We start from the raw sequence: 56,116 nt of genomic DNA on the forward strand, positions 1-56,116 counted from the left end.
ACGACTTCTGCATATGTCAGTTTTTCGATATTCTCTTTCTTCTTTTGCTCAATTCGAATTGTTCCGACACGTTCAATTGTACTAACATACCCTTTATTTTCTGCGTCTTTAATTGCACGGTAAGCTGTCCCTTCACTTACACTCAAATCTTTCGCAATTTGCCGCACAGAAATTTTATGCCCTACCGGCAGGCTATTAATATGTTCTAAAATTTGATTATGTTTGGTAGCCAAATGGTTTCACCATACTTTCTTTTCCCTAAATTCTTCATGTGTGTATTTTCAGTATACTATATTTCCAAAACTGTTACACTCACTCTTTGTATACCTGTACTATTTTTTTTATAACAAAATAACCCTTACATTCCACCAGTCACTCTATTACAACAATGTAATGCTGTTGTCATCTCGTTCGATAGTTTGTCCGCTCGTTCCAATATACAATTGAGACAAGAAATGAAACAAAGGAGCGAATACATGATGAAAAAATTATTAGAGGTTGTAGGTGCTGTGTTTTTAGCTTTCGTAGATGGAAAAAAAGTTGCGTTGGAATTAAATGAAGCACCTGAACAGCCAATTTCACAAAGAAAAGAATCGCCAAAACAAATACAAACTTTAAAAGCTGTATTACACACGTAAAAAACCCTTCACTTGTCTTTTCAAATGAAGGGTTTCTTTTTTATAATAAAATACTTTCTCCAGCTTCTAATACTTTCCCTGTACAATTTTGTAGCTTTTCTACAAATTGATATGGATCTTGTTCAATAACTGGGAACGTATTGTAATGCATCGGTACAACTGTTTTCGCCTCTATCCATTTTGCTGCTAACACAGCATCTTCTGGTCCCATTGTGAAATTATCACCAATTGGTAAAAATGCTACATCAATATTATTAAGCTCTCCAATTAACTTCATATCAGAGAACAGTGCAGTATCTCCCGCATGATATATAGTTTTCTCTTCTGCTGTAAACAAAATACCAGCTGGCATACCTGTATATGTAATCGTCTTATTTTCTTCATCAATATAACTAGAGCCGTGGAATGCTTGAGTAAATTTCACTTTTCCAAAGTCAAATTCGTGTGAACCTCCAATATGCATTGGATGTGTATTTACACCTTGCCATCCTAAAAATGTTGCTAATTCAAACGGTGCCACAACAACCGCATTATTTTTCTTTGCTAACGCTACTGTATCCCCGACATGATCACCGTGTCCGTGCGATAAAATAATTGCATCAACTTTTACATCTTCAGCATTTAAATCTGTTTTCGGATTTCCCGTTAAAAATGGGTCAATTAAAATAACTTTTCCATTCGTTTCAATCTTTACAACTGAATGCCCGTGATAAGATACTTTCATCATTACATTCCTCCCTATTCACATTCTCATTTTTTATTCTACATGATTTCTCAATTACCTGTCTTTTCTAACATCTATTTACTTGTCATAACGCTTTCATCCGATGTAAAGTTATATTTGTAATTAAATATCTCGGGGGTGCCAATCGATGAATGCTAGATTAGAAAATTTAATGCAATGGCTAAAAGAAAAAAACGTAGAAGCTGCGTTCTTAACTTCTACACCAAACGTTTTCTACATGACGAACTTCCATTGTGAACCACATGAAAGACTACTTGGTATGTTTGTATTCCAAGAAAAAGAACCTATTTTAATTTGTCCTAAAATGGAAGAAGGCCAAGCGCGTAACGCTGGCTGGGCACATGAAATTATCGGATTTACTGATACTGACAGACCATGGGATATGATTGCAAAAGCAATTAAAGATCGCGGTATTGATGTAAATGCAGTTGCCATTGAAAAAGAACATTTAAACGTAGAGCGTTACGAAGAATTAACAAAATTATTCCCAAATGCAGCCTTCAAATCAGCTGAAGAGAAAGTTCGCGAGCTTCGCTTAATTAAAGACGAAAAAGAACTTTCTATTTTACGTGAAGCAGCTAAAATGGCAGATTATGCTGTTGAAGTTGGTGTAAATGCAATTAAAGAAAATCGTAGTGAACTAGAAGTATTAGCAATTATTGAGCATGAATTAAAAACAAAAGGCATCCATAAAATGTCATTCGATACGATGGTATTAGCAGGTGCAAATTCTGCTCTTCCGCACGGTATTCCAGGCGCAAACAAAATGAAACGCGGCGATTTCGTACTATTTGATTTAGGTGTAATCATTGAAGGTTATTGCTCTGACATTACGCGTACAGTAGCATTTGGTGATATTTCTGAAGAACAAACTCGCATTTACAACACTGTACTTGCTGGACAACTACAAGCAGTTGAAGCATGTAAACCAGGCGTTACATTTGGTGCAATTGACAACGCTGCTCGCTCCGTTATCGCAGATGCAGGTTACGGAGACTTCTTCCCACACCGCCTTGGTCACGGACTTGGAATTAGCGTACATGAATATCCAGATGTAAAAGAAGGAAATGAGTCTCTATTAAAAGAAGGCATGGTCTTCACAATCGAGCCAGGTATTTACGTACCAAACGTAGGCGGCGTTCGTATTGAAGATGATATTTACATCACAAAAGATGGATCAGAGATCTTAACGAAGTTCCCGAAAGAATTACAATTTGTGAAATAAGAAAAAAGGTAGCGTGATCGCTACCTTTTTCTATTTCCGCTTTAAAACCATCCTCTCCTCATACTTGCCATCCCATTTAATCACAACCTCTATCGGTTCGTCTTTAGATTGTAGCGCACAACTTATACAAGCAGATTTCATTTCAATCCTCGCCCCTTTATAGTTCTCTGACGCTTTTGTCGTCGTACTAGATGTTTCATAGATAGCAACCTCTAAATTTTTAAATTCTGTATTCCCATCTCCGCCCTTATAGTGAAACGTAAACATTCCATCTTCACTGTCATCCTTAATATGTCCTTTATATTGCCCCGTCCAATTTTTGCTCTCGCCAGAAAATGTAACATATGAACTCGAACAACTTCCTAAAAAGAAAATACTAATAAAAAAGAATAATGCTCTCTTCATACTGCCCCTCCATTCAAAAGCACTTATTTCTTGTCTATTTCTTTCTCTCATTATACTATTAATATACAGAATTTTCTGAATTAGGAGGGTTTACATGTTACAACAACAGTTAGAAGAAATTCGTAATAATAATTACATACTCGATAACACACTCAATATCGATTCTTTAAGTTCAAGTATGCTTCAACATATCGGTGTTACTGATAGCTATTTAAGAGACAAACTCATTTACTCTACCTTTTATCATCTAATCAAGAAGGACTATATTTCACACACCCACTTACAGAAACTATTATCAGAAAGCATCGGTGAAAACTATTTATTTTATAAGATTCATTCAGATGACAACGATGCTGTATTTACCCGTGCATTTACAACATTATTAATTGCGCTCATTATTGATGCTGATACAAAACATAATTTCTTATCACAGACTGATATTTCAAATGTAAAAGATCAATTAATTCTATATATGAACAATGAACATGATTTCCGTGGATATGTGCAAGACCATGGCTGGGCACATAGTATCGCTCATGTTTCAGATACATTTGAAGCGCTTGTTGATAATCCTAAACTAGGAGCTTCACAGTACGAAGAAATACTAACAACTTTATTAAATAAAGTTTGTGTCCATTCCATCTATTACAAGTATGAAGAAGATGAACGTATCGTTTGTCCAATTGTCGTAATGCTGCAAAATGGTCTAGAGGAAGAAGTACTCATATTAGCCCTTCGTAATCTAGTAGCTCAATTGCAAGTTCAAAAACCGATACTACATATTGACTCGTACGAATTTCTATTCGGAAATATAAAATCTTTCTTACGTAGCTTATTTTTCAGATTGCGTACAATGTCTATATGTAAAGAAACTGAATGCGAAATTGAAAAATTACTACAGGGGCTTCGCCAATATTATTAAAAAAGAAGGCTCCTTAAAAAGTGCCTTCTTCTATCTCACTAATATTAATTTGAAATTTCACGATCCAAACCGAGAAAAGGTGGACAAGAAGCGCAAACGCCATACATGCTCCGCTTAAAAAAGTTAGTATAGGATGCGAATACACGTGCCCTAAAGCATAGGATATCGCCACGAAAAACATTGTTATGTAAATATAAATTGCTCCATGTATTTGCCTCATATAAACCTCCTTTTCCCATATTATAACATAAATTTTCAGATTATTCACATTAATGTATTGTGATCAATATTTCTCAACTGTTACACCTCTAACAGCCGCCTTAATATATGGCGCACCTTGTAAACTTTGTAAATCCTCTGTTTTTCCAGTTACGACCACTCCGTATATTGGTAAGTCTTTTGGTTTGGTGTTTTTTATTTCACTATAGTTTGTCCTAAAATATTCTTGATATCCCCCTTTATTTTCACTTAAAGATTTCATAGAACCAATAAACCCTGCCGAGTTTCCTTTGATATCCTCGTACTCGTCTTCCTTCTTATCAGCATAACTACCCTCAAAACCAAAAATATTCATTGATACCTCTGCATTTAATACCTCTCCGGTTTCAGGATCTGCTAATCCTGTATATGTATCTGCTTTTTTTTCATCATATGTATCTACCCAAAACCATACAGGCCGTATTCCCTCAGGAAGCATCTTTACCACTTCCTTCGCTGTATACGCCTTATCAAAGGATAATGCTACCTCTGCGACTTTATTCTGCAACTCACTCATTTTCTCCAAATCATTAACATAGTTTAAATACTTTACAAAAGGTAAGTAAAATCGCATTTCTCTTTGCATTGTCTGTCTATTATAATCTTGCCTTGTAGCAAATTCCGATTGTTTATTTACGTTTTCTTCCTCTAAACCTGTATTTCCATTATAATTTTTTTGACTATAACCAAAGATCGAATACTCATAAATTTCATCAATCCATTTAACTGGTTGTCCTTGAATATTTTTATAAGAACTATACATCATTGTACCACTTGCTATTCCCATGCTTAATTTTGTATGTGAATTAAAAATAATATTAGGCCCTTGAACACTCTGTTGCAAATATACTCTCTGATCCATTTCTCGCATACTCTTCTCGTTAAAATAAATTAACAAACTGATACTACCTATAATAAATACTAATGTCACAACTACTGAAATCACGAGATTTCTCCAAAATTGCTTCCTCTTCGCCCTCTTCATCAAAGTCTTCATCTGCTTATCATCCATATTCAAATCAAAGTCCTTCCGACTCATCGCTTCTCCTCCTATACAATTTTTTAAATTGATTTCTGGCGCGGTACAAACTTGTTTTCACTGTTTCTTCTTTCATACTTAATAAAATGGCAATTTCCTTATAAGATAGTTCATATTCGTATTTCAACAGTAAAATATGACGATAATCCTCCGTCATCGTCTCCAATATTTCTTGTACCTCGCCTTGTAGTTCACTTGTCAAAAGCACTTCATCTAATGACTTTTGACCAATAAGAACGACAGATTCAATCGCAATTGGATTTAGTCTTTTTTCTTTCCGGTGTAAATCTCGGTGTTGATTGATCGCAACTCTAAATAACCACGGAGTTAAATGCTCTAACGGTATTTCCTCCATAAGCAACAAAGCTTTATACAATGTATCTTGTACAATATCTTCTGCTTCTTTTCTATCTACTCCAATCTTAATTAAGTATCCAAACACAGCTTTTGATTTCTCTAATAATAATGATTCAAACGTATCATGACTCATTCTGCTCTCCTTTCTATATACTCAACGTTTGAGAGCGCAAAATGTATACAGCTTTTCTAAAAAAATTTCTGCATATAAAAAAGCACACCCTTTTTGATGCGCTTCTCATATAAATCTATTTTAATTTTTTTCATATAAATCACCACTAATAAACTTCGTACCCAATTTCTATCTCTGTTTTAACTTGGCATGGGGCAGAAAAAGGGGTTAACCGCTTCTATGCACGGCTAGATGCTCTCTTCTAGCCAAAAAAGAAGAAGGTTTTACGCCAACTGTTTAAAATACTACTCTAGTATTTCATCGCTTCTTTCACAACATCTTGAATCATAACAACTTCCGTCTTCATATCGACAGCCGGATCATCCTCATCAATACATTCATGCCAAAACTCTAAATGTTTTTTATCAATTTCATGATGAGAATTTTCGACAAGAGTACCACCTTCTCCTTGCACGGAATACCAATATAAGTACTCTTTTCCAGCTCTTATTTCCCGGAAAATTGTCTCTACATACATCTTTTCGTCGTTTAATGTCAAAAGTACTTCTTTCATATTGTCGTTAAGAAACTGCATCCATTCATCTACACGATGACTTTTACCATGCTTCACTTTAAACCTCGTTAGTTCTACATTCATTTTTATTCCCCCGTCCTCTTACGTACAAATAAGCTATATTCTATTGGATTATGAAAACTTAATTTACTAGCTAATTTTTGCGAAGGAATATTGTCTATATTACAATCCCAGCACGGCATTATATGATTTTGTATACAATGTTCAATGAAGCTTGTTGCGACAACTTGAGCTAATCCTTTTCCTTGATGTGCCTCATGCGTAGCAATATCAATTTCAGCAAATCTATTCCCGTTAAATATTGAGACACATTCAGCTACAATCATCCCATCTTGTTCTATACAAAAACCAAAGCCACCATTTAAAAACGCTTCTTTTGATCCCCAATACTCTTTGTAATAGTCCTCTGTAAATTCATTGCTTCGTTCTATATCATTTTTATCAATACGTTTAATTCCATATGTATTTTTGCTTAATTCTATTTTTCTATCTTCAAAAACCTCTCTTTGAAATTGAAATGTCATTCTTGGGATTTTCCGAAATGCATTACTAAAGCGCTCTTCAATCATCATTTCCCACTCTTCACTCGAAGTGAACAGTGTAAATCGTTTCTCTGTTTTTTCAATGGCTGTTTTTATATACGAAAATAAATCTTCGTTATAACTTTGGTCTTGAGTGTCACCTAACAAATAATAAATACCATTAGTGGTGACGATTAGTCCTGCTGTTAACTTCTCATTTATAAAAATCTCACCATTTATGTTTTGATCACAAACTGCATACGCAAAAGTTGTTGTTCGTTGATTCTCTTCTAAAAGTGAACTTACTTTATCGTATTCTTCAATCTGTAACCTTCTCATACGACCTCCACAATTACTGTATCCGCCTCTACATTTTCAAAACAAAGATTTACCGTCCTCTTTAATGCTCTCGTTCTATGAATTGTACCTGCTGGAATTAAAATAGAATCATTCGACTTTAAAACTGCTGTCTCTCTATCTTGAAAATCGATAAGTAATTCTCCCTCTAACACAATGAATAATTCATCCGAATTAGAATGGTAGTGCCAATCATATTCACCAGTAAATACGGCGATTCGTAAGCAATGACTATTTACATTTGAAACGACAAAGTTTTTATGCTGGTCTTTAATATCTTTTGTTAATTCTAATAGATTTACTGTTTCCATAGTTCTCCACACCCAATCCCCTCTATCGACTTTCACTTTCCGTTTAATTCCAAATTATCACAAAAATATACATTGTAACAAGCGATATCCCTCGTAAAGTTTTATTTACTTTTTGTAAAGTTTTATTTACTTTTTACCTAAAAATGGATATGATAAATGTAACAAATTTACAAAAAGGAGACTTTGTATATTTGATTAAAAATAAAGTGAAACAATTCCGCGTCGTTAGAGACATCACTCAAGAGCAATTAGCTTCCTCTGTTCAAATCACTAGACAATCCCTCATCGCTATCGAGAAGAATAAATACAACCCAAGTTTAGAATTAGCATTGAAATTATGTGAGTTTTTCAGCTGTAAAGTGGAGGATTTATTTCAATTAGATAAAACTGGGGAGGAAAAAGAATGAAAAATACTTTTAATCAAGAATTCATTTCTCATCTTACCATTTTAGTGTTAGGATCGACTTTTCTTTATTTCAATAGTAGTGATGAAGAAAAGATTCGTTCTGTCCTTCTATTCGCTGGCGTATACATACTCTTAGCCTTAGTACTATTAGTAGTGAAACGAATATTCTTTAAGAAAAAAAAGAAAGAGTCCGAGCAATACCCATTACCTGAGATAGATGAAAGAATTGAGAAAATGAGTTTAAAGCTTATGGCACAAATTTTCGGTCTCTCTCATTTAATTGGCTCTGCGATACTATTTGTTTTATATATCACTAATGAAAATTCGACGATACGAGTTGAGTATGCCCTTTATTACTTGTTCGGCATTCTTTTCTTTACAATGATGTTCGGCTTGAAAATTGTAAAGAAGCTTGACAAGTAATCCAAATAAAAGCCCCTCCTTACAAAAGGAGGGGCTTACATATATCTCTATTATGATAAAGCAGGAGCTTTTTCAAGAAGCCCTTTTGCATCAGCGTATTGTAAGCCGTGCGCTTCTGCAACTGCTTCGAATGTTACATATCCATCTAATGTGTTAATACCTTTTAATAATGCAGCGTTGCCTAGGCAAGCTTCTTTGTAGCCTTTGTTAGCAATTTGTACTGCATATGGTACTGTTACGTTTGTTAATGCAAGAGTTGATGTACGTGGAACCGCACCTGGCATATTTGCAACCGCATAATGAACAACACCATGTTTTTCGTAAGTTGGGTTGTCATGAGTTGTAATACGGTCAGTTGTTTCGAAAATACCACCTTGGTCAATCGCAATATCTACAACGACAGAACCTGGTTCCATTGATTGAATCATTTCTTCTGTTACAAGTTTTGGTGCTTTTGCACCTGGAATTAATACCGCACCGATTACAAGATCAGATTCTCTTACAGCTTCTGCAATATTGTATGGATTAGACATTAACGTTTTTACTTGGTTACCGAAAATGTCATCTAATTGACGAAGACGTTCTGCACTCAAGTCAATGATTGTCACATCTGCACCTAAACCAACTGCAATTTTCGCTGCGTTTGTACCAGCTTGACCACCACCGATAATTGTTACTTTACCGCGTTTAACCCCTGGAACACCTGCAAGTAAAATACCTTTACCGCCTTTGTTTTTCTCAAGGAATTGTGCACCGATTTGTGCAGCCATACGACCTGCAACTTCACTCATTGGTGCAAGTAATGGTAAAGAACGATTCTCTAATTGTACTGTTTCGTATGCAATTGATACTACTTTGTTATCAATTAATGCTTTCGTTAATTCTGGCTCTGGAGCTAAATGTAAGTATGTGAATAAAATTAAACCTTCGCGGAAATAACCGTATTCACTTTCAACTGGCTCTTTTACCTTCATAACCATATCTTGATTCCATGCTTCTTCAGCAGTTTCAACAAGTTTTGCTCCAGCTTGTACGTATTTTTCATCTGTAAAGCCAGATCCTACACCTGCACCCTTTTGAACAAAAACTTCATGACCATTGTGTACTAAATGTACAGCGCCCGCTGGCGTCATTGCCACGCGGTTTTCATTATTTTTAATTTCTGTTGGAATACCGATACGCATTATTAGTTCCCCCTTGAGTTATGAAATGACCCCTGAATCATTTTTAAAGCGCTTTCTACACTCTTATATTCTAACATAATATCTCAATATTTGACAAAAAAATAACACAAGTTTTCCGATAGAATTTCTTTTACATAAAAGGGCAGTGTGATTCTTATATATGAAAATCACCTGCCCAATTATTCGAAACCTCACTTTATTTAATTCTATCGATGTCTATGAATAACATCAACAGCGCCTGTTACTTCAATAATCGTACCAGTAATCATATCAGAATCGTCCTCACATAAAAACGAAATGGTTCTTGCGATATCTTCGCCTGTTCCAGATCTACCAATTGGTGTGTTACTATCTTTCAGATTTCGAGCTTCTTCAATCGTCGCTTCTTTCATTTCACCAATTATATCACCAGGGCAAACCATATTCGCAGTAATACCATATTCTGCCTCTTCGTAAGCTACTGTTTTCGTTAATGAAACAAGTCCTACTTTCGCAGCTGCAAAGGCTGAACGATAAATCCATCCAGGTGCGCTATCTGCCCCTTGAAATCCATAGTTAATAATACGGCCAAATTGCTGGTTTCTCATAATCGGTACGACAAGTTTTAATAGATGAAACACCGCTGTTAAATTACCCTGGATCATTTCATTCCATTCGTCTTCTTCGTAATCGACTAATTTTTTCCTTTCAAATACGTAAGGACCAGCATTATTAATTAAAAAGTCAATTTTGCCAAAACGGCTCATCGCTTCTTCTACTATTTTATGTAAATCTTCCTTTTTCGTGACATCAGCTTGCACGAACTGTAGACGTTCTTCCATATTTTTATATGTTTCTTTCATTGTTTCCATAGCACATATATCGCTATGATACGTTACTGTTACCGAATATCCTTTAGCCAATAACCTTTCTGTTACTTGCTTTCCTAAACCTTTCGTACCGGCTGTAATGAGCGCGTGTCTCATAAACATGCCTCCTTTTAAATTCCTATACTTCATATGTAACAAGTTCTCGCTCCAATTACAACTAAAATGAATTGAAACAAAGTTTTCAAAATTCTGTAACGTTTTAACAGGCACATTACCATAATTTGTTTTATAATTAAGTTGTAAACAGTTATAAAAATGATTGGGAGGAATTTACTATGAATAATACATATACAAATATTTTAATTGCAGTGGATGGTTCTAAAGAAGCAGAAAAAGCCTTTAAAAAAGCAATTCAAGTTGCAAAACGAAACAATGCAACATTAACAATCGCTCATATTGTTGATGTAAAAGCATACTCCGCAGTAGAGGCGTATAGCCGAGCAATTGCTGAACGTGCAAATCTATTTGCAGAAGACTTATTAGAAGACTACAAAAAAACTGCGCTTGAAGCTGGCCTTGAAAAAGTGGAAACTGTATTAGAATTCGGTAATCCTAAATCTAAAATTTCAAAAGAAATTGCTCCAAACAATAAAGTGGACTTAATTATGTGTGGTGCAACTGGTTTAAATGCAGTTGAACGTTTCCTAATTGGTAGCGTCTCTGAACATATTATTCGCTATGCGAAATGCGATGTCCTTGTTGTTCGTGGTGATGAGGAGCAAGGTGATCTTTAATTTATAAAAATAAATAGGGTAGGCAAGAGGAAATCTCTTACCTACCCTATTTTTATTTATACTTTAGGAATTCGATAATCCGGGTTATGCTGTTCCCAACCACCTTGTGTATTTACACTAGTATCTCCATCACCATCTACCCAAATTGTGCTCCCATCAGGTAAAACTCTTTCATGGGGTGTTACATGATGAGTATTCGGGTTTTCCTCCGTTGTATACTCTACATCAGTTGCTTCTGGAGCTGATGCTTGTGCTATACTATCACTTTCTACTCCCTCTGCAATTCCATCCGCACCATCCATTATATCAATAACTCCAACTGAGAAGACGCCTACAGCTGCAGCTTTAGCTAATTCTTTTCCTGCTTCTATTGCTTTATCAGTATCTCCTTCTCGTATCGCTTGCACAGTTTCAACTCCCTTTTCTGAAACATGTACAACTCCGTTTCCAATCGTCCTTGCCGTATCCTGAACCGTTCCAATTATTTCTTCATATCCTCGTTTCGCTTGCTGTTTATCATCTGTAATGAGTCCACCTATAGCATCATATGTCCCATCAGCAATATTCCCAACAATTTCTCCAGTTTTAACAGTAGCTTTATTGACCCCTTTTCCAACATCCTTTATGAAATTACTGTTCGTAACTTCTCCTACTGCTTCTATCGCACCGCCAACTACTTCAGCTGTAACTTTAGCTACTGCCCTAGTTGCTAATTTAATTAAACTCATATAGCATCCCCCTTTAATTATTATTACGCAATATTAAATTATAACAATTTTAATTATATATCTGTAGCATACATACTACAAATATATAATGCTATCTTCCTATAAACACGAGATAAGCTACAACAACACTTACAACTGCGAATAAATACGTCTCAATTTCCATTCCTTTCCTTTCTTATTTCCTAACATTACGTTAACATACATTTTTTAGAAACAGACGGACAAAATATATGTGTTTAGAAAAGGAGGATGCTTTATGGGAGATCATGAACGTATTATTTTAGATGTCAACGAGCAAGAAATTGAAATGTTAAATACAATATGCTCACACTTTAAAGAAAAACATGGCGTTGAACTAAGTCATGGTGCGCTGTTTCGAGATTTAATGGATATTGAGTATATTCGTATCACAGAAGATCGACATAAGTATGATTAAGCAATGAAAGAGTAAGCCTAGAGCATATTGCTCTAGGCTTACTTAAATTCACACGAAAAATGTTATAATTAGGAAAAACATTTCAAATATGGAGGGTTCCAAATATGCAATCTGAAAATATAACAAAACATTTTCACACATTACATATGCAAAGAGAGCAATTTCTCCCTAATCTCCATTCACTATCACAAGAACAACTATGGTATAGGAAAGGGAGCGAAAAATGGTCTATTGGTGAACACTTTTATCACTTATATTTAATTGCAAAGATGCTAAAAGTAGCGATTAAATTCTCTTTCACTCTTATCCCTTATGCCAAGCTCAGAAAAAACACCCCATTCGCAGCTGAAATACATGACATTTATGCCGAATATAAAGAAAAACACGGCAAAGGAATGAAAGCTCCTTGGATTTTAATACCTTCGAAAAAAATCTATCACTCTATGAGCGTGAAAGAATTAGAAAAATTACTTTCACATGAAACAGATGAAATAAAAAAACTAGTTCAAAATATAGAAGAAAATATCGCAGGGCATATCGTATTTTTAGACCCCATTGCTCACTATCCTAACCTTATACAATCTATCCAGCTTTTAGCGATACACGAGAAGCATCATTTTATGATTATGAAAAATAATTATGAAATGCTCGGCGACCCTCTAAAAATATAAAAGACTGCTAATATTACCTATCAGCAGTCTCTCATATCTATTTAAGCTCTTGATGCTTCCCACCCATACCACCTGACACATTGCTATTTTGGTGTACAGTTAGTTTATTCGTTTTAGCATCTTTCGAAACTCTATATGTATACGATTCATTTGGTTCATCTTTAAACTGGACATTCATACCGTAAGAACCGATTTTACTATAAAAGGCCGGTTTTATGTATGAAATATCACTTTCTTTATATCCTTTTTCTTGCAAGTGCCACATCGTTGCGATAATCGCTTCTTCTCGCTTTTCTTGTTCACCAACAAACATATATTTGTCCAAAAGAAATACTTTAACATTTGCAATTAAGCTAATTAATAGTAATACGATAAACACTATTTTTTTCATAGATTCCCCTCAATTGTGATTTTTTACTATATCATAACTTAAATACTAATAAAAAAGAAAGTACGCCACCCTTTAACAGAATGGCGTACTTTTCAACTCAATTCCTAATAACTTCTTTAGTTAACCCCTTCGCTTTTTCCAAAGCTTTTTCAATTTGCTCAAACCCTGTTCCACCAGCACTATTACGGCGCTTTACAGCAGCATAAGGTGAAAGAACTTCATATAAATCCTCTTCAAATAGCGAACTCATTTTTTTGTATGTTTCAAGTGGTACATCTAATAAATAGATTCCTTTTTGTGTGCAATGTAGAACTAACTTCCCAACAATTTCATGAGCTTGACGGAATGGTAGTCCCTTGCTTGCTAAATAGTCAGCAATTTCTGTTGCGTTAGAGAAATCTTGCGTCACAGCTTGCCCCATTTTTTCTTTGTTTACAATCATCGTTTCAATCATGCCTGCCATAATATGAAGGCATCCTTCTACTGTTTTCACTGTATCAAACATTCCTTCTTTATCTTCTTGCAAGTCTTTATTGTAAGCGAGTGGTAATCCTTTCATTACTGTAAGTAAGCTAAATAAATTGCCATATACTCTGCCTGTTTTTCCGCGAATGAGCTCAGCCATGTCCGGATTTTTCTTTTGCGGCATAATACTGCTTCCAGTTGCGTATTGATCGCTCATTTCGATAAATTGAAACTCTTGGCTACTCCATAAAATAAGTTCTTCACAAAAGCGTGATAAATGCATCATGAGCATAGATGAGTTACTTAGAAACTCCAGTATGAAATCACGATCGCTTACCGCATCTAAACTATTTTCATAGATTCCATTAAATCCGAGAAGCTCCGCACTATATTCTCGGTCAATCGGGAATGTTGTGCCAGCTAGCGCTCCTGCTCCTAATGGGGAGATGTTAATACGCTTTAATGAATCTTCATAACGATTCACATCGCGCTCTAACATCCAAAAGTAAGCAAGAATATGATGCGCAAATGAAATCGGCTGCGCACGCTGCAAGTGCGTATAGCCGGGCATAATTGTTTCAATGTTATTCTCCGCTTGATGAACAAGAACAGTTTGCAATTGTTTTGTAGCTTTTATAATATCTTCTACTTTTTCTTTTAAATACAAGTGCATATCTGTCGCTACTTGATCGTTACGGCTTCGGCCTGTATGAAGTTTCCCTCCTACTTCACCGATTCTTTCAATTAACATCTTTTCAATATTTAAATGAATGTCCTCCGCTTCGACCGAGAAATAGAGTTTATTTTGTTTCGCTTCCTCTAATAAATATTGAAGCCCTATCTTTATTTTCTCTGCTTCTTCTTTCGTAACGATGCCTTGCTTTGCTAACATCGTTACGTGTGCGATACTCCCTTTTATATCTTGGCTAACCAATTGCTTATCAAAGGAAATAGAAGCTCCGAATTCTTCTACCCACGCTTCCGCTTCTTCTGTAAAACGTCCGCCCCAAAGTTTGCTCACGCTTCCACCTTCTTTTGATTCACTTGGCTGTATACTTTTGTAGGTAAACCGAATAATGAAATGAATCCAACTGCTGCATCATGATTAAATTCATCCTGGGCAGTATACGTTGCTAATTTTTCATCGTATAAAGAGTACTCAGATTTACGTCCTTCTACAATCGCATGACCTTTAAATAATTTCACACGCACTGTACCTGTTACATTTTTTTGCGTTTCTTGTAAGAAAGCATTAAGTGCTTGTTTTAAGGGTGAGAACCATAAACCGTTATAAATTAATTCTGTTAGTTTTTGCTCAATCATCGGTTTGAAATGAGCAACCTCTTTCACAAGTGTTAAATCTTCAAGTTCTTTATGCGCTGTTATTAACGTCATTGCTGCTGGGCATTCATATACTTCGCGTGATTTAATACCGACAAGGCGATTTTCTACATGATCGATACGTCCAACGCCATGTTTTCCAGCAAGTGCATTTAGCGTTTTAATTAATTCTGAAAGTGAATATGCAGCGCCGTTTAAAGTCGTCGGTACTCCTGCTTCAAATCCGATTTCTACAAACTCTGGTTTATTCGGTGTATCTTCTAGTGCCAATGTCATCTCGTATGCTTCTTCTGGCGGCGCTGCCCATGGATCTTCTAAAATTCCACATTCGTTGCTGCGTCCCCATAAGTTTTGATCGATTGAAAATGGGCTATCTAAATTAATTGGAATCGGTATATCATTTTCTTTTGCATATGCAATTTCTTCTTCACGTGACCATTTCCATTCACGTACAGGCGCAATAACTTCTAAATATGGATTCAACGCTTGAATAGAAACTTCAAAACGAACTTGGTCATTCCCTTTCCCTGTACATCCATGTGCAACTGCACTTGCGCCTTCCTGCTCTGCAATTTCAACTAATTTTTTCGCAATAAGCGGACGAGATAATGCAGAGACAAGAGGATATTTCCCTTCGTATAACGTGTGTGCTTGCATCGCTATCAATGCATATTCATTCGCAAATTCTTCTTGAACATCAATCATATATGATTTAATTGCCCCTACTGAAAGTGCTTTTTCTTTTACAAACGCTAAGTCTTTACCTTCCCCTAGATCTAAGCAAAGCGCGATAATATCATAATTCTTCTCTTGTAACCATTTAATTGCAACGGAAGTATCAAGACCTCCGGAATATGCTAACACAACTTTTTTCTTCTCCATTTTGCATCCCCCTAAAGAATAAATATTCATTTTTTCTTATAATAATTCAAACTTTATCACCTTTCATAAAATGAATCAAGGGGAATTTATAAAAATTTTCCAAACAATTTCGTCGAACTTCTTTCTTTTTTTATGTAAAATAGAGGCAGGAAAATGGAGGGTTGTCTATGGAAAAGTATTTTATATACAATGAGCATCTAGGAATTGAAGTACCGAACATACAAGAAGAATGGGGAGACATCTCTGAACAAGCGCAGTATGCTATTTTATTAAAATGGGAGCAAATTCGCGGAAAAATACCTGATCGTATAAAGGAACTTGAGCACCATATTAACGCTAAACAACACCACTTAAATAACGAAGAAGACTTCGAAATTTCTTGCAAGCTTAATTCTGAAATAGCTGATCTTGCTTCAATTATTAACGATCTTTGGCTTTGGTATCGTCTAACCCAAAACGTATCTGAGGGAAAAGCACACCAATGAAAAAAGCATGCCCCTTAATTAATTTGGGTCATGCTTCTTTGTCGTAACAAGCTTTGCAATATATTTCTTGCGCTGTTTTTGCTAAACATACATCAAACGGGCCAACTAATATACTTCTTTCTTTCGGCAACTTTACAAAAGCAACTAGCTCTTCTTCATATTCAATCTTTTTCTGGCATGAAACGCATTTTAATTCTTTTCTTTTAAATATATCTTTTAGCATATCTCTATCATCCCCTTCATCTATCTATATTAATATAATCTCATAACAATTATAATCTGTAAAAAAATCACACATTACAAAGTAAGGTATTCATATACTATGTACAAAAGGGGGACTCAAAATTATGCGCGCTTTCATTATTATCGCTTTAACTTTTTTAAGTGTGATGAGCTGGGATGCATTTATTAAAGATAAAAGTGATGAGAACAATACAACTGAATAAAAAACTATCTTTTCCTACTTACTGGACAAACTAAAAAAACTGTCCAGTTCTACGAAATAGCGTAGGCTTTTCTACAAAAATATTTAAACATAACAAATCATGTAGATTTCCTCCGGTTATTGTCGGTTTCCATCCGCATGCATTTTTTGAAAGTATGATATAATAATATAAATCTTGAAGGAAGGGATTTTGATATCATGATCGCTCGAAGGAGCATGTGGCATCGTATTGACGAATCATACACGTAGCGTATTTTTCAGCTCAGATACTTTAGTCTAGCGAAAAAAAATACGAGAGTGGGGAAATTATGATTGCCCGAAGGATAATTTGGCAAAAAAAAGACTCTTCTTACACATAGCGTTTTGTTTAGGACTTAATTGTTACTAGCTAAACAAAACAAAGAAGAGCAGGATTGCTAAATGACGAATCCTACTCCACGTTTTGTTTAGTCGTTTTAAGACTTAAACTAAAACGAAGGTAGGGAGAATTGATGGACGAGAGGATTATTCGTTATTTCTTCAGCGACATATAGCGTAGTTAGTTTTATGTAAACTAACTGAAGGCTACATGTGAGCTCGTAGTTAGTTTACAACACAAAAGAACTACTAACTACGGAAAGAAGGAATAACGATGAGGAACATCCAAAGTCGACAAATTATTAAAGAAGTTTTTATGGTTTTAATCGGTTCATTTATTTTAGCAACAGCGCTATATCACATTCACTTCCAAAACCACTTAACAGAAGGTGGCTTTGTAGGTATTGCACTATTTATCCAAAATTTTTATGATATTTCACCGTCTATTTCAACCGTATTAATGGATATACCTATTATTTTACTATGTGCTTCATTTTTAGGTAGAAAAATGGTTGGTTATTCATTCCTTGGTTCAATTTCATTCGGAGTATTTTATTCTCTTATGGAAAATTATTCTCCTTTTACGGTAGATTTATCAAATAATTTATTTGTAGCTGCAGTAGTTGGTGGTGCGTTAGCTGGTATTGGACTCGGTTTTATATTGCGATTTGGCGGTGCAACCGGTGGAGACGATATTTTAACAATTATACTAAGTAAACGAACTCGTTTTACGATTGGGCAAATTTTCTTCGTCTTCGACGCGATTGTTCTTGCGCTTTCATTATATTATTTAAATTGGACAGAAATTGCTTTTACTATTCTTTCGATTGCCGTACAGGCAAAAACATTGGATTTAATTTACTATCCAAAAACAGAAAAGAAAGCAGCAAAGCAACCCGTATCTATTCCAATGTCCAAAAAACATGCGACAAACTAAAAAGCGAAAGGCTTCGGCCTCTCGCTTTTTTTATAATTTTTTTTCTTTTTCTAATATGTAGCGTACTTGATAAAACTTATTTGCAAATTCAGTAACATTCCTCGTTAAGCGATAGTTCACTGTAGATCCAATTGCCATTCCAAGTACAGGAATGCCTTGGAATAATTTACGACGAAGAGCATAAATCGAAAATGTCTTCAAAATTTGTTTTAACACAACCTCAGTAGAAGCTGGCTTTAGCACCTCTTCATCGCCTTCATAAAAGAATGAATCTTCTTGCTCAAGTTCTCTCAGCAAATTGTACCATGCATATTGCTGAAGTCTTGCCGGTAGTAATGCTGCATGGAATACTTTTAACGCAAGCATCATTTCATACGGCTTGTTCACATCATGCCCAAATGATGTTGCAATAAGTTGTACAGCCTTCACATTTAACGCAAGCATAACCGGAAAATCAGCCGTTAATAATAATAAACCACCAGCACCCGTTGCTCCGCCTTGTACGAATGAATATAGACGATGACGTGCTGTTTGCTGCTCTGCTATGTATGTTAATTGATCAATAGATAACGCCTTCAAATCTTCAAGTTGCTCAATTGATTCATCAAATAATCTCGACGTTCCTAAAATACGATTACGTGCATCTAACTGTGATTGCGAACTTTGAATAAGTGCATGCAAATGAAAGAGCCATCCATCTGCTTTCGTAAAGATGTCTTTTCGTTTTTTCTCAGGTAGTTTTGCAACTGTAGTATGCAACCACTTATCAAACATCTTTTGAAAATCAGTCGCTTCTTGCTCTACTAATTGCACTTCCCACTCTTTTATATTTTGTAAAATGGCTTGTTCTCGCTTTGATCGCATCGCAACAACCACCTCGTTCGATTTTTTTCTATTGTAACATATTTGCAAATATGCTTGTACATCGCGTGTTCTTTATTTACAGCCTAAGTCCAAGAATCTATCCGAATACATGTTATCAATTTCTACTTAGCTACATTATAATCATCCTTATACAAAACAAATAAGGAGCGATTATACATATGTATCCACGTGCAAAAGCTTTTGGCATTGTTATACATCAAGAGCGACTTCTCGTACAAGAATATCGTACAGGCGACGAAACATATTATCGTCCTCTTGGCGGTTCAATTGAACTTGGTGAGAAATCAGCAGATACCGTTATTCGAGAATTTAAAGAAGAGCTTCATGCAGAGATAGAGGTTACCAATTATTTAGGTTGCTTAGAAAACATTTTTCATCTAGGTGAGGGCTTGGGTCATGAAATCATTCAACTATATTCTTTACGCTTATTAGACACATCACTATATGAAATGGAAATACTTAATATAAAAGATGAACAAATAGCGTCATATGCAAAATGGATTCCCCTCACTGCATTGATTCAAAAGGAAAAAATACTATATCCAGATGGAATTTTAAAATATATACAAAAGAAAAAAGACGAAATCCTTTAGGATCTCGTCTTTTTCATTCATATATTAACCAATATCTCCAAGACGTAATACGTCACGAGCAATCATAACTTCTTCGTCAGTTGGAATTACGATAATTTTTACTGGAGAGTGTGGGAAGCTGATGAATGCTTCTTCACCGAATACGTTATTGCGTTTTACGTCGAAGTATACGCCCATGTACTCAAGGCCTTCTAATACGCGCTCACGAATAATCGCACTGTTTTCACCTACACCAGCTGTAAAGATGATAGCGTCAACGCCTTTCATACGAGCTGTGTAAGAACCGATGTATTTATGGATACGGCTTACAAACACGTCAAGTGCTACTTTCGCACGGTGGTCGCCTTCTTCTTCTTTCGCAATGATGTCACGTAGGTCACTAGAGTAACCAGTAAGACCTAACATACCACTCTTCTTGTTTAATACGCTAACTACTTCTTCTACTGTTTGGCCTGTTTTTTCCATGATGTATGGAATTAACGCAGGGTCAATGTTACCAGAACGTGTACCCATCGTTACACCAGCAAGTGGAGTGAAGCCCATAGAAGTATCAATAGACTTACCGCCTTCTACTGCTGCGATACTTGCACCGTTACCTAAGTGACAAGAAAGTAGGCTTAAGCTTTCAATTGGACGACCTAATAATTCAGCCGCACGCTCTGTTACGTATTTATGAGACGTTCCGTGGAAACCGTATTTACGGATACCAAATTTCTCATAGTACTCATATGGTAAGCTGTATAGGAATGCAGATTCCGGCATTGTTTGGTGGAATGCTGTATCGAATACCGCTACTGCTGGTACGTTTGGTAGTACTTCTTGGAACGCTTTAATACCAACAAGGTTTGCTGGGTTGTGAAGTGGTGCTAAATCGCTTAAGTCTTCGATATCAGCTAATACTTCATCATCAATTAAAACAGAATCAGCAAATTTTTCGCCGCCGTGTACAACACGGTGACCGATACCGCCAATCTCATCAAGAGATTTTACGATTCCGTTTTCAGTTAATTTCTTAAGAAGCATGTTAACTGCTACTGCATGATCTGGGATGTTTGTAATTTCTTTTTGTTTTTCGCCATTTACAGTAATTGTGAAGATACTATCTTCTAAACCGATACGTTCTACTAAACCTTTTGTTAATACTGTTTCACTTGGCATTTCAAATAATTGGAACTTTAAGGAAGAGCTTCCTGCGTTAATCGCGATGATTTTTGACATGTAGTCTTTCGCCCCTTTTTCTCTTGGTAGTTGTGTGGATCATTCCACAAACCGCTCGATTTTATCTAATTAAATTCACTCATTATGAAAACGTTTCATCATTAGTAAATTTTATACTCACGATTTTAATTTAAACATCGTCCGTCATATATTTCAAGTGAAAAAATTGTAACACCAAGAAAAAAAATATATTACAGGTTTCAAAAAAATTCAGTTAAATCTTGTATATATTAAAAAATATTACATATCATATACAACTGTACTACATTAATTACTAACCCTGTTACATATCCCTTGCATTACTTATGTGTTGCAAACCACGTATTTAGTTGATCCATAATGTTCTCCATCGCCTTCATGTTGGAGAATTTAGGTAATTCCACTAATAGTGCCTGTTTCGGCATTATTACATCCTGGCCTTTCTTTTGGAGAACAAATATACTTTTTGCATTTTTCTCGTTTTTAAACATGGAAACAGGTAGCTGTAACAATCCTTGAATAAAACATGTTTCTTTAATGAATGCATGTAGCTTTGGCGCTTGATCACTTTCAAAAATGAAGTTTGGTACTAAGAAGAATAAATACCCGCCTTCTTTCGTATGTTTCACACTTTGTTCAATAAACAAGTGATGCGCATATGACATTCCTTCATCCGCTTTTAATGTATATTCACTTGCACCGATTTCATTTGGATAGTAACCAATTGGTAAATCTGAAATGACCGCATCAACTGGATCGATATAAAGTGGTGCTAGTCCATCTTGATGGAAGAATTCGATTGCATGCTTTTGTAAATTTGCATTTACTAAAGCAAGTTTAATTAACACTTCATCCACTTCTACACCAAATCCACTCATTGCTAGTCCTTCTTTGGCGCTATTAAACACTGTAGTCATTAAGTTACCTGTTCCAATTGCAGGGTCTAACACAGTAATTTCTTTTTGCCCTTGCATAAATTTATGGAATAAGTAGCTCATGAACATTCCAACTGCATCTGGCGTCATTTCGTGATTCGCTTGTACGCCCTCTTTCATTCCTTTTAAAATGGCTAGCTGAAATGCTTTACGAATTTCTTCCCCTTTATATGTTCCTTCATTAAACGTACTATATTCACGATTCAACCTTTCAATTGTTGATTCGGATAATTCCTCTTGTAAAATCGCTCCTTCAAACAAGTTATCACCTGTTTCTACAAGCGCCTCTAAATATGTTACATCTAATTCTTTACGTAAAACTACCGTAGAAGAATCAAAAATAGAAAATAATGTTTCTACTGCCTGACTCACGTACATTCCTCCTTCTCTCTTTTACACATAACTTATATCATACCATAATCTAAATTTTTCCCAAAAGAAAAAGCGACCTCTTGCAAAGAGCTCCCCTTCAAGTTGTTTATGATGTAACGTCTTTTCTCATATATTGGTTCAGTTAACAATACATGAGAAAAAACGACCTCTTCTAAAGTGAAACTTTAATGAGAGGTCGTCTTCTTTTACATTACTTCGCCAATTTAGCTGCTTCTAGTGCTGCTTCATAGTTTGGATGGCTTGTACCTTCGCTTACGTATTCTACGTAAACTACTTTGTCATTGCTATCTACTACGAATACTGCACGAGCAAGTAAACGAAGTTCTTTCATTACTAAGCCGTAAGCTTCGCCGAATGAAAGGTCACGGTGATCAGAAAGTGTCGCAACATTTTCTAAACCGTTAGCTGCACACCAGCGTTTTTGAGCGAATGGTAAGTCAGCGCTAATTGTTAATACTTTCGCGTTTTCAATACCTGCTGCATCTTGGTTAAAACGACGTGTTTGTGCATCACACACACCTGTGTCGATTGAAGGTACAACACTAATTAATTTCACTTCACCTTTGTATGTTTCTAAACTTACTGGAGATAAGTCATTTGCTAATACTTGGAAGTTAGGCGCTTGATCGCCAACTTTAACTTCTGTTCCAACTAAAGTCATTGGGTTACCTTTAAAAGTTACATTTGCCACTTAAAAATCCTCCCTTATTTAAACAAAATATGTACAATGTAAATCATAGTTTGTCCCTATCGATAATGCAAATAAAATCGCTTTATTTACAAAAAAATAAAGAAGCTAATCCATTGATTAGCTTCTTTACTCGTTAAATTTGAAATTCCGGATCATCTTCTTTTCGTTTATCCATCATTTCTTTCACTTTATCAACAGCTTGTGGCGCTAATTCAATTATTTTGTCAATGACATGTGTTTGTTTATCTAAATGTAAAACTTTCACACCATCTCCATTTATAACGAGAAAGGCAACAGGATTAATGGAAACCCCACCACCGCTACCTCCTCCAAATGGATGACGCCCAGAATGTTCTACTTTTCCAAATTCACTTCCACCAGCAGCAAATCCAAAACTTACTTTCGAAACGGTAAGAATCACACTTCCATCTGCCGCTTTAATTGGATCACCAACTATTGTATTTACATCAGTCATTTGTTTTAAGTGCTGCATTGCTGTTGTCATTAAACCTTGAATTGGATGGTCCATTCTATACCCCCCCTATGCTTGAATAGATTTATCTGTCATACCAGACTTTTGCTTTCTCATAAACATGAGTAGTTTTACCGCTGTTTTCACAGTACGAAATATATGAAAGGAAGCTGTTAATTCACATCTTGATGCAAATCCCTTCCCTTGAAAAACAGGTGTAATTTCAAATTCCGGTACGTCGACAATATGCATATATTGTCCTACAACTCCAGCAGCCATTCCTTTTGTCCCCCATGCATATCCAGTGACAATTCCAGTACTAGCTGCGTCGCCTGCTCCAATTTGTGAATGCCATTTCCAACCATTGATTTTCACTCGTTTGAGAAAATCTTTAACAATAGTATGAACTTCTTGAAGCTTTTTTATCAGTTCTCCAATGCTATCAAGTTGTGCCATAATTTTATTATCTATTCCGCCGTCATTTTCAGCTTTTTCGATTTTCTGTCCCGTCTTTTTCTGTTGTTTTTCGATTCTTTCCAATACATCAAACGTATATCGAATCATCCATATTTTCACTTGAAATAAACATTGCTTTTCCATTTCTGAATATAAAAACGTCACCTTAAGCGATATTTTCGATAATAGTATTAGCAAAATAAAAAGTAGAAGAATTATCATTCCAATTACGAGCCATTTCATTCGTACCATCCTTTCACTCCATACCCATTATCGACAAGTTTATTCATCATTAAACAACCTTTGATAAAATTGAATATAAAAATTTTTCTAAAAATAAAAAGGGGTTTTGACATTTTATATCGAAATATACTATTTGAGCATATCATTCAGAATACACTTTGATTATATGCAGCACTAAAACTAGAAAATTTAACTGCAGTGGAGGGATACATAATGGCAAATCGTCGCAATTTATTTTTCTTTTATGGTGATGAAAAAGTAACGCTCGTTGAAAAAATGAAACCAGTATATCGTATTTTAGAGGAGAATGGATTTACCATATTAGATCATCCAAAAAATGCAAACGCTATCGTCAGCGTTGGAGATGATGGAACTTTCTTACAAGCCGTTCGTAAAACTGGTTTTAGAGAAGATTGCTTATACGCAGGTATTTCTACGAAAGATGAAATTTCTTTCTACTGCGATTTCCACATCGATCACATTGATACAGCCCTTCAAGAAATTACAAAAAACGAAATTGAAGTGCGAAAATATCCAACAATTAAAGTAGATGTAGATCACGGTACATCTTTCCATTGTTTAAATGAATTTTCATTACGCTCTAGCATCATTAAAACATTTGTCGTAGATGTACACGTCGACAATTTACATTTTGAAACATTTAGAGGTGATGGATTAGTTATCTCCACACCAACAGGCAGTACCGCTTACAATAAATCATTACATGGTGCAGTTGTCGATCCACTTATCCCATGTTTCCAAGTAAGCGAACTAGCATCTTTAAATAACAACACATACCGTACACTCGGGTCACCGTTCCTTTTAAATCACGAGCGTACGTTAACTTTAACACTTAAACCAGATGGCAATGATTATCCTGTTATCGGAATGGATAACGAAGCACTTAGCATTAAACAAGTGGAAAAAGCCGTTGTTCGTTTAAGCGATAAACAAATTAAAACTGTTAAATTAAAAAACAATTCCTTCTGGGAAAAAGTACAAAGAACGTTTTTATAGTAATAAAATAACCCTCGAATTATGGGATTCCCATAATTCGAGGGTTATTTATTCCGCGCTTTACTTGTAGCTTTAAGACTATCCCAAAGGGTATTTTGGGACAGCCTCCTCTTATTACTCGGTCGCTACCATTGTTAGTTTTTGTCGGAAAATCGATATATTCAAACAATCGCCGATGTAATTTCACGCGTCTTTTCTATAAACAATTTCCCCATCAATGACGGTCATTTTTGCCTGTACTTCTTTTATTTCTTCCGCCTCAATTTCAAAAACATTACGGTCTAATATCGTAAAGTCTGCTTCATATCCTTTTGTAATTTGTCCTCGCTTTGCTTCTTTTCCAATTGCATACGCACTTCCTGTTGTAAATAAAGAAACAGCCTCATATACCGTTAATCTTTCTTCTGGCATATAGCATACGCCGTCAATAAAGCTTCTACGTGTAACAGCACTATATATACCTAAAAACGGATTCACTTGTTCGATTGGAGCATCAGATCCTCCGTTACAGTGTAATCCTGCATCGAGTAATGTCTTCCAAGCATACGCATAACGAAGACGACGTTCTCCTAGTTTTTCAATAACTGACGGGAAATCTGACGAAACAAAGACAGGCTGAATATCAATAATTGCTTGCAAACTCTTCATTCTTTCAATTAATTCTTCACGAGCAAGCTGGCAATGAATAATCCGGTCACGTAATCCTTCTGCTGGTGGATATAATTCAAGCGCATCAATGACATATTCTAGCGATAAGTCACCGATTGTATGAATCGCAACTGGCATATGTAAATCACGAGCTTTCTTCACTAATCCTGCAAGCTCTTCACGTGAAAAAATCGCAACTCCATTCGTTTCCTGCGCATCTTCATACGGCTCACTTAATAAAGCTGTTCTTCCGCCAAAAGAGCCATCAGAAAAAATCTTCATCGCCCCAAATTCAATATAGTGCTCATTTTCATATTCTTTTCGCTCATTCGCTACTTCATGGTGAACGAGCAAATGTGCTTTAAATGGCATTTCGTTTATTACATGTGAAAACGCATTGTACGTTTTTTGAAAGCCGCCATAATAATTTAAATCTTCCGTATGCCCGCCAACTAATCCGTATTGCCAGCAGTCCGAAATTGCTGTTTGCAGAGCACTTTGCAAATACGCTTCATCTATTTCGGGCTGAACATGTTTAATTAACTCTTGTCCTTGTTCATATAAAAGGCCTGTTAATTTATTTGACGCATCACGACCAATTTTTCCGCCCTTTGGATTTTGCGTCGCTTCTGTTATTTTCGCTTGTTCCAATATGTATGAATTCACCCATGTCACGTGACGACAAACGCGCTTTAATAAAATCGGATGTTCTTTAGAGATTTCATCTAAATCCCGTACATGAACTTGTTTTGTATCTGTAAAATTATTTTCATTCCATCCTTCTCCGATAATCCATGTTCCTTGTGGTGCTTCTTCTACTCGCTTCTGAACAAGGGTAAGCACTTCGCTATAAGATTTGCAATTTGATAGATCTAGACGAAGTAACCTCTCCCCATGCCCAATAAGGTGCATATGGCTATCAACAAGCCCTGGAATCATCGTTTCCCCTCTTAAATCGCACAGCTTCACTTCCGAATATCGGTTTTCTAACTCTTCTTTATTCCCGACGTCAACGATAATGCCATTTTCAACGTAAACAGCTTCCACTTTTTCATCTTCTTCTCGCATTGTATAAATGGTTCCACCATGCCAAATTTCTCCCATATACTCATCCCCTTTTTCCTTTAGTCTACGAAATTAGAACGTATAAAAAAAGCACCATTTCGATTAAAAAATGGTGCTTTTCTAAAAATTAATTTTGTTCAGTAGGATTCGTGGTAATTTGCCATTCAATATTAAATTTATCTTTCAATTGTCCGTATGCTGGGCTCCAGAACGTTTCTTGAAGTGGCATGATAACTTCTCCACCTTCTTGTAACTTATCAAATACCTCTTTTGCTTTTTCTGCATTACTAATTCGAATTGCAATCGTTACTTGAGATCCAATCGCATGCCCTTTACCTGGGAATGTATCAGAAATCATAAGTTCCGTATTACCAATTTTTAAATGAGCATGTGCAACACGCTCTTTCGCTTCAGCTGGAATAGGGTATTCTGGATTTTCAGGCATATCACCAAAAGTTTGCATTACTTCTACTTTCGCATCTAACGCCTCTTTATAAAGTTGTACAGCTTCTTGCCCACTACCATCTAAAACTAAGTACGGATTAATACCTAAAATCATACGGACACCTCTTTTTTTAGTTTATAAAATCGAACTTGTGTTCGTTTTTATAATATCATACGTTTTACATTTCATTCAACTATTTACTTCACTATTTTCAAAATTATTTTGAAGGAAGCTCCATTTCTTGTTTTCTAAGTTCAATACGGCGAATTTTTCCGGAAATCGTTTTTGGTAGTTCATCTACAAATTCAATTTTGCGAGGGTATTTATATGGTGCAGTCAGTTCTTTGACGTGTTGTTGAAGTACTGGAATCAATGTTTCTTCGTTCTTTTCTATATTCTCTCTTAACACGATAAATGCCTTCACGACACTTCCGCGAATTTCATCAGGGCTTGCGACAACCGCACATTCTCTTACGTAAGGATGTTTTACAAGAGCGTCTTCTACCTCAAACGGTCCGATTGTATAACCGGAGCTAATAATAATATCATCACCGCGCCCTTCAAACCAGAAATAGCCGTCTTCATCTTTCTTCGCTTTATCACCTGTAATATAATAATCACCGCGGAATTGCATTGCTGTGCGCTCATCATCTTTATAATATTGTTTAAAGAGGGCTGGTGTTTCAATGTGAACTGCAATATCACCAACTTCTCCTACCTGTACGGGAATACCTTCCTCATTTACAATATCAACGTGGTTTCCTGGCGTTGGTTTTCCCATTGACCCTGGTCTAATATCCATTCCTTTCATTATCCCAACAAGTAGTGTGTTTTCCGTTTGTCCATATCCATCTCTTACTGTAATATCGAAATGCCTTTGGAACGTTTCAATGACTTCTCTATTTAACGGCTCACCTGCGGATACAGCGCTATGTAACGCTTCTAAATTGTACTCAGTTAAGTCTTCTACCTTTGCCATTAATCTATACTCAGTCGGCGTACAACAAAGCACATTCACCTTATTATCATCTAATAAATTTAAATATGTTTTTGGTTCAAATTTGCCGTTATATACAAATCCTGTTGCACCTGAACCGAGAGTTGCTAAAAATGGGCTCCAGATCCACTTTTGCCAGCCAGGACTAGCTGTTGCCCATACAACATCATTCTCTTCAATTCCGAGCCAATTTGGGGCGCTCGTACGTAAATGAGCGTATGCCCATGCATGCGTATGAACGACACCTTTCGGATTTCCTGTCGTCCCTGACGTATAAGATAAAAAGACCATATCTTCTTTATCTGTTTTCACTATTTCTAACATGTCACTTTCTGTTTCTAATGCTGTTTTTAAATTGATCCATCCATCTACTGACTGCTCGCTCAGGACGAATTTTTGAAGAGAGTCCATCGCTTCTATGTCATCAAATTGTCCAATGTACGGTTCATAACTTACAATCGCTTTTACTTCCCCGTGTCCAATGCGATATTCGATATCTTTTTTTCGCAACATTTCCGAACTCGGAATTACGACAAATCCTGCTTTAATTGCAGCAATATACGTCATGTAAGCTTCAATTAAGCGCGGCATCATAATAAGGAGCTTGTCCCCTTTTTGTAAACCGCTTTTTATAAAAGCGTTTCCAATTCTATTCGCACCTTGCATTAATTCAAAATATGTAACTTCTCGTCTATTCCCTTTATCATCTTGCCAAATTAAAGCAAGCTTCTCTTTATCATTCGTATATTTCTCTATTTCCGAAACTAAGTTATAAGACGGCGGCGCCAACAATTCCTCTCTCTTCATAAACATCCTCCTTTATTTCTATGCCTCCCTTATATAATAAAGAATTTTCAGTAAATTTTGAACCCTCTTCTTTTGACAATTTTTTTATATTTTTGTCGAAATGATGCATGGATTTATAGCGACGATGTTTTTAACATATCGATTTACCGGCAAATAACGACGAAAACGACAAAAAGAAAGAGCGGGAGAACCCGCTCTTTCTAAGCCATCGTATATGGGATTATTTTTGGTAACCGCCTAATTGTTGCTCAGCTAGTGAAACTAGACGTTTCGTAATTTCGCCACCAACAGATCCGTTAGCGCGAGATGTTGCATCAGCTCCAAGTTGAACACCAAACTCTTGAGCGATTTCGTATTTCATTTGATCTAATGCTGCTTGAGCACCAGATACAGCTAATTTATTTGTGCTTGCCATGTTGTATCACCTCCTTGTGAGTATAGAGTGTGATAAAAAACATGACTTCATGCACATTTGAATGTGGTAATTTATGGGTTTAGAAAAGTTCTTCTAATTTTTCTTCTTCGGCCACTACTTCTACTGTTTGCAATACCATTGTTTCTTTGTTCGCTACAGCCTCTTCAATTAACGGCGCGAAATCGTACTTCGCTTCAAAACGATTTGCTTTCTCACGCTTCGGTTTCGTCGATGGACTTGCTGGTGTAAATACTGTACAGCAGTCTTCATATGGACGAATTGAAATATCATACGTTTCAATTTCTTTTGCAATTTTAATAATTTCTAATTTATCCATCGTAATAAGCGGACGAATAACAGGATAGTTTGTCACTTCGTTAATCGTATGCATACTATCTAACGTTTGGCTCGCTACTTGTCCAAGACTTTCACCAGTCGTAATTGCAAGTGCATTACGCTCCTCTGCAATACGCTCTGTAATACGCATCATCATACGACGCATAACTGTCATAGAATAGCTAGATGGAATTTCTTTATTAATCGTTTTTTGCACTTCAGTAAATGGAACAAGGTGAAGTGTTACACGTTTACAGTATTTCGTTAACTCTTGTGCTAAATCGATTACTTTTTGTTTCGCGCGCTCACTTGTGAAAGGTGGACTATGGAAGTGAACTGCTTCCACAGATACGCCGCGTTTCATCGTTAAGTAAGTTGCTACCGGGCTATCAATACCACCAGAAAGAAGTACCATTACTTTTCCGCCAACGCCAACTGGTAAACCGCCAGCTCCCATGTACTCACCACACATAATATAGCTATAACCACTGCGAATTTCTATACGTACATTCACATCTGGATTATGAACATCTACTGTGATATCCTCTGTATTTTCTAAAATGTGCCCACCGATTTCTGGAAGTAACTCCATCGTCTTCATTGGGAAGCGCTTATCAGAACGGTGCACTGTAATTTTAAATGTTTTCACAGCACCTTTTACTTGTAAGAAAGCTGCTAATGCACCTTTTTTAATATCTTCTAATTCCGATGGTACTTTCATCGCTAAGTTAAACTTATGAATACCAAATACATCTTTCAATCTTTCAGAAATTGCTTCATGGTCTTCGCCATTTAATTGGATGTACATACGATCATGTGTTGCATCAATTTTAATGTTTGGGAATTTTTTCAGTTTGAACTTCACGTTATCTTTTAACGTGCTTACAAATTTAGAACGATTCTTACCTTTTGTCGTCATCTCTCCGTAACGGACTAAAATATATTCATATGTCATCATATTCCTTTACCTCATCACTTCATATAATTTTGGCATTGTCTCTTTAACAATACCTTCAAATTGTTTTACTTCTTCCATCGTGTTGTCCGGTGCTAGACTAATACGAATCGCACTTGTAGCTGCGGCGTGCGGTACTCCCATTGACACTAGTACTCGGCTCACTTCATTTGCTTTTGAAGAACAAGCAGACTTCGTTGATACATATACACCGTGTTCTTCTAAAGCATGAACGATCACTTCTGGTTTTAAACCGACAAACGATACGTTTAAAATGTGCGGTGCTGCATATTCAAGTGATGTATTAATCGTTACATCTTCCATCTCTTTAAAGAAACGAACCAGCTCAGCTTGTAAACTTTGCAAATGAACTACCTTTTCTTTCACTTGTTCCATCGTCATACGAAGTGCTTTCACCATCGCTACAATACCAGGTAAGTTTTCTGTACCTGAGCGATACTTTAGCTCTTGTTGACCACCTGATAAAATTGGATCTAACCTTACGCCATCACGTACATAAAGAAGCCCAGTTCCCTTTACACTATGAAATTTATGCCCAGATATTGAACAAAGATCAATATGAGAAGCGTATAAATCAAGTGGTACTTTTCCTATCCCTTGTACATGGTCCACGTGGAATCTTACTTTCGGATGATTCGATAATAATGTTCCAATTTCAGCAACGGGCTGAATCGCTCCAGTCTCGTTGTTCACGTGAATAATCGACACAAGAATCGTATCTTCACGAAGCGCTCGTTTTACATCTTCTACCGATACAACACCGTGCTCGTTAACCGGTAAATATGTTACATCAAAACCGAGACCTTCTAATTGTTTATATGCTTCAAACACAGACGCGTGTTCAATATTTGTTGTAATGATATGTTTGCCGCGCGAACGATTCCTCATCGCTATTCCTTTAATCGCAAGGTTATTCCCTTCCGTTCCACCTGATGTGAAAATAATTTCAGAAGGTTTAACGTGCAGGAGCTGTGCCGCAATCGTTCTCGATTGTGTTAATAGACGCTCTGCCTCTCCTCCAAGCGAGTGAATAGAAGAAGGATTACCAAAATATTTCCCCGCAACCGTTACGTACGATTGAAGAGCTTCTGGATATGGCTTTGTCGTTGCACTATTATCAAAATAGATCATCGTTCTTCCCCTTTCAGCGCTATCACATCATATAATCATATCACAAATACGTGTAATTACGCTAAGACTACTCAAAGGTTCCGTTTTTATATAAAAGTGTACATTTTCCCCCGCCATTTGCAGGCAGCCTGTGTGGTGAAGATTAATACTCAGTGGTGGATGAAACCCCATCACTTCTGGTTTCACTTTATTTTGAAACGAACAACCTTACTGTATTCCGCTATTCATTATAGCAACATCGTCTTCAAAATTACACAAAAAAACAAACCCTTTATTAAAGGGTTTGCTCATTGTCTACATATTCAGCTATTTTTTGAACAACGCCAGGTTCAAGTTGCTCTAATATAGAAGCCGCTTGTTCTAAAGCTGCATCGTATTGATATTCACGGAATAATTTCTCCGCATAATTTAAGCTTTCTGCAAGATTCTCATCATGACTACGATATCGGTTACCGTATTGAATTAGTTTTTCAACTAAATACGCTTGTCCAATTAATTCTTCCGTCATTTCAGATACACCATTCACAACTGTGTATGCTTCTTCTAAACTGCTATTTACGGTATTCATATTTAACGGCTTTACTTCTAATTGCTCATATACAGCTTGCATCGCCATTTGCCCTTTTTGTAAATCTTCCATAATACGCTCTGGAAGACCTGGTAAATTCGACTTTTGCATAAAACGTTTCGTCTCAAAAATTGTATTTCGCATTTCTTGTAACTTCTCACGTACTTCAAATTCTTCTTTGCGCATCGTTTGCAGCATTTCTTTATATTCTGCATGAAGTACTTTTAAAGTTTCACATTGCTCATAAACCTCTTCTAGTTCCTCACGAATAATAGAGAATGCAATATCTTGTTCAGCAACGCGGATTTGCAACACTTCAAAACGTTTCGTTAAAATATGCATTTGCTTTTCAATTACTTTTTGTGACTCAATGTCTTTGTCTTGTAATTGATAACTTTGTTTCACAAGTTGTGTTTCTATTTTCGTTTCAATTGTTTCTGTACGAATTTCTTCTAAATCTTCATAAACAGACAGTGTTTTTTGCTCCACATAATGTTTCGCATGCACTTCTTGTTCAAGTTGATCATAAAAACTGTCTAAACGAGTTTTTAAGTTCTCTACTTTTTCTGCTGCTTCCGTTATATAAAGCTCCTGTATATCCATTAAACATGTTTGTAGTTGTGTCGTCATATCGCGGACTTCTTTAGGAATTTCCAAATACTCTAATATATAGCCTTGTCTTATCATATCATCATGGCCTTGCAATAAATCTTCCAGCTGAATTGGTAATGTCACTTGACACTCTACCAATAAATCCGGAATTTGATGAATAACGATTTCTAAACTTGCTAAACCTTCTTCTAAACTAATAACAATTTCTCTCGCTTTTAAATAATCACCATTATCTGTTGCCTCTTCAAAAGTTTTGAACTTCTCGGATTCAACATCTAACATCTCTTCAATTCTTTGCTCAGCTGCTCCATACATATGTCGATGAGCAAGAACACTCTTCTTCATACTACGATATGTATCACGTAACTCTTCAATTTCCGAGCTATTTTTCTCATGGCTTTCTAACAGTTGCTGTAATTCATTTAAAATGTCTGTAATACGATTATCAGCGTCATCTAAACCACTTATGGATTCTTTCATCGCATGCTTTGCTTTGCGGAAGGAGAATTGCGAGGCGAATTTTCGCGCTTGCCCTAAATCTTTTTCAGCTTTCGGAAGAGTTGTTGATACAATTTCGTCCCACTCTTCACGCCATTTACCAAACAGTTCTTCTGTTTGACCTGTCATATTTAAATCTTTTACCCGCTTTAGTTCATCTGCCACAGGTTTATCTTTTATCTCTTGTTTCCACTGCTCCAGTGCTTCAATATCTTTATATGAACGATTTCTTATCACAAGCTCTATCATGAGCAGCACTAGAATAGAGCTTACTACAATGATAACGATCGTCAGGATAGAATCCATGCAAAAAAGCCTCCTAGTTATCTCTTTTTTTGTCCGTTCCGTTTATGAAATGGAAGGCATTATGTATAAAAAGGGAATTCCCCTATATTTAACAACTAACAATGTTCTAATCATACCATGTAATGACGTGTTTTTGACCTAGTTTTTTTTAAAATTTCATGTTTCTTTAAATGCAAATGTAATCTTTCTTAATATTCCGCTTATTATACTCTCCACCCTCAAATGAATGCAATAAAGTGAAACTTTAATCAGAGGGGGTATCCTACACTTTGATATGTAATGAGCCGCTAAACTCGGTAATATACCTATTGAAACTTTCCGCTTCTCTTGATATTCCTTCATTTCCGTTTTCACTGCATTTATTTGCTCCAAAATCGGTAACATTCTTTTTATAAATAACTCTCCAGCTTTTGTTAACTCCAATTATTGCGCTAGTATGCAACAATTTATGGCAAAGAAAACAAGATATAAAAATCCCCACCTCAGTTCGTTAGGTGGGGATTTTTCACATATGAACAGCTCTTGGCAGTTCATAATACATACTCGCTTTATATAATGTTCGTTCCATCCATTGCTCAATTTCTTTCGTGTACATTTCTAAGAAAAATGTCTCGGATGGGAAAGAATGTAGTACTTCTGATATATATTGTGGATATAAAAATGGCATATTCAGCATGCCTTTTAATTGCGTCATAAACATTGTAAAAGATACCTTTTGAAACTCTTGTTTCATTTGCCCCTGTTTAATGATTTGCTCTATATAATATCTTTCTCTAGAAAAATAAACGGTCATCACTTCACGAATTAATGTCGTATCAAGCGAAAGCTCTCTATAAAAAAAACGTGTCAGTTCTCTATTATCAAATTGATATCGTAAAATCCCGCGCACCATTTGCACCATCACATCTTTAGCCGATAAATATTCTCTCTGTTCAAATGACGTTTCAATTACGTGAATATATCCTTCTAAAAAATCCGTAATAAGCTGTTCTAATAAACCTTGCTTTCCAGCAAAATAATATGAAATATTCGCTACATTCACATCCGCTCGCTTTGCAATGTCTCGCACCGATGTACCGTCATAACCTTTCGTATTAAACAACGATATTGCCGCATCAATTACCTTTTGTTTTGTCTGTTTCATGCGCTCACTTCCCCTCACTGAACAGCTATAGTTTAAATTTCTTGACTTTTAAGACAAATTCCTTTAATTTTCTATCGACAAAGTCATGTGAAATACATCGTATTTTGCTAATATTTTACACATCTCGATAAAAAGGGAGTTGTTTCCATGTTTACAAAAGAAAGTTATGCAGGATCTCGTGAAGAGCAATATGAGACAGTAATTAAACAACTGGATGCATTATTAACTGGCGAACCGAATGTAGTCGCAAACTTATCAAATGCGTCCGCACTATTAAATCAATTTTTAGATCGCGTTAATTGGGTTGGCTTTTATGTAACAGAAGGAAATCAGCTTGTTCTTGGGCCATTCCAAGGAATGCCAGCTTGCGTGCGCATTCCGTTCGGGCGAGGCGTTTGCGGCGTTGCAGCTGAAACAAAAACAACGCAGCTTGTAGCAGATGTTCACCAATTCCCAGGACATATCGCTTGCGATAGTGCCTCTAATTCTGAAATCGTTGTACCGATTATGAAAGAGGGAAATATCATTGGCGTACTCGATATTGATAGCCCTGAAAAAAATCGTTTCGATGAAGTAGATCAGCACTATTTAGAAAAGTTTGTGGAAACACTCCTAAAACATATGTAAAAAGAAAAGAGTGAGATATCGATTAAGTACGTAACGTACGAAACCGATATCTCACTCTTTTTATTGATTACTAACCGTAGATATCTTCTTTAGTGCCTGCTCTAAATCAGAAACGATATCCTCCCACGATTCTAAACCGACAGATAGGCGTATTAAATTATCGAAAATACCCATTTCTTTTCTTAGTTCAGCTGGAATAGCTGCATGCGTCATCGTCGCTGGATGCTGAATTAACGTTTCTGTATCACCTAAACTTACGGCAATTGTAATAAAATGGAGGTCATTTATAAACGACTGTGTTTCCTCTTTCCCGCCTTTTATCGAAAAAGAAATAACGCCCCCGCCTCGTTTCATTTGCCGAGATGCTAATTCTCCTTCCGGATACCAAACACCTTCTACTGCTTCATGATTTTTCAAAAACGATACAATTTTTTCCGCATTATCACAATGACGATCCATTCTTACCGCTAACGTTTTTAATCCGCGTAACAATAACCACGCATCAAACGGCGCCATAATACCCCCGATATCTTTTCGCATCGGACGGATTTTGTCAGCTAACGTTTTCATTTTACAAATTGTTATACCCGCTACAACATCCCCGTGACCACCAATATATTTTGTCGCACTGTGAACGACGGCGTCACAACCGAGCTCAAGAGGTCTTTGTAAATAAGGTGAACAAAACGTATTATCGACAATAACAAGCAAATCACTTCGCTTCGCTACCCCGATCACCTTTTCTAAATCAATTAATTTCATCGTTGGATTAATCGGTGTTTCAACGAAAATGAGCTTTGTATTTGGACGAATTTTATTTTCAATATCAGTCTCTGTCTCCATATCACAAAACGAATGCGTAATCATAAATTTTTCTTCTAATACTTCTAAAAAACCGTAAGTACATCCATATAATCCATTTGAACAAATAATATGATCTCCAGCCTTTAGAAAGCCAATTAAAGTTGCAGAGATAGCTGCCATACCAGATCCGAAGGCAAGCGCTTCTTCTCCTCCTTCTAACACCGCCATACGCTCTTCAAATAATTTCACAGTCGGATTTCCAAGTCTTGAGTAAATATAAGATGGATCTTCTCCTGCAAAACTCGCCTCTCCTTGCTGCGCAGTCTCAAATGTAAATGTAGACGTTTGAAATAAAGGTGGTGTTAAACTTCCTTTATGTTCCTCTGATGTATAACCGTGATGAATTAACGCTGTCTCCATATGCTTCTTTTTCATAAAAACATCCCCCTTATGTCTTTATTGCCACATATCCACCAGTAAAAAACTGATGAACGTTTTTACTACATTTTATGTAAGCGTTTTATTTGTGTTTCTATCTTTTCTTTTATATTGTTTTAAATTCCTTCTTGTTAATTTCCAAAATTTATCTGCATAAAACAAAAAGGGAGTCTCTTGACGAAACTGTAAGTAAAAGATATAATAGCGTTTGTGTAAAATAAAAAGGCAGCCTTGTAATGTGAGTTTATCGTTTGTATTTTGTTCCTCTGCGGAGGTGTATCTCGTAACTCCCTGCTGCTGGAGCGAAGGTACATGAAAACAAAATACCCGTAAATATCGATTACGTCTGTTTTTATTTTACGAAAATAAAAACATTTTTAAAGGAGGAGTCAACTATGGCTCGTTATACAGGTCCAGCATGGAAACTGTCTCGTCGTCTTGGAATCTCTCTAAGCGGCACAGGAAAAGAATTAGAAAAACGCCCTTACGCACCAGGTCCTCACGGTCCTAACCAACGTAAGAAACTTTCAGAATACGGTTTACAATTACAAGAGAAACAAAAACTTCGTCACATGTACGGCATGACTGAGCGTCAATTCCGTCGCACATTTGACCAAGCAGGTAAAATGCCTGGTAAGCACGGCGAAAACTTCATGATCCTTCTTGAAGCTCGTCTTGACAACCTAGTTTACCGCATGGGCTTAGCTCGCACTCGTCGTGCAGCTCGCCAATTAGTAAACCACGGTCACATCACGGTTGATGGAGCTCGCGTAGATATCCCATCTTACCGCGTTAAACCTAACCAAACTATCAGCGTTCGCGAAAAATCTAACAGCCTTGTTGTTGTTAAAGAAGCGATCGAAGTTAACAACTTCGTACCAGAATACTTAACTTTCGATGCTGATAAGTTAGAAGCTACTTACACTCGTCACGCTGAGCGTTCTGAGTTAGCAGCTGAAATCAACGAAGCATTAATCGTAGAGTTCTACTCTCGTTAATCTCGGTACTCTGAAAAGAGTATTATTAAAAGCCTTAGGAACCTTGTTTATCAAGGGGCCTGGGCTTTTTTTATTTATATAACTGTCGTATGTATAGTAAGATACTTCAAGGAAGTTTTTTCATGAGTTATGGATAATCGTCCTTGCTTCTCTTTTATTCATTTCAACGATTGGATTCTCTTTAATACTTGCTCCTTTTATTGTGCAGAATTTTATAATCCACCTTCATTACATGCTGTTATACTTATTCCCTTAAACATATAATCATTTCGTTTTCAGACTACTCCTTTTTTCATTACTTCCAAATCATATCTCAATAGAAAAAGCTACCAAAGAAACTAAAACGTTCCCTCTGGTAGCCTTTATTTATATATTAAAGTTATTTATTTTCTGCTTTTTGAACATATACATACGCATCTTTCTGCTCTTTATGTATATCAACCTTCGTGCTCTCTGCAAGCTGACCCGCATTTAGCAAAGAAAAAATAATGAGCGCTTCTAGTGACATTTTGTTTTACCACTCCTTTCTATTTGTTATACGTTTATCATACCGCTTACATGTGATTTCCGCATGAACTCGAAAAGGAGATTACAACAAAAAAATTACAGGACTGCTAATGCACCCTATCCCAAAAACAGTTTATTAAAGTAAATTACCACGTTATAATAACCATAAAATGGGAGGTTGATTCATTTTGACAATAAACCAAATGGTTCAATTAGGTAGTTCATTTATGCTGTTTATTGCTTCCGCACTTATGAGTTGGTATCAAGGAAGTAATTTAATAGATTATCCTGATGAATGGAAATATAGCGCTAAGTTTACGAATTATTTTAAAGGGTCCGTTTCACATTATGACGATATTTATCAAATCGATTTCTTTATATATGCGGCAAAATTTTATCCCGCAGCATTTGTCGTTATGTTAATTAGCTTACTTTATATGCTCGTATTAATTCTTCATATTCTATTTAAAAGAAATCATGAGGCAATCTAAATGCATACATAAAAACCCCGAATCATAGACTTTTCAGCCTACAATTCGGGGTACTATTTGTTTTACATTCGTTTCTTATTAGTAACGAATTAAGAAATATTTCTTCTTACCGCGGCGAATGATTGTAAATTTACCTTCGATGCGGTCGTTTTCTGTTACAACGTAGTCTAACGCTTGTGTACGCTCACCGTTTACGTAGATTGCACCGTTCGTTACATCTTCACGTGCTTGACGTTTAGATGGAGAAATTTTGCTTTCTACAAGTAAGTCGATTAATACTGTATCTTCTGCAGTACGTTCTATAGATGGTACATCTTTGAATCCTTGCTCGATTTCGCTTGCAGTAAGTTCTGCTACAGAACCACTGAATAATGCAGCTGAAATTTTAATTGCTTGCTCTAATGCTTCTTCGCCATGAACAAGTTTTGTCATTTCAGATCCTAATGCTTTTTGTGCTGCACGTTTTTCTGGCGCTTCCGTTACTTGCTTCTCAAGCTCAAGAATTTCTTCATGAGATAAGAATGTGAAGTATTTTAAGTATTTAACTACATCGCGGTCATCTGTATTGATCCAGAATTGGTAGAACTCGTAAGGAGTTGTTTTCTCTGGGTCTAACCAAATTGCGCCGCCCTCTGTTTTACCAAACTTCGTACCGTCAGATTTTGTAACAAGCGGAATTGTTAAACCGAATGCTTTCGCATCTTCTTCTGATTTACGGATTAATTCAAGACCAGCTGTAATGTTACCCCATTGGTCACTACCACCGATTTGCAGACGGCAATTATGCTGTTGGTATAAGTTTAAGAAGTCGTATGATTGTAAAATCATGTAACTGAACTCAGTGAATGAAATACCAGTCTCTAAACGAGATGCTACTGTATCTTTTGCTAACATATAGTTTAAACCGAAGTTTTTACCGATATCGCGTAAGAATGTAATTACATCTAAGTTACCAAGCCAGTCATAGTTGTTAGCCATCGTTGCTGGATTGTCCACATTTTCAAACTCTAAGAAGTTTGAAAGTTGGTTTTTAATGCTTTCTGTGTAGTAAGCAACTGTATCTTTCGTATTTAATGTACGCTCTGCTTTTTTACCACTTGGGTCACCGATCATACCAGTACCACCGCCAACAAGTGCGATTGGTTGGTGACCAGCTAATTGGAAACGACGTAACATTAATACTGGTAACATATGACCGATGTGTAAGCTATCCGCTGTCGGGTCGAAACCACAGTATAATTTAACGCTTTCTTTTTCTAATAATTGCTCAAGGCCCTCAGCGTCTGTTTGCTGATTAATTAGACCGCGAAATTCAAGATCTTGTAAAATACCCATATCCTACATACTCTCCTTTAAGTTAAGTCTAGCGTGAATGTTGAAAACATAAAAAAAATCGCCCCTTTAAATAAGGGACGATTTTGATTATCGCGTTACCACCCTAGTTGCAGGCAAAAAAAAGCCTACCACCTTATTTACATAACGGCTTAGCACCGTCTTTTCCCTTTTGAATATAACTCAATCGAAAAAAGATGCTCTAGGGGCGTAATTCGCGATCATCTATGTGCTGATTTCCACCGACCATCAGCTCTCTAAAACAGGGAAATGATCACTACTTCTCCCTTTCCACGCTCAATTATTCATATACTTTTCTTTATACCATCATTTATATAGGCGTGTCAAATAGAGGTAGGATTTCTCTTCTTGCCAATCCTTTACAACGTCGCAAGAAGTATCGTAATAAGAGAAAGAACTGGAACACCAACTAATAACGATACATGAAACAAAACCGATAAATCATTCCCAATCGTCGCTTCCACAGGATCTTTCGCTGGAGAAGCAAGAAATCCGAGTAACCGATCAAAGCGATTTATCACTTTTGGGAAATCCGGTATTTCTACATGGTCACTATCTAAATGCTGCTTTAATTTATATTCATTCTTAAAGGGATTTTCGCTCAATTTCATCCACCTCCAGCAATTGTTTCAATTTCTTTATCCCATTATGGAGTCTCGACTTCACTGTTCCGATAGGAATATTTAATACCTCTGCAATCTCTTTTTGCTGCATATCATGATAATAAAAAAGAATGAGAACAGCTCGCTGTTCTTCAGGAACTTTCAAAATTGCTTCTCTTACTGTAAGACGATCCTCTTGTGAAAACTCTACCTCTTGCACTGGTACTAAAAACGGTAAGAGCGTACGCCACTTTTTTCTTCTATTTAATTTATTAATCATAAGACGATAACCAATTTGAAATAAATATGTTTTAACTTTCCCCTTTTCAATTTCATACATATGTTTCTTACGTTCTAACGTTAAAAACGTATCTTGAACGAGATCTTTACTCAGTTGCTCATCACGGTTAAATCGATATAAAAATATATATAGCGCTGGCTTGATTAAAACATATAGTTTTTCTCCCGCTTGCTTATCTCCATTTTGATACGCAAGCATGAGCTCTTCCTCAATCCCAATCTGCGCCATGTTTTTTGATCTCCTTTATTCCTTTTAACGTTAATGAAATACGGGAAATTAAATATCCACTTGCGACAATAATCCATACTTGTGATTGATTCGTAAAAAATTGAACATATGGGTTTTGAATCGTGAACCCAATTGAAACTAAAATATTTAATACTTGCACACATATACATGCATACACGGCAAGACAAACCGAAATAGTATCAAATACATTCCAGCGAAAATACACTTTTGTTTTTGTGAAATCAATTTTATTTCCATTATTCCGTACAATATACTTCCTATCAAACGGAATAAGGACTGAAAAAATAACAATTATTATACCCCCAACTGTAATCATTGAAATTTTAAATCCAATTGGCATAGGTAATAACATACCACAAGAAAATACAACTATAATTCCTATTAAAGCAAAAGTAAGCATCAATTTATTAGACATATAAAAAGCCTCCCTCATCTATTCTTTCATAAATGTATACAGACGAGGAAGGCAATACGTTCAAATATTATTTTAGTTTTTTAATAATTTTTGCAGGATTTCCGCCAACTACTACATGATCCGGCACATCTTTCGTTACGACGGCGCCAGATGCGATAACCGCATTGTCTCCAATTGTTACGCCCGGATTAATAATCGCTCTTCCGCCAATCCATACGTTATCGCCAATTGTAACTGGTTTTCCGTATTCTGATCCGCTTATGCGCTCTACTGGATCAAGCGGGTGCGTCGCTGTATAAATGTGAACACCTGGAGCTAACATACAATTCACTCCGATGTCTACTCGGCACACGTCTAAAATCGTGCAGTCAAAGTTTGCATAAAAATTTTCGCCAACATGAATGTTATAGCCGTAATCACATCTAAAAGAAGATTCAAGATGAATATTATCTCCTGTCGTTCCGAATAATTCTTTTACAATTTCGCTACGCTCTTTTAATTGAACTTCTGGCGTATCATTTAATTTTCTCGTTACTATACGTGCTTGCTCCCTGTCTTGTACTAACACTGGATCAGCTGGTATGTACATTTCCCCTTGTATCATCTTTTCTTTTTCTGTTTTCATCATACTATCCCCTTTAACTCATATATATAAGTTGAACAAATACATCATAACATAAAAAAAGAAAGGTCTGAACAAGTAATATGTTCAGACCTCCCTCTCTTAATCTTCCATCGTTGATAAATCGCCTGTTGGTAAGTTTAATTCCCACGCTTTTAATACGCGGCGCATAATTTTACCACTTCTCGTTTTCGGTAATTTATCTCGGAATTCAATTTGTCTTGGCGCTGCATGAGCTGCTAAGCCTTTTTTCACAAATTGACGAATCTCTTCTTTTAATTCATCAGATGGTTCATATCCCACGCGGAGCGCAATAAATGCTTTAATGATTTCCCCGCGTACTGGATCAGGAATACCAATTACACCGGCTTCTGCTACAGCAGCGTGCTCGATTAGTTTACTTTCTACTTCAAACGGACCAACGCGCTCTCCTGACGTCATAATTACATCATCAATACGTCCTTGGAACCAGAAGTATCCATCTTCGTCCATATAGGCAGAGTCACCTGATACGTACCAATCTCCTGGCATGAAGTAAGACTCATATTTTTGCGGGTTATTCCAAACGGCACGCATCATAGATGGCCAGCCTTTTGCGATTGCTAAGTTCCCCATTGTGTATGGAGGCACTTCATTTCCTTCATTATCAACAATCGCTGCTTTCACACCTGGAATTGGTTTCCCCATTGAACCTGGACGGATTTCCATACAAGGATAGTTACAAATAACTTGTCCGCCAGTTTCTGTCATCCACCACGTATCATGAATACGAAGGCCAAATGCGCTCATACCCCAGCGAATTACTTCTGGATTTAATGGCTCACCAACACTTAATACGTGACGAACTTGTGATAAATCATACTTTTTAATTGCGTCTTGTCCAGCTCCCATTAACATACGGAATGCTGTTGGTGCGCTATACCAAACTGTTACACCGTAATCTTGCAATGCCTCATACCATGCATCTGGACTAAATCGTCCACCTAAAATAACATTTGATGCTCCTACTAACCACGGTGCAAAAATACCGTAAGCTGTTCCAGTTACCCAGCCCGGGTCAGCTGTACACCAATATACGTCATCTTCTTTTAAATCTAACACCCATTTCGCTGTTTGATAGTGCTGAACCATTGCGTTTTGAGCATGAAGAACGCCTTTTGGCTTACCAGTAGAACCAGATGTGTAATGAAGAATTAAACCGTCTTCACGGCCTAACCATTCGATATGTAATTCTTTTGAAGCTTGTTCAAATAAAGGATTGAACGCTACAGTTTTACCGCCTTCTTCTGCATTGTCTCCAACAAGAAAGACTGTTTTTAAAGCTGGTAAATCATTTAATGGTATGCGCTCTAACAATTCAGGAGTTGTAATTAACACCTTTGCCTCGCTATCTTCTAAACGATCGCGAACTGCGCCTTCCATAAATGCTTCAAATAATGGTCCAACAATTGCCCCTAATTTCACTGCACCAAGAAGTGCGAAATATAACTCTGGGGAACGCGGCATAAAAATAAAAACGCGATCGCCTTTCTCAACATCGCCATAGTTTTTCAGGACATTTCCTGCTTTATTAGAAAAATCCTTCATTTCCTTAAATGTATATTTCTCTTTTCGCGATCCATCTTGATAATAAAGTGCTACCTTATTCTTTCGATCGGATTTCGCATGCTTATCAATTGCCTCATACGCCATATTCACTCGGCCTGTTTCATTCCAAGTAAAATTTTTATTAACCTCTTCCCAGTTAAAATTCGCGTATGCCTCTTCATAATTCGGCAAATTATTTTCTCCTTTAATGACAGGAAGCGTTTCCACTTTCATACTTTACATCCCCCTCCTATGTATTCTATTATCTATTATAAAGATATTATTTAAAATTTTCAGTATATTTGTTGATTTTTAGACAAATTTTTAATGACAAAATTCGATTCACATCGCATATATTATAAAGTACGATATTAATAGATTCACAAACCCTCAAGGTGGTGAGCAATACATTGATTCATAAAAAAATATATAATGCCAGAAACTTAAAAACAGCGAAAGGCACTTTAATTATTGAAGGTCCTGTCTCTACACATAACTTAGAAATGTATGAATTTCATCCAGACTTAATTGCGTTTCGTCCTGCCGAGCAGCAATATAAAGCAATTGTCGAAATTTCTAAATTACCAGAAGCTCGTCTCATTATTGCTAGACATGACCAAACGATCGTTGGATATGTTACATACTTGTATCCTGATCCGCTCGAGCGATGGTCAGAAGGAAAGATTGAAAACTTAATTGAACTCGGGGCGATTGAAGTTGTCCCAGCCTTTCGCGGTTGCTCTGTCGGAAAAAACTTATTAGAAGTTTCAATGATGGACGATCATATGGAAGATTACATTATATTAACGACTGAATATTATTGGCACTGGGATTTAAAACAAACAGGCTTAAATGTTTGGGAATACCGAAAAGTAATGGAAAAAATGATGAATGCCGGCGGTTTACAATGGATGGCTACTGATGATCCTGAAATTTGTTCACACCCCGCTAACTGTTTAATGGTTCGCATCGGTAAGCGCGTCGATACGGATTCCATTCAAGCATTTGATCGTCTACGTTTTCACAATCGTTTTATGTATTAAAAAAGGGGGCAACTGGAATGATTGTAGAAGAAATTATGAATCAAAATGTAGTAACACTACAGCCAAACGATACAATCGAAACAGCAATCCGAACGATACGTACGAAAGGCATTCGGCACATTCCAATTGTCGATCAAAATAATCATGTCGTAGGCATTATTTCTGATCGGGATGTAAGAGATGCAAGTCCGTCTATTTTAGATGAACAAGTTTCACTCGATATGCTGAAGCAACCGCTTGAACTCATAATGAAACACCCTGTTATGACTTGTCACCCTCTCGATTTCGTTGAGGAAATTGCGACTTTATTTTTCGAAAATAAAATAGGCTGTCTTCCTGTTACGAAAGCTGGAAAACTCGTAGGTATCATTTCTGAATCTACAGTGCTGCACACGTTAGTAAAATTAACAGGAGCGCATCAACCAAGTTCACAAATTGAGATTCAAGTAAAAAATGAACCTGGTATTCTTGGAAAAGTCGTTGCTATTTTTAGTGATTTACAAATAAATATTGTGAGCGTTCTCGTCTATCCAGCAAAAGATGAGAATGATAAAGTACTCGTTTTCCGCATTCAAACGATGAATCCTCTAAAAGTGATTGATGCACTCGAAGCAGAGGGCTACCGCGTATTATGGCCAAACATAATGGGGATGCAAGCATGAGCAGCGCCTTCATTTATTCGGATGACTTTCGGGGCTATTCTTTTAGCCCTGATCATCCTTTTAACCAACTACGCGTCACACTTACGTATGACCTATTACAAAAAAGCGGTTTTATCTCTCCTTCTCAAGTCATCTCACCACGGATGGCTACAGATGAAGAGATTGCTTACGTTCATACAGAGGAGTACATAAATGCGGTAAAACGTGCTGGAGAAGGAAAGTTAGAAAAATCAATTGCGATGACATATGGGCTCGGAACAGAAGATACACCGATGTTTCCAAATATGCACGAAGCAAGTGCATTACTCGTTGGCGGAACATTAACAGCTGTCGATGCTGTTCTTTCAGGGAAAGTGAAACATGCACTTAATTTAGGCGGCGGCTTACACCATGGCTTTCGCGGCAAAGCATCTGGATTTTGCATTTATAACGATAGCTCCATCGCAATGAAATATATTCAAAAGAAATACGGTTTACGCGTTTTATATATTGATACAGATGCTCATCACGGTGATGGTGTACAATGGTCTTTTTATGACGATCCTAACGTGTGCACCATTTCATTACATGAAACTGGGCGTTATTTATTCCCCGGAACTGGTGCTGTAAATGAACGTGGACAAGGAAATGGATATAACTATTCTTTTAACGTTCCGCTCGATGCCTTTACAGAAGACGAATCATTTTTAGAATCGTATCGAACTGTTGTAAAAGAAGTTGCAGCATACTTTAAACCAGATATTATTTTAACGCAAAATGGTGCTGATGCACATTATCACGATCCACTTACACACCTTTGCGCAACGATGAACATTTACCGTGAAATACCTAAGCTCGCTCGCGAAATCGCTAATGAATATTGCGGCGGTCGCTGGATTGCTGTCGGCGGCGGTGGCTACGACCTATGGCGCGTCGTACCAAGAGCTTGGGCACTCATTTGGCTCGAAATGAACAACATCCAAAACATCTCAGGTTATCTCCCTCCAGAATGGATTGACGCTTGGAAAGGACAAGCAGAAACAGAACTTCCTCTCACATGGGAAGATCCAGACAACATGTATAAACCTATCCCTCGAAAACCAGAAATTGAAGAAAAAAACGCATTAACTGTAGCGAAATCTCTCGAAATTATTCGGAATAATATGACAAAATCTTTGTATTAACAGAAAGAATAGGAGATTTGCTCCTATTCTTTTTTATGAGAGGCGATTATTATGTGGAAACAACAAATGCTCAAGACGAACCGCGGCACATTCGAACTTTTTATAAAAGGCGATGGTGAACCACTTTGCATTACACATCACTATTCACAGTTTAATGAGACAGGTGATTATTTTGCAGAAGCTTTTACTCAGACACACCGTGTATTCCTCATTAATTTACGTGATGCTGGTAATTCTGTAAAAGCTCATTCAGAAAATGAATTAAGTATGATTGAAACGATTCATGACTTGGAAGCAATAAGAGAAGCTTTACAATTTCCTACATGGCATTTCGCTGGTCATTCAACAGGCGGTATGCTTGGACTGTTATATGCGATTACATATCCAAATTCACTACAATCATTGGTTGTCGTTGGGGCTGCAGCAAGTAACTATACCGAAACACCATTTTGTATTTATCACCCAGAACATCCGCAGTTTCATTATATGCAAGAACTCATTGAGGACTTAAAAAGCCCCCACCTTACAAATGAAGAGCGAAAAGAATTATCTACTAGACGAACAAAATTATCTTTATATAACCATGAAAACTATAACTCTTATTTTTATAAACCAATTCAAAAAACAATGTCCGCCAGTCGGATGAACGCCTTCTCTCAAGAATATCCTACATTTGATTTAAGAAAGTATTTACCTTCTATTAAAACAAAGACGCTCATTATGTGCGGAAGACACGATGTGCAGTGCCCGATTCAATATTCCATTGAGATACATGAGGGCATACGTAATTCTATTTTTGTGCCATTTGAGTATAGTAATCATTATCCATTTTTAGAAGAAGCCACTCAGTTCACTACTACCACTCAACAATTTTTATGGACGTAAAAGAAATTACGAATTCACAAAGGCAATACGTACATAAAGAGAGAACAAGTTAGTTTATGAGTGCTATTTTACTAAAAGGGGAGAATAGAGTGAAAGAAAAATTATTAAGGGTTGGAACGACTTATATTCCAGTTACCGATGTAGAACTTTCTTCAAACTGGTATGTAAACAAATTGGGAGCACAGTTGAGCTTTAAAGACGAAGACAAGGCTATTGTTGACTTTGCAAACCAAAGCTTTTTTCTGATCAAATCTCAAAATAATCAAAGCTTAAATTTTTTCGATTTTCACGGTGAAGAACGCTTTTCTTTAACATTTGAAGTTAATGGCTTGAATGCACTTGAATCCATTCATAAAGACTTTATGAAAAAAGAAATGATGGTTGGAGAGATTGAAGACAGAGGACATAATGGAAAGAATTTTATTTTTTACGATTTAGATGGGAATAAATTTGATGTTTGGAGTGAATTGAGCCCTATTTTCAAAGAAAAACACCTACTATCACAATAAAATATGTTGATCATTCTAATATGGAATCAACTTTTACGATTGGCGAAAATATTGAATAACATAGATAAAAAGAGACGAGGCTTATTCTATTAAAGCCTCGTTAGCGAGTTAATTTTCAGAAGAAATATTTCATACTATAAACAAAGAAAAGATAAAAGGAACAGAGCACTAAACCTAAATCAATTAATATCGACTTTTTATCTCCCTCTTTTAAACTTATCGTAAAATCAGAAATACTTTTAACCATCCAAAATGCGACCAAAAATAACCAACCAAAATGGTCATTTGTATAATCTTCATCATAAAACATTTGTATTGCACCAATAATTAATAAAATAAGTATGATAGTAGTTCCAATCCTTAAAACCCTGTTTGATTTATTATTCTTTAATTTATCCCCCAAAATCGAGCACTCCCTCTCAAACTATCCTGCCTGTTAGCAAAACAAAGAAGCTTTATCTCTCTTTATATTTTAATATAAATTACCTAAAACACCTTTTTCTAACAGATGTAAGCATTCCCGACAATGACGGTGTTACCCCGCTGCAACACGCTCGTGCACATAATTTTGCAGAGATCGCGAAGATTTTGTTAGAAGAACGTAAATAAAAAGCTAATTTTTGCCTTCCTCCCCACCCTATGCTACATTTAACCCGTTATATAAATACATTAATAGGGTGGGAATACAAATGAACAAACCTCGTATTGGGATGATTGGATTAGGTAGTATTGCACAAAAGGCTTACCTTCCAACACTGACAAAGGAAACCGATTGGACTTTTGTAGGAGCGTTTACACCTAATTCGGAGAAGAGAAAACAAATTTGCCAGCAATATCGTATTCAAGATTTTCATTCTATTGAAACATTAGCTTTGGAATGTGATGCAATCTTCGTTCATAGTTCAACTGCTACACATTATGAAATCGTTTCTGAACTTCTCCAAAAAGGAATCGATGTTTATGTTGATAAGCCGCTAGCTGCTACTACTGAACAAGCAGAAAAGCTAGTTGAAATGAGTGAAAAGTATAATCGAAAGTTAATGGTAGGATTTAACCGCCGCTTCGTTCCTATGTATGTTGCTGCCAAAGAGCAAGCTAATGATACTTCATGGATTCGAATTGAAAAGCACCGTACAAATAAAGTGGGACCATATACGTATGACTTTACTATGCTAGATGATTACTTACATATTGTAGATACTGCTCGCTGGTTAGCTAACGATGACCTTAACGTCGTTCACAATATGATGCAAATCAATGAAAAGAACGAACTTCTTTATGGACATCATACATATACAACTTCAAATGGACTATTACTTTCTACGGCGATGCATCGCCATGCAGGTACAAATTTAGAACAAATCGAACTTGTAACGACAGGTAAAATCATTCGCGTAAAAAATATGAACACATTTGAAGTTGAACAGGAAAATTCAGTTTCCCAAATTGGTTCACCATCCTGGGATACGACGTTAAAACAGCGCGGTTTTGAAGATGCTGTTCGTCATTTTATCGAATGTATACACGGAGATACAAAGCCTATTGTAGATGGATTAGAAGGATTAAAAACACAGCAATTGCTCCAATCTCTACTGCAAGCTGTAAGCAAAAATTAAAACGGATACATTTTTCAGAATTTACTTTCATTCCCATTTCCTCTTTATTTCTCTCATAAATTTCTATAGAATATGTTGATAGGAATTATAAATTTCATATTGAATCGTGGAAAGGATGGGATTGACACATGTGGAACGAGTTTAAAAAATTCGCATTCAAAGGGAATGTAATTGATTTAGCTGTCGGGGTTGTAATCGGTGCTGCATTCGGTAAAATCGTTAGTTCTTTAGTAAAAGATATTATTACACCATTACTTGGTATGGTATTAGGTGGCGTTAACTTTACAGATTTAAAACTTACATTCGGTAAATCATCTATTATGTACGGTAACTTCATCCAAACTATTTTTGATTTCTTAATTATTGCAGCTGCTATCTTTATGTTTGTTAAAGTTTTCAACAAACTAACATCTAAAAGAGAAGAAGAAGAAAAGAAAGAAGAACTTCCAGAACCAACAAAAGAAGAAGAAATTCTTGGCGAAATTCGCGACTTACTAAAACAACAAAACTCTTCTAAAGAGAGAGCATAATTGAACGGATAAAAGGCATGTCCCTCTTGGAACATGCCTTTTTTATATGCTATAACGTTTCCGAATTCATATGAATAAATGCAATAATACCTGCAACCATAAGTACCATAATGCTACCTGCAAATAGTGTAATACCAATAAACATTAAGCTCGTACTTAAATCTATCGAAATACTTTCAGTAAAAATTGAAATTACATACGTGATAAGGGCGATTCCTGCAAGAATACTTCCTGGAACAAATCGCTTTAAGCCATTTTGTTTTAACGTCATATATGCAAAAATAGCAGTCATGCAAAGCGTAATTATCCAAAGAACGATCATCTCTTCTCCCCCCTCACAAGCCTTTTCTTTCTATTATACATGACATTGCCCTATAATAGTTAAATTTGCACTTGTGTGACATATAACAAGGAATACCCCTAGTAGTTAAACACTATTATCCTGAATATGAATAAGAGCTCACAGCTATCGCTGTGAGCTCTTTTATACTTACTTCGTTGAATCTCTAAATTGGATACGGTGAGGTAAGATAACTGAGTGATCTTCTACTTTTTCTTTGTTCATATATTTCGTTAGTAGACGCATTGCTACTGCACCGATATCATACATTGGTTGTACAACTGTCGAAAGCTGCGGACGAACCATTAATGCAAGACGTGTGTTGTCAAAACCAAGCACTTCGATATCAGTTGGTACGTTTAATCCCGCGTCTTGTGCTGCGTGGATTACACCTAGTGCCATTTCATCAGAAGATACGAAGATTGCTGTTGGTTTTTCATCCATACTCCAAAGTCTTTCAAACGCTTCTATACCTGAATCATATGTGTAATCTCCATCAATTATAAGATTTTCATCATATGAAATACCTGCTTCTTCTAAAGCTCTTTTATAACCTTGTAACTTCTTCGCGCTTCCTGCTTTATCAATGAAAGGACCAGAGACGAAACCGATACGTTTATGTCCTTGCTCAATAAAATGCTTCATTGCATCGTAAGCCGCTTGTGTATAATCAATATTTACTGATGATGTTTCATTTTGCTCATCAAATGACGCTGCTAATACAATTGGTACTGGAGATTTTTTGAACTCTTCAACGTGAATATCTGTAATATCTTCACCCATGAAAACAATCCCGTCCACTTGTTTCCCAAGCATCGTATTTAATAAGTGGAACTCTTTCTCTTTGTTTTGATCAGAGTTACTTAAAATGATGTTATATTTGTACATTGTTGCGATATCTTCAATTCCACGAGCAAGTTCTGCATAAAACGTATTTGAGATATCGGGGATAATAACACCCACTGTAGTTGTCTTCTTACTTGCTAGTCCACGTGCTACCGCATTTGGGCGGTATCCTAAAAGATCAATTGCTTCTAATACTTTCTTTCTTGTTGTAGGCTTTACGTTTGGGTTACCGTTCACAACACGTGATACGGTAGCCATTGAAACGTTTGCTTCACGCGCTACATCATAGATTGTTACGTTCATCTCTTCGCACACTCCTTCTATTTATGTTATCTATTTTATGTATCGGTTCACTTGAATGAAAAAAAGACATCAACTCTATTTGCAGATGCCAACAATCGTCCCGAGTTCTTCCTTTTACTAATGATACGATAAAAACGCAGGGTCATACAATATTTTCCCGCAAAAGTTTCGAAAAAATTCGCTTCTTTTCTCGTATTTTCGTATTTTTTATGCAAAAAAGGTCAATTTTTGTAAAAAAGCTATGTAACAAGGGCTACATAGACTAAGAAATCTTTTTATAATTTACTTCCGAATGCTTTTAATTCTTTCATAAACTCATTGAATTCTGGAATGTCCATTTGCTGCGCTGCATCTGATAAAGTGAAACTTTAATCAGTGGGGGTTTTGTTCATCCCCCGCTGATTAATAGTTGAACCAATCGGGCTTTTACGGGCAGTTGATCTCCCACCTAACTTCTTTGCTTCAGCCGAATTTTGAGGTGGGAGTTTTACTGCCCGTTAATGCGGGATAATGCAACTGCTGGGTCTGGATGTACTTCAGCCATAATAACATCAGCACAAATTGCCATAGCCGCTTTTGCAGCCGGTAATAGAGGGTCACGTCGCCCTGTAGAGGGTGTTACATCGACAACGACAGGTAAATGTGTTTCTTTCTTTAAAATTGGCACAGCGGAAATATGAAGCGTGTTACGCGTTGCTGTTTCATATGTGCGAATACCGCGCTCACATAAAATGATATTACCATTCCCCTCTGCCATAATATATTCTGCTGCATTAATAAATTCTTCAATTGTTGCTGATAAACCACGCTTTAATAATATATTGTAAGGTCGATGTTTCAAATGGACCATTATTATTCTCCGCAATTAAATTCAGCAGTTCTCTTTCACGTACAGGGTCAAAACGTTTCACACCTTGTACTTCTTTTAAGTTCCCAACCTCTTGTACATTTCTTCATTAACTTTTTTAAGATAATTTATTGTAGCTGATACATACGAGGTTGTCACACGATATACAACATAGATTCATGTAGTGAACAGATAGAAAAAAGACGTGAAAATAGCATAAGAAGAAAGCAGAAAATCCGTAGTGTAAATTTAAATCCCTATATTCCGGAAAATTTATATAATAAAAAAAGACAGCTTAAAAACTGTCTTTTTTCATTATAGGAAAGAAACAAACGGTTTATCGCTGTTCTTCTCTTTTATAATAACAGCCTCGATTTTATTCTCGGACTTTATCTGTAATTGAACTTTAGCATCTTTAGGGAATTGTTCTAACATACTTTGAGCAGCTATTTGAGAGAGTGCCATTAATTCTGACTTACCGTTATATTTAACGACAATATCCATCTTTAATTTATCCATCTTATTTTGCTTATAAGAAATCTTAGCATTAACAGGGATATAATCTCCTGGAGAAAATGCCTTCATTGCGTCAGAAAATTTCTTTAGCTTATCATTATCTTCTCCATGTGCCCCCTCAAATTCTTGAGAAGGATACGAATATGACTTTTCATCAATAGTATCCCAATTTCCAAGGTTAGTCTCGTTCTTTTGAACAGTAGCGCTTGAAATATAAGTACCATTCTTTAAAGAACTTGTACTTTCTTGCTTGAATATAGCAAACGTAATTGGAGATTTGTTATATTTATCATTTTTATTAATAGCTTCTATAAGTTGCTTAGCAACTTCAGTACCTTTAGAAATAGCTTCCTCATTAGATACATTTGAAGACATAGATAAACCAATAACAACACCAGATAAGCTTAGTTCATTTGAATTCTGTTTGCCGAAGTAGTCCTGTTCTATAATATTAGTCAAAACTGGCACTTCTTGTTTCGTAACTAATTCATCAATTGTTTTCTCTGGAATATATTGATTTAATTGTAATACGTAATTTTCTGTATCGAATTGTTTTGAAGCGATATTCATTAAACCATTTTCATATTCTGCCAAATCTAGTTTAGAATTAGTTTTAACATTAACTGTATTAATTACCTTTTGTTCTTTTAAAGGAATAACAGTTCTATAGTAATCCTTAGAAACAGCAGTTCTTGGAATCATACTTTTTTCTTTCGTATCTTTCTGTACAACTTCATCTTTCTTCTCAATAGTATTATTGCTGCAAGCCCCCAGTAATAAACTTAAGCTTGCGATGCATAACGCCATTTTCTTCATTGCTTAAAACCCACTTTCAAAAGTCAATTTACTTAGTTTTAATGTATCTATAGTGTACCATAAATATATTGCAACAAAATAAAAAAGAAGCAAGCCCTTCGCTTGCCTCCCCCTACTTTACATTCTCTTCTAAAGCTTCTTTTTTAATATTCCAATGCGATGTATGCCATACTACCATTCCATCTTTTATGTATAGCACTTGCGGAGATTCATGCTTAATGCTGTACTGCTCTGCAACATGGTTCGAAACATCTCTCGCATCTTGTACGTATAAGTAATATGCTGGCACTTCTCTTTCTTCACCGCAATACGCTTGAAACTCTGTATATGCACCGTGACTAATTGGGCATGTCGTACTATGTTTAAAAAGAACGTAAGGCTCGTTCTTTTCTACTAACGCTTCAAGTTCTTCAATTGTTTCAATCTTTAACATACTCATCATTACTCACCTCTCATGCGAAGTCTAGAGCGCTTCTCTCTCTTTTCAACCTTCTGCTCAGCTTTCTCAAGTTTACGCTCTTCTTTTTCAATCTTTTTCTCTTGTCTCGTAGCACGATAATGATTGTATACTTCAATTGCTGCGCTGCTCCACTGTACAACTTGTGCTACTTTATCTGCATTATTTTCAATTTCGTCTGTAACAGACTCTGAAACATTGCGAAGCTTCGTATTTAAAGAGTGGATCGTCGTCCCGATTCCATCTACACCTTCTACTACTTTATTTAGTGACTGTGACTTCTGTTGAATATCATCAGCTAACGCATTTGTCTTATGTAATAATTGCTCCGTCTCTACGCTTATTCCTTGCATTTGCTTTTCTAAACCTTCTAATGTACTTGCAACATTTTCTAACGTCTTCTGAACCGATAACAACGTTCTGCATACATACACTACTAATACAGCGAAAGCTACCGCAATAATAGCCGCACTTACATATAAAAGAACTTGCATCTCATCACTTCCTTATCTTTTTCATACTTTCTCCTATTATACAATCATTTTCCGTTTCATTCTAATCTCTATCTTTTCATTAGAATTTTCATACTTATTCGTTAACTGTAACATAAATCATTCAACAAATTCTACTAAGTAGGTTACAATAGGAGAGGATACATAATTAGTAGGGAGGCTTTACATATGAAAGATCCACGTATTGAAAAGTTAGCATACAATTTAATTAACTACTCTATCCGCTTACAAAAAGGTGAGAAAGTATTAATTGAAAACTTTGGCTTACAAAAAGAACTTGTAACAGCACTTGTAAAAGAAGCATATGCAGCTGGTGGTTTTCCATTCGTTTCTTTAAAAGATCATCAAGTAGATCGCTCTTTATTAATGGGTGCTACTGAAGAACATTTCGAACAAATCGCTGCATATGAAGCTAGTGTAATGAAAGATATGGATGCTTACATTGGCCTTCGCTCTGGTGATAACATTAACGAACAAGCCGACGTTCCAAGTGAACGTATGAAAGTTCACGGCCAAACAGTTGGTAAAAAGGTTCATAGAGACATCCGTGTTCCGAAAACACGCTGGGTTGTTCTTCGCTACCCAAATGCTTCTATGGCACAGCTTGCTAAAATGAGCACAGAAGCTTTCGAAGACTTCTACTTCGAAGTATGTAACTTAGATTACGGTAAAATGGATAAGGCAATGGATAGCCTTGTTACATTAATGAATAAAACAGATAAAGTTCGCTTAACTGGCCCTGGAACTGACTTAACATTCTCTATTAAAGACATTCCAGCTATTAAATGCTCAGGTCATTTAAACATTCCAGATGGTGAAGTATATTCTGCACCAGTTCGCGATTCTGTTAACGGTACAGTTTCTTATAACACACCATCACCTTACAACGGCTATACATTTGAAAATGTACAACTTAAATTTGAGAATGGCCAAATCGTTGACGCAACTGCAAACGATTCAGAGCGCATTAACAAAATCTTCGATACAGACGAAGGCGCACGCTACGTT

General features: G+C 36.3%; 67 protein-coding genes, 2 pseudogenes and 1 other annotated feature (2 of these 70 cut by a window edge). Of the genes and pseudogenes, 23 read left to right on the top strand and 46 right to left on the bottom strand.

From position 1 onward, the window contains the following. A protein-coding gene (locus tag FT637_RS05100; protein WP_193645365.1) for a DRTGG domain-containing protein crosses the window boundary here: on the bottom strand, positions 1 to 233 show its beginning. 1,081 nt of this gene lie to the left of the window's left edge; only the first 233 of its 1,314 coding nucleotides appear in the window; its start codon is at positions 231 to 233; the stop codon falls past the left edge of the window. Between the two features lie 243 nt (positions 234 to 476). On the opposite strand from FT637_RS05100, the gene FT637_RS05105 reads away from it, so the two are divergent. Next, entirely contained in the window at positions 477 to 638 is a 162-nt protein-coding gene (locus tag FT637_RS05105) for a hypothetical protein (protein WP_193645366.1), read from the top strand. 40 nt (positions 639 to 678) lie between these two features. Here the strand turns inward: FT637_RS05105 and FT637_RS05110 are convergent, their stop codons facing one another. After that, on the bottom strand, positions 679 to 1,362 hold the full coding sequence (locus FT637_RS05110; RefSeq protein WP_193645524.1) for a metal-dependent hydrolase: 684 nt from the start codon (positions 1,360 to 1,362) through the stop codon (positions 679 to 681). Positions 1,363 to 1,510: 148 nt separating this feature from the next. On the opposite strand from FT637_RS05110, the gene pepQ reads away from it, so the two are divergent. After that, positions 1,511 to 2,608 (top strand): Xaa-Pro dipeptidase, encoded by a 1,098-nt coding sequence (pepQ, locus tag FT637_RS05115; protein ID WP_193645367.1) that lies wholly within the window; start codon positions 1,511 to 1,513, stop codon positions 2,606 to 2,608. 30 nt (positions 2,609 to 2,638) lie between these two features. Here the strand turns inward: pepQ and FT637_RS05120 are convergent, their stop codons facing one another. Continuing rightward, positions 2,639 to 3,013: a hypothetical protein gene (locus tag FT637_RS05120; protein WP_193645368.1), complete on the bottom strand. Its 375-nt coding sequence runs from the start codon at positions 3,011 to 3,013 to the stop codon at positions 2,639 to 2,641. Positions 3,014 to 3,107: 94 nt separating this feature from the next. On the opposite strand from FT637_RS05120, the gene FT637_RS05125 reads away from it, so the two are divergent. After that, positions 3,108 to 3,935, top strand: a complete 828-nt coding sequence (locus tag FT637_RS05125; protein WP_193645369.1) for a DUF2785 domain-containing protein — start codon at positions 3,108 to 3,110, stop codon at positions 3,933 to 3,935. Between the two features lie 13 nt (positions 3,936 to 3,948). On the opposite strand, the gene FT637_RS05130 is transcribed toward FT637_RS05125, so the two are convergent. The 6 genes from FT637_RS05130 to FT637_RS05155 form a co-directional block, all read right to left on the bottom strand. Then, positions 3,949 to 4,155, bottom strand: coding sequence for a hypothetical protein (locus FT637_RS05130; protein ID WP_193645370.1), 207 nt, complete (start codon positions 4,153 to 4,155; stop codon positions 3,949 to 3,951). A gap of 63 nt (positions 4,156 to 4,218) precedes the next feature. Further along, positions 4,219 to 5,232, bottom strand: a complete 1,014-nt coding sequence (locus FT637_RS05135; protein WP_193645371.1) for an anti-sigma factor — start codon at positions 5,230 to 5,232, stop codon at positions 4,219 to 4,221. Then, entirely contained in the window at positions 5,213 to 5,722 is a 510-nt protein-coding gene (locus FT637_RS05140; RefSeq protein WP_193645372.1) for an RNA polymerase sigma factor, read from the bottom strand. The genes FT637_RS05135 and FT637_RS05140 overlap by 20 nt, the downstream gene beginning before the upstream one ends. A gap of 289 nt (positions 5,723 to 6,011) precedes the next feature. Then, on the bottom strand, positions 6,012 to 6,359 hold the full coding sequence (locus FT637_RS05145; protein ID WP_193645373.1) for a DUF6176 family protein: 348 nt from the start codon (positions 6,357 to 6,359) through the stop codon (positions 6,012 to 6,014). Positions 6,360 to 6,361: 2 nt separating this feature from the next. Then, on the bottom strand, positions 6,362 to 7,156 hold the full coding sequence (locus FT637_RS05150; RefSeq protein ID WP_193645374.1) for a GNAT family N-acetyltransferase: 795 nt from the start codon (positions 7,154 to 7,156) through the stop codon (positions 6,362 to 6,364). Beyond that, positions 7,153 to 7,485 carry a cupin domain-containing protein gene (locus FT637_RS05155; protein ID WP_193645375.1) on the bottom strand — a complete coding sequence of 111 codons (333 nt, stop codon included), beginning with the start codon at positions 7,483 to 7,485 and terminating at the stop codon, positions 7,153 to 7,155. The genes FT637_RS05150 and FT637_RS05155 overlap by 4 nt, the downstream gene beginning before the upstream one ends. A 143-nt stretch (positions 7,486 to 7,628) precedes the next feature. Here FT637_RS05155 and FT637_RS05160 point away from each other — a divergent pair, with 143 nt between their 5' ends. Both FT637_RS05160 and FT637_RS05165 read left to right on the top strand, forming a co-directional pair. Next, complete coding sequence (locus FT637_RS05160) at positions 7,629 to 7,892, top strand: helix-turn-helix transcriptional regulator (RefSeq protein WP_193645376.1); 264 nt, start codon at positions 7,629 to 7,631, stop codon at positions 7,890 to 7,892. Continuing rightward, positions 7,889 to 8,314: a hypothetical protein gene (locus FT637_RS05165; RefSeq protein ID WP_193645377.1), complete on the top strand. Its 426-nt coding sequence runs from the start codon at positions 7,889 to 7,891 to the stop codon at positions 8,312 to 8,314. The genes FT637_RS05160 and FT637_RS05165 overlap by 4 nt, the downstream gene beginning before the upstream one ends. A gap of 50 nt (positions 8,315 to 8,364) precedes the next feature. Here FT637_RS05165 and ald read toward each other — a convergent pair whose 3' ends face one another. Further along, complete coding sequence (ald, locus tag FT637_RS05170) at positions 8,365 to 9,498, bottom strand: alanine dehydrogenase (RefSeq protein ID WP_193645378.1); 1,134 nt, start codon at positions 9,496 to 9,498, stop codon at positions 8,365 to 8,367. A 206-nt stretch (positions 9,499 to 9,704) separates the two neighbouring features. Continuing rightward, positions 9,705 to 10,496, bottom strand: a complete 792-nt coding sequence (locus FT637_RS05175) for an SDR family oxidoreductase (protein WP_193645379.1) — start codon at positions 10,494 to 10,496, stop codon at positions 9,705 to 9,707. Between the two features lie 146 nt (positions 10,497 to 10,642). Here FT637_RS05175 and FT637_RS05180 point away from each other — a divergent pair, with 146 nt between their 5' ends. Continuing rightward, a complete protein-coding gene (locus tag FT637_RS05180; RefSeq protein WP_002164984.1) occupies positions 10,643 to 11,101 on the top strand; it encodes a universal stress protein in 459 nt (152 codons plus the stop codon). Positions 11,102 to 11,157: 56 nt separating this feature from the next. Here the strand turns inward: FT637_RS05180 and FT637_RS05185 are convergent, their stop codons facing one another. Further along, entirely contained in the window at positions 11,158 to 11,829 is a 672-nt protein-coding gene (locus FT637_RS05185) for a hypothetical protein (RefSeq protein ID WP_193645380.1), read from the bottom strand. Positions 11,830 to 12,085: 256 nt separating this feature from the next. On the opposite strand from FT637_RS05185, the gene FT637_RS05190 reads away from it, so the two are divergent. Both FT637_RS05190 and FT637_RS05195 read left to right on the top strand, forming a co-directional pair. After that, a complete protein-coding gene (locus FT637_RS05190; protein WP_070145106.1) occupies positions 12,086 to 12,265 on the top strand; it encodes a ProA domain protein in 180 nt (59 codons plus the stop codon). 104 nt (positions 12,266 to 12,369) lie between these two features. Beyond that, complete coding sequence (locus FT637_RS05195) at positions 12,370 to 12,936, top strand: DinB family protein (RefSeq protein WP_193645381.1); 567 nt, start codon at positions 12,370 to 12,372, stop codon at positions 12,934 to 12,936. Positions 12,937 to 12,973: 37 nt separating this feature from the next. Here FT637_RS05195 and FT637_RS05200 read toward each other — a convergent pair whose 3' ends face one another. The 3 genes from FT637_RS05200 to FT637_RS05210 all read right to left on the bottom strand — a co-directional run bounded on the left by FT637_RS05200 (position 12,974) and on the right by FT637_RS05210 (position 16,015). After that, on the bottom strand, positions 12,974 to 13,327 hold the full coding sequence (locus FT637_RS05200) for a DUF3139 domain-containing protein (protein WP_193645382.1): 354 nt from the start codon (positions 13,325 to 13,327) through the stop codon (positions 12,974 to 12,976). 97 nt (positions 13,328 to 13,424) lie between these two features. Further along, positions 13,425 to 14,813, bottom strand: coding sequence for an argininosuccinate lyase (argH, locus tag FT637_RS05205; RefSeq protein ID WP_193645383.1), 1,389 nt, complete (start codon positions 14,811 to 14,813; stop codon positions 13,425 to 13,427). Continuing rightward, positions 14,810 to 16,015 (bottom strand): argininosuccinate synthase, encoded by a 1,206-nt coding sequence (locus tag FT637_RS05210; RefSeq protein ID WP_193645384.1) that lies wholly within the window; start codon positions 16,013 to 16,015, stop codon positions 14,810 to 14,812. The genes argH and FT637_RS05210 overlap by 4 nt, the downstream gene beginning before the upstream one ends. A 167-nt stretch (positions 16,016 to 16,182) precedes the next feature. Here FT637_RS05210 and FT637_RS05215 point away from each other — a divergent pair, with 167 nt between their 5' ends. Next, a complete protein-coding gene (locus tag FT637_RS05215) occupies positions 16,183 to 16,500 on the top strand; it encodes a radical SAM protein (RefSeq protein ID WP_193645385.1) in 318 nt (105 codons plus the stop codon). A gap of 28 nt (positions 16,501 to 16,528) precedes the next feature. Here FT637_RS05215 and FT637_RS05220 read toward each other — a convergent pair whose 3' ends face one another. After that, positions 16,529 to 16,723 (bottom strand): hypothetical protein, encoded by a 195-nt coding sequence (locus FT637_RS05220; protein ID WP_193645386.1) that lies wholly within the window; start codon positions 16,721 to 16,723, stop codon positions 16,529 to 16,531. Between the two features lie 853 nt (positions 16,724 to 17,576). On the opposite strand from FT637_RS05220, the gene FT637_RS05225 reads away from it, so the two are divergent. After that, complete coding sequence (locus FT637_RS05225; RefSeq protein ID WP_193645387.1) at positions 17,577 to 18,239, top strand: YitT family protein; 663 nt, start codon at positions 17,577 to 17,579, stop codon at positions 18,237 to 18,239. Positions 18,240 to 18,269: 30 nt separating this feature from the next. On the opposite strand, the gene FT637_RS05230 is transcribed toward FT637_RS05225, so the two are convergent. Next, positions 18,270 to 19,103, bottom strand: coding sequence for an EcsC family protein (locus FT637_RS05230; protein ID WP_193645388.1), 834 nt, complete (start codon positions 19,101 to 19,103; stop codon positions 18,270 to 18,272). A 179-nt stretch (positions 19,104 to 19,282) separates the two neighbouring features. On the opposite strand from FT637_RS05230, the gene FT637_RS05235 reads away from it, so the two are divergent. Continuing rightward, the gene (locus FT637_RS05235) at positions 19,283 to 19,717 is read left to right on the top strand and encodes an NUDIX hydrolase (protein WP_193645389.1); all 435 of its coding nucleotides are present in this window, start codon (positions 19,283 to 19,285) and stop codon (positions 19,715 to 19,717) included. A 24-nt stretch (positions 19,718 to 19,741) separates the two neighbouring features. Here the strand turns inward: FT637_RS05235 and ackA are convergent, their stop codons facing one another. From ackA to FT637_RS05260, 5 genes are all read right to left on the bottom strand, one after another. Next, the gene (gene ackA / locus FT637_RS05240) at positions 19,742 to 20,935 is read right to left on the bottom strand and encodes an acetate kinase (protein WP_193645390.1); all 1,194 of its coding nucleotides are present in this window, start codon (positions 20,933 to 20,935) and stop codon (positions 19,742 to 19,744) included. A gap of 299 nt (positions 20,936 to 21,234) precedes the next feature. Beyond that, on the bottom strand, positions 21,235 to 22,221 hold the full coding sequence (locus FT637_RS05245; RefSeq protein ID WP_193645391.1) for a class I SAM-dependent methyltransferase: 987 nt from the start codon (positions 22,219 to 22,221) through the stop codon (positions 21,235 to 21,237). Positions 22,222 to 22,432: 211 nt separating this feature from the next. After that, positions 22,433 to 22,933 carry a thiol peroxidase gene (tpx, locus tag FT637_RS05250; RefSeq protein WP_193645392.1) on the bottom strand — a complete coding sequence of 167 codons (501 nt, stop codon included), beginning with the start codon at positions 22,931 to 22,933 and terminating at the stop codon, positions 22,433 to 22,435. A gap of 133 nt (positions 22,934 to 23,066) precedes the next feature. Next, a complete protein-coding gene (gene ytfJ, locus FT637_RS05255; RefSeq protein ID WP_000350003.1) occupies positions 23,067 to 23,462 on the bottom strand; it encodes a GerW family sporulation protein in 396 nt (131 codons plus the stop codon). 12 nt (positions 23,463 to 23,474) lie between these two features. Next, positions 23,475 to 24,113, bottom strand: a complete 639-nt coding sequence (locus FT637_RS05260) for a DUF2953 domain-containing protein (RefSeq protein WP_193645393.1) — start codon at positions 24,111 to 24,113, stop codon at positions 23,475 to 23,477. Between the two features lie 204 nt (positions 24,114 to 24,317). On the opposite strand from FT637_RS05260, the gene FT637_RS05265 reads away from it, so the two are divergent. Then, the gene (locus FT637_RS05265; RefSeq protein WP_193645394.1) at positions 24,318 to 25,121 is read left to right on the top strand and encodes an NAD kinase; all 804 of its coding nucleotides are present in this window, start codon (positions 24,318 to 24,320) and stop codon (positions 25,119 to 25,121) included. Positions 25,122 to 25,304: 183 nt separating this feature from the next. Here FT637_RS05265 and FT637_RS05270 read toward each other — a convergent pair whose 3' ends face one another. The 9 genes and pseudogenes from FT637_RS05270 to refZ all read right to left on the bottom strand — a co-directional run bounded on the left by FT637_RS05270 (position 25,305) and on the right by refZ (position 35,069). Further along, complete coding sequence (locus tag FT637_RS05270) at positions 25,305 to 26,873, bottom strand: amidohydrolase (protein WP_193645395.1); 1,569 nt, start codon at positions 26,871 to 26,873, stop codon at positions 25,305 to 25,307. A gap of 88 nt (positions 26,874 to 26,961) precedes the next feature. Continuing rightward, positions 26,962 to 27,393, bottom strand: a complete 432-nt coding sequence (locus FT637_RS05275; protein WP_002145380.1) for a VOC family protein — start codon at positions 27,391 to 27,393, stop codon at positions 26,962 to 26,964. Between the two features lie 103 nt (positions 27,394 to 27,496). Further along, complete coding sequence (mbcS, locus tag FT637_RS05280) at positions 27,497 to 29,083, bottom strand: acyl-CoA synthetase MbcS (RefSeq protein WP_193645396.1); 1,587 nt, start codon at positions 29,081 to 29,083, stop codon at positions 27,497 to 27,499. Between the two features lie 220 nt (positions 29,084 to 29,303). Then, on the bottom strand, positions 29,304 to 29,498 hold the full coding sequence (locus tag FT637_RS05285; protein WP_000168891.1) for an alpha/beta-type small acid-soluble spore protein: 195 nt from the start codon (positions 29,496 to 29,498) through the stop codon (positions 29,304 to 29,306). 79 nt (positions 29,499 to 29,577) lie between these two features. Then, a complete protein-coding gene (thiI, locus tag FT637_RS05290) occupies positions 29,578 to 30,792 on the bottom strand; it encodes a tRNA uracil 4-sulfurtransferase ThiI (RefSeq protein ID WP_193645397.1) in 1,215 nt (404 codons plus the stop codon). A gap of 6 nt (positions 30,793 to 30,798) precedes the next feature. After that, on the bottom strand, positions 30,799 to 31,941 hold the full coding sequence (locus FT637_RS05295; protein WP_193645398.1) for a cysteine desulfurase family protein: 1,143 nt from the start codon (positions 31,939 to 31,941) through the stop codon (positions 30,799 to 30,801). A gap of 274 nt (positions 31,942 to 32,215) precedes the next feature. Beyond that, positions 32,216 to 33,925 (bottom strand): septation ring formation regulator EzrA, encoded by a 1,710-nt coding sequence (gene ezrA, locus FT637_RS05300; RefSeq protein WP_193645399.1) that lies wholly within the window; start codon positions 33,923 to 33,925, stop codon positions 32,216 to 32,218. Between the two features lie 261 nt (positions 33,926 to 34,186). Then, positions 34,187 to 34,348: pseudogene (locus FT637_RS30415) on the bottom strand (LysR family transcriptional regulator); the annotation flags it as partial. Positions 34,349 to 34,430: 82 nt separating this feature from the next. Then, positions 34,431 to 35,069, bottom strand: coding sequence for a forespore capture DNA-binding protein RefZ (gene refZ / locus FT637_RS05305; protein WP_193645400.1), 639 nt, complete (start codon positions 35,067 to 35,069; stop codon positions 34,431 to 34,433). 147 nt (positions 35,070 to 35,216) lie between these two features. Between refZ and FT637_RS05310 the strand changes: the two genes are divergently transcribed. Next, on the top strand, positions 35,217 to 35,696 hold the full coding sequence (locus FT637_RS05310) for a GAF domain-containing protein (RefSeq protein ID WP_193645401.1): 480 nt from the start codon (positions 35,217 to 35,219) through the stop codon (positions 35,694 to 35,696). Between the two features lie 60 nt (positions 35,697 to 35,756). Here FT637_RS05310 and megL read toward each other — a convergent pair whose 3' ends face one another. Then, positions 35,757 to 36,935 carry a methionine gamma-lyase gene (gene megL / locus FT637_RS05315; protein WP_193645402.1) on the bottom strand — a complete coding sequence of 393 codons (1,179 nt, stop codon included), beginning with the start codon at positions 36,933 to 36,935 and terminating at the stop codon, positions 35,757 to 35,759. Between the two features lie 398 nt (positions 36,936 to 37,333). Between megL and rpsD the strand changes: the two genes are divergently transcribed. Further along, positions 37,334 to 37,936 carry a 30S ribosomal protein S4 gene (rpsD, locus tag FT637_RS05320; RefSeq protein ID WP_002015568.1) on the top strand — a complete coding sequence of 201 codons (603 nt, stop codon included), beginning with the start codon at positions 37,334 to 37,336 and terminating at the stop codon, positions 37,934 to 37,936. Positions 37,937 to 38,315: 379 nt separating this feature from the next. On the opposite strand, the gene FT637_RS05325 is transcribed toward rpsD, so the two are convergent. Beyond that, complete coding sequence (locus FT637_RS05325) at positions 38,316 to 38,444, bottom strand: transporter (RefSeq protein WP_193645403.1); 129 nt, start codon at positions 38,442 to 38,444, stop codon at positions 38,316 to 38,318. A gap of 187 nt (positions 38,445 to 38,631) precedes the next feature. Here FT637_RS05325 and FT637_RS05330 point away from each other — a divergent pair, with 187 nt between their 5' ends. Next, complete coding sequence (locus FT637_RS05330; RefSeq protein ID WP_193645404.1) at positions 38,632 to 38,934, top strand: YjdJ family protein; 303 nt, start codon at positions 38,632 to 38,634, stop codon at positions 38,932 to 38,934. A 78-nt stretch (positions 38,935 to 39,012) separates the two neighbouring features. Here the strand turns inward: FT637_RS05330 and tyrS are convergent, their stop codons facing one another. From tyrS to acsA, 6 genes are all read right to left on the bottom strand, one after another. Continuing rightward, complete coding sequence (gene tyrS / locus FT637_RS05335) at positions 39,013 to 40,269, bottom strand: tyrosine--tRNA ligase (protein WP_193645405.1); 1,257 nt, start codon at positions 40,267 to 40,269, stop codon at positions 39,013 to 39,015. Between the two features lie 70 nt (positions 40,270 to 40,339). Continuing rightward, positions 40,340 to 40,569 (bottom strand) — a binding site (T-box leader). Between the two features lie 77 nt (positions 40,570 to 40,646). Then, complete coding sequence (locus tag FT637_RS05340; protein WP_193645406.1) at positions 40,647 to 40,892, bottom strand: hypothetical protein; 246 nt, start codon at positions 40,890 to 40,892, stop codon at positions 40,647 to 40,649. Continuing rightward, positions 40,873 to 41,418, bottom strand: a complete 546-nt coding sequence (locus tag FT637_RS05345) for an RNA polymerase sigma factor (protein ID WP_193645407.1) — start codon at positions 41,416 to 41,418, stop codon at positions 40,873 to 40,875. The genes FT637_RS05340 and FT637_RS05345 overlap by 20 nt, the downstream gene beginning before the upstream one ends. Next, positions 41,399 to 41,854 (bottom strand): hypothetical protein, encoded by a 456-nt coding sequence (locus tag FT637_RS05350; RefSeq protein ID WP_193645408.1) that lies wholly within the window; start codon positions 41,852 to 41,854, stop codon positions 41,399 to 41,401. Before FT637_RS05350 ends, FT637_RS05345 begins: the two co-directional genes overlap by 20 nt. 67 nt (positions 41,855 to 41,921) lie before the next feature. After that, complete coding sequence (locus FT637_RS05355) at positions 41,922 to 42,482, bottom strand: maltose acetyltransferase domain-containing protein (RefSeq protein WP_319805938.1); 561 nt, start codon at positions 42,480 to 42,482, stop codon at positions 41,922 to 41,924. Between the two features lie 96 nt (positions 42,483 to 42,578). Next, the gene (gene acsA, locus FT637_RS05360; RefSeq protein WP_193645410.1) at positions 42,579 to 44,297 is read right to left on the bottom strand and encodes an acetate--CoA ligase; all 1,719 of its coding nucleotides are present in this window, start codon (positions 44,295 to 44,297) and stop codon (positions 42,579 to 42,581) included. Between the two features lie 176 nt (positions 44,298 to 44,473). On the opposite strand from acsA, the gene acuA reads away from it, so the two are divergent. The 5 genes from acuA (at position 44,474) to FT637_RS05385 (ending at position 48,325) form a co-directional block, all read left to right on the top strand. After that, on the top strand, positions 44,474 to 45,106 hold the full coding sequence (gene acuA, locus FT637_RS05365; protein ID WP_002112293.1) for an acetoin utilization protein acetyltransferase AcuA: 633 nt from the start codon (positions 44,474 to 44,476) through the stop codon (positions 45,104 to 45,106). Between the two features lie 17 nt (positions 45,107 to 45,123). Then, positions 45,124 to 45,768 carry an acetoin utilization AcuB family protein gene (locus FT637_RS05370; RefSeq protein ID WP_193645411.1) on the top strand — a complete coding sequence of 215 codons (645 nt, stop codon included), beginning with the start codon at positions 45,124 to 45,126 and terminating at the stop codon, positions 45,766 to 45,768. After that, entirely contained in the window at positions 45,765 to 46,931 is a 1,167-nt protein-coding gene (gene acuC / locus FT637_RS05375) for an acetoin utilization protein AcuC (protein WP_193645525.1), read from the top strand. Before FT637_RS05370 ends, acuC begins: the two co-directional genes overlap by 4 nt. A gap of 51 nt (positions 46,932 to 46,982) precedes the next feature. Then, positions 46,983 to 47,816 (top strand): alpha/beta fold hydrolase, encoded by an 834-nt coding sequence (locus FT637_RS05380; protein WP_193645412.1) that lies wholly within the window; start codon positions 46,983 to 46,985, stop codon positions 47,814 to 47,816. 89 nt (positions 47,817 to 47,905) lie between these two features. Next, positions 47,906 to 48,325 carry a VOC family protein gene (locus FT637_RS05385; RefSeq protein WP_193645413.1) on the top strand — a complete coding sequence of 140 codons (420 nt, stop codon included), beginning with the start codon at positions 47,906 to 47,908 and terminating at the stop codon, positions 48,323 to 48,325. Positions 48,326 to 48,440: 115 nt separating this feature from the next. Here the strand turns inward: FT637_RS05385 and FT637_RS05390 are convergent, their stop codons facing one another. Further along, positions 48,441 to 48,728: a hypothetical protein gene (locus FT637_RS05390; RefSeq protein WP_193645414.1), complete on the bottom strand. Its 288-nt coding sequence runs from the start codon at positions 48,726 to 48,728 to the stop codon at positions 48,441 to 48,443. A gap of 286 nt (positions 48,729 to 49,014) precedes the next feature. Between FT637_RS05390 and FT637_RS05395 the strand changes: the two genes are divergently transcribed. Further along, positions 49,015 to 49,941 carry a Gfo/Idh/MocA family protein gene (locus FT637_RS05395; protein WP_193645415.1) on the top strand — a complete coding sequence of 309 codons (927 nt, stop codon included), beginning with the start codon at positions 49,015 to 49,017 and terminating at the stop codon, positions 49,939 to 49,941. A 128-nt stretch (positions 49,942 to 50,069) separates the two neighbouring features. Continuing rightward, on the top strand, positions 50,070 to 50,471 hold the full coding sequence (gene mscL / locus FT637_RS05400) for a large-conductance mechanosensitive channel protein MscL (protein WP_193645416.1): 402 nt from the start codon (positions 50,070 to 50,072) through the stop codon (positions 50,469 to 50,471). A gap of 49 nt (positions 50,472 to 50,520) precedes the next feature. Here the strand turns inward: mscL and FT637_RS05405 are convergent, their stop codons facing one another. From FT637_RS05405 to FT637_RS05435, 6 genes and pseudogenes are all read right to left on the bottom strand, one after another. Continuing rightward, positions 50,521 to 50,793, bottom strand: coding sequence for a DUF3917 domain-containing protein (locus FT637_RS05405; RefSeq protein WP_002112306.1), 273 nt, complete (start codon positions 50,791 to 50,793; stop codon positions 50,521 to 50,523). A gap of 168 nt (positions 50,794 to 50,961) precedes the next feature. After that, positions 50,962 to 51,960, bottom strand: coding sequence for a catabolite control protein A (gene ccpA, locus FT637_RS05410; protein ID WP_193645417.1), 999 nt, complete (start codon positions 51,958 to 51,960; stop codon positions 50,962 to 50,964). Positions 51,961 to 52,465: 505 nt separating this feature from the next. After that, a pseudogene (locus FT637_RS05420) lies at positions 52,466 to 52,780 on the bottom strand (chorismate mutase); the annotation flags it as partial. Between the two features lie 342 nt (positions 52,781 to 53,122). Beyond that, positions 53,123 to 54,139 carry a CamS family sex pheromone protein gene (locus FT637_RS05425; protein ID WP_193645418.1) on the bottom strand — a complete coding sequence of 339 codons (1,017 nt, stop codon included), beginning with the start codon at positions 54,137 to 54,139 and terminating at the stop codon, positions 53,123 to 53,125. A 112-nt stretch (positions 54,140 to 54,251) separates the two neighbouring features. Continuing rightward, a complete protein-coding gene (gene ytxJ, locus FT637_RS05430) occupies positions 54,252 to 54,578 on the bottom strand; it encodes a bacillithiol system redox-active protein YtxJ (protein ID WP_193645419.1) in 327 nt (108 codons plus the stop codon). Between the two features lie 2 nt (positions 54,579 to 54,580). Next, complete coding sequence (locus tag FT637_RS05435; protein WP_193645420.1) at positions 54,581 to 55,090, bottom strand: DUF948 domain-containing protein; 510 nt, start codon at positions 55,088 to 55,090, stop codon at positions 54,581 to 54,583. Positions 55,091 to 55,276: 186 nt separating this feature from the next. Between FT637_RS05435 and FT637_RS05440 the strand changes: the two genes are divergently transcribed. Beyond that, on the top strand, positions 55,277 to 56,116 hold the 5' portion of the coding sequence (locus tag FT637_RS05440; RefSeq protein WP_002034367.1) for an aminopeptidase. 276 nt of this gene lie beyond the right edge of the window; 840 of the gene's 1,116 nt are visible here — the first part of the coding sequence; the start codon lies at positions 55,277 to 55,279; its stop codon lies off the right edge, out of view.

The sequence above is a fragment of the Bacillus cereus genome (assembly GCF_015071065.1).
GTDB lineage: Bacteria > Bacillota > Bacilli > Bacillales > Bacillaceae_G > Bacillus_A > Bacillus_A cereus_BA.

What these genes read in the sequence shown, in the direction of transcription:
- FT637_RS05105 (WP_193645366.1), top strand. Translation starts at nt 477, where the DNA reads ATGATGAAAAAATTATTAGAGGTTGTAGGTGCTGTGTTTTTAGCTTTC.
- FT637_RS05110 (WP_193645524.1), bottom strand. Translation starts at nt 1,362, where the DNA reads ATGAAAGTATCTTATCACGGGCATTCAGTTGTAAAGATTGAAACGAAT.
- pepQ (WP_193645367.1), top strand. Translation starts at nt 1,511, where the DNA reads ATGAATGCTAGATTAGAAAATTTAATGCAATGGCTAAAAGAAAAAAAC.
- FT637_RS05120 (WP_193645368.1), bottom strand. Translation starts at nt 3,013, where the DNA reads ATGAAGAGAGCATTATTCTTTTTTATTAGTATTTTCTTTTTAGGAAGT.
- FT637_RS05125 (WP_193645369.1), top strand. Translation starts at nt 3,108, where the DNA reads ATGTTACAACAACAGTTAGAAGAAATTCGTAATAATAATTACATACTC.
- FT637_RS05130 (WP_193645370.1), bottom strand. Translation starts at nt 4,155, where the DNA reads ATGAGGCAAATACATGGAGCAATTTATATTTACATAACAATGTTTTTC.
- FT637_RS05135 (WP_193645371.1), bottom strand. Translation starts at nt 5,232, where the DNA reads ATGAGTCGGAAGGACTTTGATTTGAATATGGATGATAAGCAGATGAAG.
- FT637_RS05140 (WP_193645372.1), bottom strand. Translation starts at nt 5,722, where the DNA reads ATGAGTCATGATACGTTTGAATCATTATTATTAGAGAAATCAAAAGCT.
- FT637_RS05145 (WP_193645373.1), bottom strand. Translation starts at nt 6,359, where the DNA reads ATGAATGTAGAACTAACGAGGTTTAAAGTGAAGCATGGTAAAAGTCAT.
- FT637_RS05150 (WP_193645374.1), bottom strand. Translation starts at nt 7,156, where the DNA reads ATGAGAAGGTTACAGATTGAAGAATACGATAAAGTAAGTTCACTTTTA.
- FT637_RS05155 (WP_193645375.1), bottom strand. Translation starts at nt 7,485, where the DNA reads ATGGAAACAGTAAATCTATTAGAATTAACAAAAGATATTAAAGACCAG.
- FT637_RS05160 (WP_193645376.1), top strand. Translation starts at nt 7,629, where the DNA reads ATGGATATGATAAATGTAACAAATTTACAAAAAGGAGACTTTGTATAT.
- FT637_RS05165 (WP_193645377.1), top strand. Translation starts at nt 7,889, where the DNA reads ATGAAAAATACTTTTAATCAAGAATTCATTTCTCATCTTACCATTTTA.
- ald (WP_193645378.1), bottom strand. Translation starts at nt 9,498, where the DNA reads ATGCGTATCGGTATTCCAACAGAAATTAAAAATAATGAAAACCGCGTG.
- FT637_RS05175 (WP_193645379.1), bottom strand. Translation starts at nt 10,496, where the DNA reads ATGAAGTATAGGAATTTAAAAGGAGGCATGTTTATGAGACACGCGCTC.
- FT637_RS05180 (WP_002164984.1), top strand. Translation starts at nt 10,643, where the DNA reads ATGAATAATACATATACAAATATTTTAATTGCAGTGGATGGTTCTAAA.
- FT637_RS05185 (WP_193645380.1), bottom strand. Translation starts at nt 11,829, where the DNA reads ATGAGTTTAATTAAATTAGCAACTAGGGCAGTAGCTAAAGTTACAGCT.
- FT637_RS05190 (WP_070145106.1), top strand. Translation starts at nt 12,086, where the DNA reads ATGGGAGATCATGAACGTATTATTTTAGATGTCAACGAGCAAGAAATT.
- FT637_RS05195 (WP_193645381.1), top strand. Translation starts at nt 12,370, where the DNA reads ATGCAATCTGAAAATATAACAAAACATTTTCACACATTACATATGCAA.
- FT637_RS05200 (WP_193645382.1), bottom strand. Translation starts at nt 13,327, where the DNA reads ATGAAAAAAATAGTGTTTATCGTATTACTATTAATTAGCTTAATTGCA.
- FT637_RS05210 (WP_193645384.1), bottom strand. Translation starts at nt 16,015, where the DNA reads ATGGAGAAGAAAAAAGTTGTGTTAGCATATTCCGGAGGTCTTGATACT.
- FT637_RS05215 (WP_193645385.1), top strand. Translation starts at nt 16,183, where the DNA reads ATGGAAAAGTATTTTATATACAATGAGCATCTAGGAATTGAAGTACCG.
- FT637_RS05220 (WP_193645386.1), bottom strand. Translation starts at nt 16,723, where the DNA reads ATGCTAAAAGATATATTTAAAAGAAAAGAATTAAAATGCGTTTCATGC.
- FT637_RS05225 (WP_193645387.1), top strand. Translation starts at nt 17,577, where the DNA reads ATGAGGAACATCCAAAGTCGACAAATTATTAAAGAAGTTTTTATGGTT.
- FT637_RS05230 (WP_193645388.1), bottom strand. Translation starts at nt 19,103, where the DNA reads ATGCGATCAAAGCGAGAACAAGCCATTTTACAAAATATAAAAGAGTGG.
- FT637_RS05235 (WP_193645389.1), top strand. Translation starts at nt 19,283, where the DNA reads ATGTATCCACGTGCAAAAGCTTTTGGCATTGTTATACATCAAGAGCGA.
- ackA (WP_193645390.1), bottom strand. Translation starts at nt 20,935, where the DNA reads ATGTCAAAAATCATCGCGATTAACGCAGGAAGCTCTTCCTTAAAGTTC.
- ytfJ (WP_000350003.1), bottom strand. Translation starts at nt 23,462, where the DNA reads ATGGACCATCCAATTCAAGGTTTAATGACAACAGCAATGCAGCACTTA.
- FT637_RS05260 (WP_193645393.1), bottom strand. Translation starts at nt 24,113, where the DNA reads ATGGTACGAATGAAATGGCTCGTAATTGGAATGATAATTCTTCTACTT.
- FT637_RS05265 (WP_193645394.1), top strand. Translation starts at nt 24,318, where the DNA reads ATGGCAAATCGTCGCAATTTATTTTTCTTTTATGGTGATGAAAAAGTA.
- FT637_RS05270 (WP_193645395.1), bottom strand. Translation starts at nt 26,873, where the DNA reads ATGGGAGAAATTTGGCATGGTGGAACCATTTATACAATGCGAGAAGAA.
- FT637_RS05275 (WP_002145380.1), bottom strand. Translation starts at nt 27,393, where the DNA reads ATGATTTTAGGTATTAATCCGTACTTAGTTTTAGATGGTAGTGGGCAA.
- mbcS (WP_193645396.1), bottom strand. Translation starts at nt 29,083, where the DNA reads ATGAAGAGAGAGGAATTGTTGGCGCCGCCGTCTTATAACTTAGTTTCG.
- FT637_RS05285 (WP_000168891.1), bottom strand. Translation starts at nt 29,498, where the DNA reads ATGGCAAGCACAAATAAATTAGCTGTATCTGGTGCTCAAGCAGCATTA.
- thiI (WP_193645397.1), bottom strand. Translation starts at nt 30,792, where the DNA reads ATGATGACATATGAATATATTTTAGTCCGTTACGGAGAGATGACGACA.
- FT637_RS05295 (WP_193645398.1), bottom strand. Translation starts at nt 31,941, where the DNA reads ATGATCTATTTTGATAATAGTGCAACGACAAAGCCATATCCAGAAGCT.
- ezrA (WP_193645399.1), bottom strand. Translation starts at nt 33,925, where the DNA reads ATGGATTCTATCCTGACGATCGTTATCATTGTAGTAAGCTCTATTCTA.
- refZ (WP_193645400.1), bottom strand. Translation starts at nt 35,069, where the DNA reads ATGAAACAGACAAAACAAAAGGTAATTGATGCGGCAATATCGTTGTTT.
- FT637_RS05310 (WP_193645401.1), top strand. Translation starts at nt 35,217, where the DNA reads ATGTTTACAAAAGAAAGTTATGCAGGATCTCGTGAAGAGCAATATGAG.
- megL (WP_193645402.1), bottom strand. Translation starts at nt 36,935, where the DNA reads ATGAAAAAGAAGCATATGGAGACAGCGTTAATTCATCACGGTTATACA.
- rpsD (WP_002015568.1), top strand. Translation starts at nt 37,334, where the DNA reads ATGGCTCGTTATACAGGTCCAGCATGGAAACTGTCTCGTCGTCTTGGA.
- FT637_RS05325 (WP_193645403.1), bottom strand. Translation starts at nt 38,444, where the DNA reads ATGTCACTAGAAGCGCTCATTATTTTTTCTTTGCTAAATGCGGGTCAG.
- tyrS (WP_193645405.1), bottom strand. Translation starts at nt 40,269, where the DNA reads ATGGGTATTTTACAAGATCTTGAATTTCGCGGTCTAATTAATCAGCAA.
- FT637_RS05345 (WP_193645407.1), bottom strand. Translation starts at nt 41,418, where the DNA reads ATGGCGCAGATTGGGATTGAGGAAGAGCTCATGCTTGCGTATCAAAAT.
- FT637_RS05350 (WP_193645408.1), bottom strand. Translation starts at nt 41,854, where the DNA reads ATGTCTAATAAATTGATGCTTACTTTTGCTTTAATAGGAATTATAGTT.
- FT637_RS05355 (WP_319805938.1), bottom strand. Translation starts at nt 42,482, where the DNA reads ATGATGAAAACAGAAAAAGAAAAGATGATACAAGGGGAAATGTACATA.
- acsA (WP_193645410.1), bottom strand. Translation starts at nt 44,297, where the DNA reads ATGAAAGTGGAAACGCTTCCTGTCATTAAAGGAGAAAATAATTTGCCG.
- FT637_RS05370 (WP_193645411.1), top strand. Translation starts at nt 45,124, where the DNA reads ATGATTGTAGAAGAAATTATGAATCAAAATGTAGTAACACTACAGCCA.
- acuC (WP_193645525.1), top strand. Translation starts at nt 45,765, where the DNA reads ATGAGCAGCGCCTTCATTTATTCGGATGACTTTCGGGGCTATTCTTTT.
- FT637_RS05380 (WP_193645412.1), top strand. Translation starts at nt 46,983, where the DNA reads ATGTGGAAACAACAAATGCTCAAGACGAACCGCGGCACATTCGAACTT.
- FT637_RS05395 (WP_193645415.1), top strand. Translation starts at nt 49,015, where the DNA reads ATGAACAAACCTCGTATTGGGATGATTGGATTAGGTAGTATTGCACAA.
- mscL (WP_193645416.1), top strand. Translation starts at nt 50,070, where the DNA reads ATGTGGAACGAGTTTAAAAAATTCGCATTCAAAGGGAATGTAATTGAT.
- FT637_RS05405 (WP_002112306.1), bottom strand. Translation starts at nt 50,793, where the DNA reads ATGATCGTTCTTTGGATAATTACGCTTTGCATGACTGCTATTTTTGCA.
- ccpA (WP_193645417.1), bottom strand. Translation starts at nt 51,960, where the DNA reads ATGAACGTAACAATCTATGATGTAGCGCGTGAAGCAAACGTTTCAATG.
- FT637_RS05425 (WP_193645418.1), bottom strand. Translation starts at nt 54,139, where the DNA reads ATGAAGAAAATGGCGTTATGCATCGCAAGCTTAAGTTTATTACTGGGG.
- ytxJ (WP_193645419.1), bottom strand. Translation starts at nt 54,578, where the DNA reads ATGAGTATGTTAAAGATTGAAACAATTGAAGAACTTGAAGCGTTAGTA.
- FT637_RS05435 (WP_193645420.1), bottom strand. Translation starts at nt 55,090, where the DNA reads ATGCAAGTTCTTTTATATGTAAGTGCGGCTATTATTGCGGTAGCTTTC.